This window comes from Heyndrickxia sp. NPDC080065, assembly GCF_050281185.1.
Classification (GTDB): Bacteria; Bacillota; Bacilli; order Bacillales; family Bacillaceae_C; genus Heyndrickxia.
In genome coordinates this window covers 57672-115342 of the sequence record NZ_JBNNWS010000003.1, presented here as the reverse complement: position 1 = coordinate 115342, position 57671 = coordinate 57672, and the positions used below count along the sequence as shown (strand labels likewise).

Below are 57671 nucleotides of genomic sequence, written 5' to 3'. Positions count from 1 at the left end.
TTATGATTGGATTATTTATGTGGTCGATATACGGAATTTGGGTTAAGGGAATGTCACCACTATATCAATTAATTTTAATTACGATGCCAATTCTTTTGTTATTTACACTCATTGGAATTAATAATCCATCTTCTATTATCTTAACATCGGATTCTATTATATTTAAAGGATTTGGTAGACAGCATCAATATTTTTGGAGTGAGGTAAAGGAGATTCATATTAAAGATTATGGATATGTAGGTAAATCCTTCATTCGAATAGGAAGGTATCGACTCCTTGGAGGGAGATATTGGATTTCAAATAAATTACATGGATATAAAGAGTTATTGAGTTTTCTTCAACAGAAAATTCATTCATAGGAGGAAGAAAAACAATGAAGGCTGCGGTGTATTTTGATAAAGGAGATATCCGGTACGTAGATAGACCAATTCCCACTATTGACGATGATGAAGTTTTAATAAAAATGCAAGCATGTGGATTATGTGGAACAGATATTCACAAAGCGATTGGTAGGGGAGTCGAACCTGAAACAGTCTTAGGTCATGAAGTTTCGGGAGAGATTGTCAAAGTGGGAAGGCAAGTGGAGAGCTATGAAGTAGGTGATCGTGTTTTTGTTGCCCATCATGTACCATGTTTTACATGTGACCAGTGTAGAAGGGGAGCTTATAGCCTTTGTCCACAATTTAAACAAACGAATTTAGATCCAGGTGGTTTTTCGGAATATATTCGAGTTCCAGGGTTACATGTTAAGCATACTATGGGAAAAATCCCAAATGAAATGAGTTTTGAAACAGGAGCACTTGTAGAGCCTGTTGCTTGTTGTATTCATGGATTTGAATCGATTAATTACCATCCAGGTGATTCAGTATTAATTATGGGAGCTGGACAAATAGGCTGTATCCAAATACAAATTGCCAAGTATTTAATGGCAGGTAATATTTTTGTAAGTGATATTAATCCCTATCGTTTAAAACAATCGTTAGAACTAGGTGCTGATTATGCAATAGATAGTAGATCGGAAGATTTAGTTGAAAAAATCATGAATATAACCAATGGAAAAGGGGTTAACACTGTGATCATTTCCGCAGGTATTTCCTCGCTATTGTCACAAGCAATGGAATGTGTATCAAGAGGCGGAACGGTATTAGTTTTTGCTCCATTCCAAAATCATTTGGTCCCAATTCCAGCGGCACGCTTTTTTAATGATGAGGTAAAAATTGTTGGTTCGTACTCTTCGAATCCTTATAACTATACTGTCGCTATAGAAATGTTGAAGAAAAATGTTTTTAATGTAAATAAAATGATTACCCATCGTTTCCCCTTATCACAGCTTAATGAAGCAATAGATTGTGCACATAGCCCTGAAGAACAAGTATTAAAAGTTATCATTACCCCTTAATTTTTTTCAATCGGAGGAAGATATGTTAGACATAGATTTATCTAATAAGGTAGTACTCGTAACTGGAGTAACTGGAGAATCAGGAACTGAAATCTGTAAAACCTTAGCAATGGCGGGAGGAGAGGTCTGGATACATCATTTTAAAAAAGATCATCAGGTGGAAGAACTACAACAAATTATTCACTCTTTCGGAAGAACAGCACATTCGATTATTGGTGAATTAACAACACCTGAAAGTGTAAAAGCTACTATAGAACAAATACTTACTAAGTGTAAAAGAATTGATGTATTAATTAATCATGCTGAAATCTCTACCAAAATTCCCCTAAGCAATTTAACACCAGAAGAATGGAACAGGACATTTGAGGCTAATCTAGATATCCCATTTTTATGCTCACAAGAAGTGATACCAAAAATGGAGCAAGCAGGTGAAGGGATTATTATCAATATATCTTCAAATGCTGCAATGACAGGAGAAATAGGTCCACATTTTGCAGCATCTAAAAGTGCGATAAATTCCTTAACAAAAGGACTAGCAAGGGAATATAAAGATCAGGGGATTCGTGTTATTGGTCTATCACCTTCAGCTCAATTAAATGAAAAAAAACTGATAGAAAAAGCTGGTTTCAATATAAAAAATGCCCTGGCAAATATGATTCTTTTCTTATGTTCACCTTATGCAGATTACCTAAATGGAGAAACACTTCCTTTTAGTGAGGAGGCAAAAAAATGATAGATGGTAAGAATATTCTTGTTATTGGAGGAGCGACAGGTATTGGAAAACAAATTGCACTGGATTTTGCACAAGAAGGAAACAATGTAGCTGTCGCTGATATTAACATATTAAAAGTAAATCAAATGATAAAAGAAAATGGTCTAGAAGCAAATATTTCCGCATTTGAAGTGGATGCTAGCTCATGGGAGAGTGTGGAAAGTTTAGCGCAAAAGGTATGGGCAAAGCTTGGCAAGATTCAAGTCTTAGTTTATTCTGCAGGGATAACGAAGCGTTTGAAGTTTAAAGAGATTGATTGGATAACATGGAAAAGGACAATGGCAGTAAATTTGCACGGTCTTTTTTATAGTATAAAGGCAATGAATCCTTTAATAGAAAGTGGGGGAAGTATAGTTATTATAGGATCCGGCTCTGCTATTACTGGTTCAGGAGGAGGAATCCATTATGCTTCTTCAAAAGGTGGAGCATTTGGATTTATGAGATCAATAGTAAATGATATGGGGAACAATGGAATAAATATTAATGTCGTTGCCCCACGAGTAATTGAATCCGACATGTTAGATGTTTTATATCCGTCAGTTGAATCAAAACAACAATTAATTCAAGAAATACCAATACGACGATTGGGAAAACCAACTGATATATCAAGCATTGTAAAATATTTATGCCGAGAGGATGCACATTATATTCATGGGCAGGTTCTTTTACTTGATGGAGGTAGAACGTATACGGGAAAATAAGTCAGGAAAAGATAAATTATGATGTATGTCATACCTCTTTTTATTCTTAAAAGAGGTATTTTTTTATATCGTTAGTTAGGGAATCTTTCCTATTCACTATTTTTTTATATCGTTAGTTAGGGAATCTTTCCTATTCACTATTTTTTTATCTAGAATATAACATAACTTGTTATAATAAGGTAATAGATAATTATATGAGGTGAGTGAATGCTAAGTTGGGAAGAGAGAAGACAATTAGTGAAAACAGCTAATTTATATTATATAGAAGGCTGGACACAAGAACAGATTGCCAAGAAGGTCGGCGTTTCCAGACCTGTTATTTCCAAACAATTACAAAAAGCAAAGGATTTTGGCATCGTCGAAGTATTTATTAAAGATGAAAGTTTACATACAGTTGAATTAGAGAAGGAACTTGAAAATAGATTTCAATTGAAAGATGCGGTTGTTGTCCCAACTGAAGGCTATTCATCGGATTTAAGTAAAAAGGCAATAGGGCAAGCTGCATCCAATTACGTTTCCAAGAACTTAAAAAATGTAAATAAAATCGGGATTAGCTGGGGCACTACATTGGCTGAGGTGGTTAAGGAATATCCATATGAAAGAAGAGAAAATATCAAGATTATACCGTTAGTAGGTGGTATGGGGAGTCAGCATGTAGAAATACACGCCAATCAATTATCGTATGAACTAGCTAAAAAAATGCATGGGTCGTGTTCGTATTTATATATTCCGGCGGTAATTGAATCTGCAGAATTAAAGGATCGATTAGTAAATATGCATGATGTAAAAACGGTTCTAGAAGAAGGAAAGAAGGTCGATATGGCACTTGTTGGTATCGGATATCCTTATCAAGACTCGATTTTAAGAAAAGTAGGCTATTTAAACGATGAGGATATCGAAGAATTCCGCAAAGCAGGTGTTGTTGGCGATATTTCATCACGTTTTCTTGATGTAACTGGGCATCCCATCAATCATAAAATTAATGATAAAGTCATTGGTATTACCCTTGAAGATTTAAAGCAAATTCAAACTGTTGTTGGAGTGGCAGAAGGTATAAACAAAAAAGAGAGTATCTTAGGAGCATTAAAAGGAAATTACTTGGATGTTTTAATTATTGATGAACCAACAGCTTCTGCACTTCTTGCTTTAGACAGTTAAAAGAATTTTTTATTATTTTTGTCAATGTATTTAAAATTATTATATAATAATTACAAACGTGAATACTTATTACAAATGATAATATTGAGTCGTTTGTTTTTAATGCAATGTAAGAAATTGTTTTTTAAGGGAGTGAAGAACAATGAAAAAGTCTGAAATGGAGGCAGGTCTTTTTTGTATACATTGCAATGATGAAACCCCGCATTTAATTGTTTATATAAATAATGAAATTACAAGTATAAAGTGTGAGGACTGCAATCAAATTACAGACATTAAAGTAGATGTAATGAAGGAATTTTTTAAGGAAATTTATAAACGTGTTTCAACAAAACCTTCGCGAATAACGGAGGAGTACAATCAGGATTTAAGTAAGTTTTTGCAAAGACTTCCCTATCGGGTAATTAGTAAACCATATCGGTTAATGCGTGATTTAAATGAATCACGAAAAATTATTAATCAATATAGGAAAAATTCGTGAGTTTTTCTTTTGTGTAGGATGATTGCATGTTTTTTTCTTTTCAGTTGAGTGCCCCAAAAGGTTAAACTTTTGGGGCATTCCTATCTTTCCTGAATCTTTTTTTTATTTTGCCAATTCAAATGTTACATCATACGTACCAGGTGTATTAGGCAATTTCAAGCTTGGATAAGTTAGGCTATTTACAGGAACTTTAAAGGTTTTGTTTTTGTTTTTAAAGATAAATACTCCTTTAACTAACCCTTTTTTTCCAATAATACTGTTTAAAGTATTTCCATAGCTATCCTTAATCGTAAATGATCCATTGCTCCATTGGTTCATAGTTGAATCAAGATAGATTTTTTCACCAGCTCTGTATACTTTGTTTTTGTTAAATTCGATAGAAGCGCGAAATGCATCTGAAACGTTAATGGTAGAGCTTTTTGTTACTTTGCTTGAAGGTGGGGTTACATAATAGATCCAGTTTCCATTTACAAAAAGATTAATGGAAAGCTGTTTGTATTCCATTTTGGTTAAATAAACATTCGTTGCTGTTCCCTTTTTCGTAAATGTTTGTGAATAAGTGTAAGGGAACTGAGTCCATTCGCTTCCATTGAAAGCATGTAAAAGCACTGAATTCTTTGTCTTCTTATTTATTTTGATTTTTTGCAGGGCTACATCTTTTGATGAAATACTGATAGTGTGCTTGGTTTTTGTTATACGGACACCTTTTTTATAAAATTGATAGTAATTGTTTTTATCACGAGCTAAGATTTGTAGATTGTATGCTTTTTTCGGTACATAGATTTTTTTTGATTCTAGATTATTTAAATATCCTGCAATTTGAGTTTTTCCTTTTGAATCTACACCTGTTAATGCAACTGTATCATAAGTTAAGTTTTTAAAAGGGGCTTTTAATGTTACTTCTGCAAAGCCTTTTGAACTTAATGTTATTTTTTTTCCGTTTTTTGCTTTTGTAATGGTAAGATGATACGCACGATTACCCGTTGAAACAACCGCATAAATATTAGGTGTCTTATTCCAATTTACTCCAGAAAATTTATATTCTGATGCTGACTTTTTTTGAGGTAAAATTAGACTAGAATAGAAGTAATCTTTCGTATCATAAGTAGATTGCTCTTTCGTATAAAAATTTACGGATGAAATCTTTTGACCTGCTGGAGCTTTAATTGTAAACGAATCAGTTGGAGCTGGTTTTACAGTAATTTTTTTCGTTGTTTTTAATCCTTTATAGCTTACTTCTATTGTTGTTGTGCCTTTTGCAACAGGCAAAAGAAATGAATTTTTCACTTTTACAATTTTTGTATTTTTAGAGACGATCTTTGCTGAGTCAGTTACATCTTCACTAAGATAATTATCATCTTTCGCTGTTACTAGAACAGAAGTATTATATTCGCTTTGCCCTACATACATATCAGCATCATAAATACTTACTTCTAGCTTGGTAGGCTTAAAAACTTCCCCTGCCCCAATCGTAATTTTCCCGGTGTTTGACTTAACCTGAATAAGGTCATTGCTTGCAGCTGAAGAGGATGTCGAAAATGAAAATACGAGCATGACAGCTGCTAAAAACAAATAAAACCGTTTCAAAAAAATCCCTCCATCTTTTAGATAAATTTTCTAGTTACTCCATTTTTTATAGTAAAACACTGAATTATGGTTGTAAATTACTTTCTGAATTTTAGGAAAAAGTGCCTAATAGGTTTGAGAGGTGATACTGATAAATTTAGGAATAAATAATGGAAAGGGCAGAGATTAATGGTTAATTATACCTATTTACTGAATTAGAGATTACAGGCATTATTACCTGTGTTTTAATGGCTTGGAAGGAAATAAGTAATTGCTAGAGACATTCAAGTAAGGTACCGTTTTTATCGAGAGAACTTCAAAACTGTAGATTAAGAAGATTACGGAAAAATAGTAGCGAAGTAAGGTCTAAACCTTGTGAGCTAAATAGTTAAGAAACGACAAAATCCACTTCATACTAATAGACAGTGGATTTTGCCGTTTAATTGTAAAGTGTCCATCTGGAGTGGAAAAAAAGCCGAAATGTCCACGGGCGGTGCCTGACACCACATTTTATATTTTGAATTTTTGAACCAGAGTATTTAACTTTTCTGCGAGGTCGGATAGTGAGCTTGCATTGTTTGAAACTTCTGCTATAGAACTATTTGCCTGTTGGGAAGACGCAGATGTTTGTTCAATTCCTGCTGCCGCTTCTTCCGCAACAGATGCGATATTGGTAACCGTCATTGTAAGTTTTTCATTTTGATTTGCAATTTCGTTGATGTCATTAGAAATTTCCTGCATTTTATTATCTACTTGTAAAATGGAATTGTTTATTTCTTTAAAGGTTTTCCCTGTAAGGTTGATTTGCTTCGTACCTTGTTCTACCTGCTCATAACTATTCATCAATGAATCTGTCACGCTTTGAGTTTCTTGCTGAATATTAGTAACGATTGCTGTGATACTAGAAATGGATTCATGTACTTGTTCGGCTAATTTTTTTACTTCATCTGCTACAACGGCAAAGCCTTTGCCATGTTCTCCGGCTCTAGCGGCTTCGATTGCAGCATTTAGTGCTAATAAATTTGTTTGATCAGAAATTTCTTTTATGACATGAATGAGTTTTGAAATGTTTTTTGTATGTTCATCGAGTACTTTCACTTTCATTACAGAATTTTTCACAGTTTGGTCAATCAAATTTATTTTTTCAATTGAAGCTTTCATTGCAAGATTCCCATGATCAGTAAGAGAAATAACATTTTTTGAAGTTTGAGAGATATTGTATCCATTTTCATTTACATGTTTAATTTTATCCGAAAGTATGCTCATTGATTCTGATAGGTCCGAGGCAGAATTTGCTTGTACCTCAGCGCCCGCTGATAATTCTTGCATGGTTGAAACGATTTGTTTACTACCTTCTGACACTTCATTGGCAGATTGCGTTAATTCTTCGCTTTGACTTGAAACGATTTCGGATGCAGAAGAAATTTCGGTAACAAATAGTCGAAGCTGCTGATTCATTTGGTTAACGGTCTTAATAAGCTGCCCTAATTCATCCTTGGATTTTGTTTGGATATCTTCATTTGCTAAATCTCCAGAAGCAATTTGCTTCATTCTAATCACTATTTTTGAAATTGGTTTTGTAATAGATCGGGAGACTAGTAATGAAACAATAATAGAAAGAAGTGAGATTGTAATTAGTAAGATTAAACTTAAATTTAATGAAGAATTTCCAACATCTATCGCTGAATCTCCACTTTCTTGAATAGCATTTTCTCTATGATCAGCAAGCTGTTGAAAACCTGCAATTAATAATTTCCCTTCTGAAGACACTTCGTTTTGGAAGTTTTCCAGAGCTTTTTTCTTATTCCCAGAATCGTAAACTTGAAAAACCTTCTCTTCGACCATTTTTCTCCATTTAATACTTTTGTTTACTAATTCCTTCGTCTCTTTAGCGTTACTTAAGGTTAAAATATTATTTTGCAGCTCTTGGCTATTTGTCGTATATTGTTCAAACTCTACTTTATAATTTACATCTCCAAATAAAATATATCCTCTAGCAGCAGAAATTCTTTGTGAAATATTGTACTTTAATTGTTCATCCGCGGTTAGAAGTGGAAGCTGATCTGAAAGAACAGTTTCGATATGTTTTTTATTGTTTAGTATTGATAGATAATTGATGACTCCTAACACAATACATAAAACTACAACAATACTAAATCCTCCTATTATCTTTCCTTTTAAACTACGCAATTATATGTCCTCCTCAGTTGTTAGAGCTTATATAAGTTCGGTAATCGAATTTCCGGGAATAATTTTAACACAATTGAATTAATTGGTATATAAAATTTTACATAATAGGTTATATTTGGTTGTGCGTATCTTTTTTTGATCAATCACACTTCTTAGGAAAGCTGATGATTCCATACTTTATATATATCGGTTAAATAATATGATTTTCACCATGACAATCGACTTATTTCAATTTGGGAAGAATGTTTAAATAGTAAATCTTGTTCGAAAATTAAAAAAGCCAGCACCTGCTGACCATTTTTCTTTTCTACATTTTATTTCCTAGGATAGTAGACATTTTTTAAATGTCATTTAATCAATTCTAATGTTATCAAAAATATAACCATTAGCATCTGTCCATCTGGGGTGGAAAAAAAGCCGAAATGTCCACGAACGGTGCCTGACACCATAATGACACTCATAATTCACTTTTTTTTCGGATGGTATGTGCGGTTTCTTCTAGAATGTAGATGACTGGAATTTGGGTGGTGATATTGGCTTCGCCTAGGTATACTTCTGTTACGTAATAAGCGATATTGATGTCGGAGATTTTTGCTAGAGTACAGTTTTTACTGTTTGTAATACTAATAATTTTGCTTCCTTCTCCTTTTAATAGATTAGCTAGTTTTAAGGTGAAATCTGTTTCTCCCGATACTGATAATATTATTGCAATACTGTCTTTAAGATCTTTACTATTAATAGGGTAAAAGGGGTCTTTAATAAAAGAGGCGAATTTTCCTAAACTAGAAAAGTATCTCGCTCCAAATTCTGCTAGGATTCCTGAGCTTCCTGTTCCAACAAATATTACTTTACTTGACCTCATAACTAAATCAGCTGTTTCTTGTATGTAAGACTCAAAGTTCCCTTTCATAGTTCTCTCCATAAATTCCGAAAGATAATATTTCGTAGACTTTAAGTTGGTTTTTTCATTTCGATCAAGGTGAAGCTTCAGTTTAACTTTAAATTCTGAAAATCCTTCACAGTTTAGTTTTCGGCAAAAACGCAAAATGGTGGAAGTAGACACATGGGTTTGATCGGCAAGCTCCCTGATCCGCATATAAACAACCTTTTCGCTATTTTTTGTTATGTAGTTGTAAAGTGACATTTCTAATTCATTAAATGATTGAATCATTTCATTAGTAAACATCCATACTATCCCCTTGCTTCCATGAGAATGTAGATTTATAAAATTCTGATAATTAACCCAATCATACCATGAATGAACCAACAAAAAAACAAGTTGTTTTTTAAATGTAACAAGTTCCTTTAAACGAAAAAAGAAACTAAAATTTATTTTTCGATTACAAAAATTCTGAAAACAATTAAAATTCATTTTAAGAGGAGGGATAAAATGAATGACATAGGAAAAATAGGCTTTCCCCAAAATTTTCTATGGGGATCAGCCTCAGCAGCCTATCAAGTTGAGGGTGCTTGGAATGAAGATGGAAAGGGACCTTCTATTTGGGATACCTATACAAAAAATCCGGGAACCACCTTTCAAGATACGAATGGTGATGTAGCTGTCGATCATTACCATCGCTATCAAGAAGATGTGGCATTGATGGCTGAAATGGGTTTGAAAGCATATCGATTTTCGATAGCATGGAGCCGTATCTATCCTGAAGGTCGAGGAGAGGTCAATGAAAAAGGATTGCAGTTTTACGATGATTTAATTAATGAGTTGATAAAGTATGACATCGAGCCGATTATTACTATCTATCATTGGGATGTTCCGCAGGCTCTCATGGAGTCATACGGGGCATGGGAATCTCGTGAAATAATTCATGATTTTGATGAATATTGTGTTACCCTCTATAAACGATATGGGGACAGAGTTAAGTACTGGATTACACTAAATGAGCAAAATGTTTTTATCCAATTAGGGTATTATGCTGGATTGCATCCTCCTGGGGTGAAAGACAGTAAACGGATGTATGAAGCGAATCATATTGCCAATTTAGCTAATGCAAAATCGATTCAATCATTTAGACGATTCGTTCCGGATGGTAAGATTGGACCTAGCTTCGCATACAGTCCTATTTATCCATTTGACAGCCATCCAGAAAATATTCTAGCCTTTGAAAACGCAGAAGAGCTGAATAATCATTGGTGGCTGGATGTGTATTGCTGGGGAAGGTATCCAACTACCATATGGCAATATCTTGAAAAGAACGGTTTATCTCCAACAATTGAAGATGGAGATTTTGATTTATTAACCTATGGAAGACCCGACTTTATCGGCGTGAACTACTATCGTACAGGTACAGTAGAAATGAATCCGTTAAGCGGAGGAATCGGGAAAGGTTCGATGAATACAACCGGTAAAAAGGGAACAACAGAAGAGTACGGAATCCCAGGTTTATTTAAAAGTAAGAAAAATCCATATTTAGAGGCAACAAATTGGGACTGGGAGATTGACTCTACAGGATTGAGGATTGGCCTCCGTAGGTTGGCAAGTCGATATCATTTACCGATTTTAATTACCGAAAACGGCTTAGGTGAATTTGACAAACTAGAAGAAGATTATCAAATAAATGATGATTATCGTATTGACTATATTCGTTCTCACATAAAAGCGTGTGAGCAAGCCATACAGGATGGAGTTCAATTAATCGGATACTGCACATGGTCATTTACGGATGTACTCAGCTGGTTGAATGGTTATCAAAAAAGATATGGATTCGTATATGTGGATCGAGATGACCATAGTGAAAAAAGTCTGAGAAGAATAAAGAAAAAAAGCTTTTATTGGTATAAAAAAGTAATTGAGTCAGGAGGTGAGAATTTATAAAATCAAATAAATTTTTACAAATTCAAATTTAATAGGAGGAAGTCTAGATGAAAAAGCTTTTATTAGTATGTGCAGCAGGGATGTCTACTAGCTTATTAGTGAATAAGATGAAGGATGCTGCTAAAGAAAAAGGAATGGAGCTTGAAATTCTTGCTCTGCCTGTATCTGAATGTGAAAGTGTCGCTAATGAAGTAGATGTTGTATTATTAGGTCCGCAAGTTCGGTACCAAAAGCCACAAGTAGATACAATCATTGCAGGTAGAGTACCTGTGGAAGTCATTGATATGAGAGATTATGGCACAATGAACGGGAAGGCAGTATTGGAAAAGGCACTAAGTCTTATTGAGTAATACGATGGGAAGTACTCGTTTAAACGGAATGGGATTAATTTAATCAATTAGGGGGAATTTTTTATGGGGTTTATGTCCGGTTTTGAAAGGGTTGCGGAAAAAGCTCTTGTACCTATTGCAACGAAGCTGAATTCACAGCGTCATATTATCGCAATACGTGATGCCTTTATTTTATCCTTTCCTATTACATTAGCAGGCTCTTTAATTGTTTTGCTGAATTTTGCCGTTTTAGCACCAGATGGATTTATTGCGAAAATCCTATTTTTGCATAAATTATTCCCACATTTAGCAGACCTTCAGTCAGTATTTGCACCCGTACTGAATGGTTCAACAAACATTCTTTCTATGTTTATTGTTTTTCTCGTTGCCCGGAATATGGCCATCTCATTAAAGGCTGATGAACTACTGTGTGGATTAACCGGTTTATCTATGTTCTTTATTATCTACCCTCCTTACAAAGCAGTAGATGGTGCAAACTTTTTATCTACACAATGGGTAGGTGCACAAGGTTTATTTGTTGCGATCATTGTCGGACTTATTGTCGGTGAAGTTTTCAGTAGATTATCAAAAACGAAAAAACTGCAATTTAATATGCCGCCTTCTGTTCCGCCGGCTGTTGCACGTTCCTTTAAAGTATTATTGCCAGTTATTATAATTACTCTTTCTTTCACAATTGGAAACGCTATCATAAATGCACTCTATCCAAAAGGTATCCATGAGTTTATTTACGCGGTCCTTCAAACACCTTTAAAACATTTAGGAACAAATATTGTATCTCTCGTTATATTATGTATTGTTTCTAACCTTTTATGGGTATTTGGTATCCACGGTCCGAACACTGTAGCAGCGATTCGTGAAGCAATGTTTGCTGAAGCAAATGTAGAAAACTTGAATTATGTTGCAGCACATGGATCAGCTTGGGGAGCTCCTAACCCGGTAACTTGGGCAATTAATGATGCCTTTGCCAACTATGGTGGTTCAGGGATGACCCTTGGATTATTAATTGCAATTTTTATGGTTTCACGACGGAAAGATTATCGTGAGATTGGAAAGCTATCAATTGCACCCGGATTATTTAACATTAATGAGCCAGTCATATTCGGTCTTCCGGTCGTATTAAATCCGATTTTGATTCTTCCTTTTATTATTGTACCAGCAGTGAACGTTATTATTGGTTACCTGGCTATTATTACAGGATTAATCCCACCTATAGCTTATGCTGTTCCTTGGACGACACCTGGGCCACTCATTGCATTTTTAGGAACAGGAGGTAACTGGGTCGCGTTAATTATGGGATTTATCTGTTTAGCTGTTTCGACCATTATTTACCTGCCATTTGTGATAGCCGCTAATAAAGCAGCTGGCAGTGGTTATAGCAGCAATTCAGAATCGGAAAAAACCGCGTAAGGAATAATTTCATGAATGAATATAATGTTCAGTTTTATTGCGGACAAATCAAATTCGTTAAAGATTTTTTTAAAGAATATAAGGATGACCAAGTACAAACTACTTTAAAACAGGTGGGAAAAATTAAAGCTGTTTTTCAAGTTACTTCATCATTATCACCAGAGGATACGGTCAGGCATTTGAAAAATATATTTAAAGAGTCTCGGTACGGGTCGGCACTACACTTTAATGTACAGGTAATAGAATAGGGGCATCGTCTATGAATCACTATATATCCTTTGATATCGGTGGCACAGACATTAAGTTTGCAGTCCTAGATGAAAAGGGAGCTTTCCTTGAAAAAGGAAAGTTCCCATCTAATCGTTTTTCTGGTTCAACTATATTAAATAATTTAATAGAAACAACTAGGAAATACGATAATTTATCGGGAATAGCTTTAAGTATTCCTGGATTTGTAAATTGCTTTACCGGATACATCGAAGTAGGAGGGGCCATATCTGATTTTAATCAGTTTAATATTAAGGAATTTTTGGAAAAAAAGCTTAGCCTGCCGGTAAGTGTAGAAAATGATGTGAATTGTGTAGCATTAGCTGAAAAGTGGAAGGGTAATGCACAAAATGAGACTGATTTTTTATGTATGACTATTGGAACTGGAATTGGCGGGGCTTGTTTTTTAGACAATAAATTATATCGTGGTTCTTCTTTTATGGCTGGAGAATTTGGATATATGATTACTCAAGGCTTACAGAATAACACGACGGAAAAATGCACGTTAAGCAGTATAGGAGGTGTCTGGGGGTTACGTGAAAGATTTGCTAAATACAAAGGACTATCTGTTGATGAAGTGACAGGAATGGATGTATTCGAAGCTTACGATAATGGGGAGCCGCATGCTAAGCATGAGGTGAACCTGTTCTATGACAGCCTGTCGATTGCTATTTATAATCTATTGTTTATGTTCAATCCAAATAAAATTTTCATAGGCGGAGCAATTAGCCAGAGAGAAGATTTACTTAATGAACTCATATGGCGAATCAAACGTTTCCCAATTTACAGGGAAAAGGTGCCACTTGAGTGTTGTTTGTTGAAAAATGATGCAGGTGTATTGGGAGCTTTATATCATCATCTTCAAACTCTTAAAAAGGATGATTAAATATATGGAAGGAATGGAACTAGCTGCTTTTAATATTATTAGTCAAGTAGGAACAGCGAAAAGTATGGTTATGGAAGCACTTTATGCTGCAAGAGATGGACGATATGATGAAGCAGAGCAGAAACTGAAGGAATCACGTCAGTTTTTAACTGAAGGCCATAAAGCCCATCATCAACTCATTCAAGAAGAGGCATCTGGTCAGCAGCTACCTTTTTCACTGCTCATTATGCATGCTGAGGATCAAATGATGAGCGTTGAAACTATTAGTGATTTAGTAAGGGAAATGATTAGGATGTACAAGGATATAAATGATTTAAAAACGATGGTTCACTCGAATTCTATTAAAAAATAGGCTTTGTTGATAATATCCGGTGGGAATGCGTTTAGCTAGTGATGCCTCATGCCCCGACGGGAATTATTATAATAAAAATCTTTTGTAATTCCAAAAAAATGTATTTTTGTTCTTGGAGGTAACAGACATGACTAAAGGGATTAAAATCGTAACAATTGGTGGTGGATCAAGTTATACACCTGAATTAATAGAAGGCTTTATTAATAGATATGATGAGTTGCCTGTTAGGGAGATTTGGTTAGTGGATATTGAGGAAGGAAAGGAAAAGTTGGAAATTGTCGGTAACCTTGCGAAGCGGATGATTGAAAAAGCTGGGGTTCCTATTGATATTCATTTAACCCTTAATCGGAGAGAAGCTTTAGTAGGGGCTGATTTTGTTACGACACAATTTCGGGTAGGATCTCTGGAAGCACGGGCAAAAGATGAGAGAATTCCGTTAAAATATCAAGTGATTGGACAGGAAACTAATGGTCCAGGTGGATTATTCAAGGGGCTACGAACAATACCGGTAATATTAGATATTTGTAAAGATATAGAGGAGCTCTGCCCTCAAGCGTGGCTTGTGAATTTTACTAATCCTGCAGGAATGGTAACAGAAGCTGTATTGCGTTACAGTAATATAGAAAAGGTTGTTGGCTTGTGTAATGTTCCAATTGGTATGAGAATGGGAATCGCCAAAGCATTGAAGGTTGATTCAAGTCGTATTCAAGTCGACTTTGCTGGTCTGAACCATATGGTGTTTGGATTAAATGTTTATTTAGATGGTGTCAGTATATTGGATAAGGTCATTGAAAGTATGGCAGATCCAAAGAATGAAATGACGATGAAAAATATTTCAGGTCTTGCGTGGGAGCCTGATTTTATCAAGGGACTAGGTGTGATTCCTTGTGGATATCACCGATACTATTATAAAACGAACGAGATGCTCGCTGAAGAATTAGAGGCTGCAGAAAAGGAAGGTACTCGAGCCGAAGTCGTACAAAAATTAGAAGAAGAATTATTCGAGTTATATAAAGCTCCTGACTTGGACATTAAGCCGCCTCAATTAGAAAAACGTGGAGGCGCATACTACAGTGATGCTGCATGCAGCCTTATCAACTCGATATACAATGATAAACGTGATATTCAGCCGGTGAATACAAGAAACAACAGGGCGATTGCAAGCATTCCGGACGATTCGGCTGTTGAAGTGAATTGTGTGATTACGAAAGAAGGTCCAAAACCAATTGCAGTGGGTAATATGCCTGTTGCTGTTAGAGGACTTGTTCAGCAAATAAAGTCTTTTGAGAGGATAGCTGCCGAAGCAGCAGTAACAGGTAGTTATCAAACGGCTCTATTAGCAATGACGATCAATCCGCTTGTCCCATCAGATAAAGTGGCAAAGCAAATCTTGGATGAGATGCTGGAAGCACATAAACAACATCTGCCCCAATTTTCACAAGTGGTAAAAGCATAAAGTTTTATGTGCAAGATTTGAGTTTACACATATAACAAAAAAGCCCTTGCCAAAGTAAAGCAAGGGTTTTTTCATAAGGATAACTTCCTTATTTCAAATTATAAACTGTCCATCTGGGGTGGAAAAAAAGTCGAAATGTCCACGAACGGTGCCTGACACCTTAGTTTTTTGTATATTCAATGTAATCATGATCAGCTATTACGTATTTACCGCTGCCAAGATTTAGTTTGTTATTGGTAATGCTATATACGCGGTAATGTTCACCTTTTTTAAGGACTTTTACTTTTTTACCGTTTTTGTATAAGGTAGTATTTTTCTTAATCTTGACTTCTCCGACAAAATAAGAGACATGTTTGTCTTTTTTGATATATTTTCCATTTCCTACTTGGTATTTCTTACTATCTTCACCATAAACTTTTATCGTGCTTCCAGCTTTTAATGTGGAATGTTTTTTCCCATTAGGGCTATACACAGTCGTTGTTTTTCTAATAAGGACATATCCGTTATATGGAACCATTTTATCTTTTTCATATCGAATGTATTGATTTTTGCCGATATTGTAATAATCACCTTCAACACCGTAGAATGGGATGCTTCCATTTTTTACATGACCTGCTGCTTTCATGTTTCCATTCTTGTCTGTTTTATAAATGGTCACATCTTTTTTTATGATTAGACGACCAATTGGCTCACCATAAACAACAGTTTGGCCTGACTGTAAAGTAGGGACTCCAGAAATATATCCTACCCCGCCAGTCTTGTTGATTCCAATTTCTTTATCAATCTCCGCTTTTAAATCTTCTCTATTAACAGCTGTAATATCAAAGTTATCTAGTTCGTCTCCTGGGTGCTGAAAATTGCTCATAATATAGGAATGACCATTCAGTTGGCCCACATATCTCAAACCAGTTGCTTCTGCACCTGCTGGAACTGATTGTATTCTTGTTAATTTTTTCGTATCAATATTATATGCCCATACAAAGTTGTTGATATGAAGTCCGCTATCCTCGCCAATAAATAATGTTCGCATATCATCAGAAAATGTAAGATTGTCGGGATTTGCGACCTTATTAGGATTTGCAGTATTACCATATGCATCCGACCCTGGTAAATCCTCGCCGACAACTAATCCTTTAAGTGAACTTGCCACGTAATTACTATTAATCGATTTGCCAGATTTATCTTTCTGATTCCCAATTAAGCTTAATTCATAGGTTACCCCAGCTTTTATTTTAGGTAGTTGAATATCATCTGCAGGATCTTTTTCGGTAGAATCTTTTTCCATTCCTTTTTCTACGTATGACATAGCTACATATAGTTTTTTGTCTTTTTGGTTAACTGCTAGCCCTTCCATTTTGTTCCACTCAGATGTCGCACCTAACATTGCTGCATATCTGCGCGGTTCAAGGAAAGCTGCTGCTTTTTCCATACCCGGCTTCACCTTTAGATATTCCACTTTATTAGAAGGATAGGTTTTTATCGCAGTAAAGCCAGCAGTTTCTTGTTCCGCAGTCTCGAAAATATCACTAAATTTCGTTCCTTTATCAATGATAGATTTAACTTCTTTATCAGTAGCATGACCAAGCTTGATCCACGTTAATCTACCAGTACCCCCGTTTTCTGTACCAGTTTGAGAGAATTTTGATGCATATAAAGTACCAGAAGAAAGGTCTTTCGCTTTATCGGCAACATACATAAACATCATTGTGTTTCCACCATCATCACCGAAAAAAGCAGTGCGGTTATCTGGCATCATTTGCATTAATTCATGTGAGAAACGCCCAGTACTATAATGTTTGACTACCTTAGTAGAACCATTTTCCTTCACGGTAATTTCAGGGATCCATCCATAAAAATATGGGTTTGCCTTCTTTTCTTCACCAAAATAGAGTTTGGCAAAGCTTTTTGTAAATGTAGCTGCACTGGATTCAGGATCTGTTTCAAATGCGCGTGCATCTGGTTCATATTCTTCAGATCCTAAGTGAGTATTCCAAGGAGATAAAGTACCATTACACGGAATCCAAATTCCATTTACATCTTTAAAATCGATTTTATTGACTTCTTGAACACTTAATTTACCAGTTGTTTTATCCTGCTTTAATTTAGAAAGAGACATGGATGCTGGAACGACACCATAGGTAGACTGTCCATCCGCAGCAATCGTTTGGTACTCATAATGGGTCACCATGTAAATGTTATTTCCAACCTTCATGACACTATTAGCATCTGGTGAATCCGATACAAAATACTTATTTTTCCCAGTCGCACTTGGATCGACAATTGGATTTCCCTTCACATCAATTGGAGTTCCAGCAGGTATTAATTTTCCTTTGTTTTGAGCAATAACATCTTCTGATTTAAATAATTTGTTATAAGAAAGTGGAACCACTCTTTTGGATCCATTGCTGTATGTAATTTCTACTGAAGCTTTAGTGTATGTTTGACTCATTTCTTTAATCGTCTTTGGTGCATCCATCCCTTTGAACTCAATCGATTCAACTTTAATAGGTTTCACTGGAGCTGCCGCTGCTGGAATGGCAGACGGAACCAATATACTTGCTGCAAGTGCAAATGCTAAACTTTTTTTCATGTACATCCTCCTCAAGTAGATTGATAGTTTTCAACCTTTCAAATTAATTAAACCAATAAATTGTAAAAATAATATGAAGAGGGCTTAAAGATATTATTAAGTGCAAAAGGGCAAGAAGATCTATTTTGAAAGTTGATGTATCCGAATCATACAATTAGGTTTTTAGAACCGGAAAGGAAAAAATAGTTTGAATAGGGTTTACCTCCTTTAAGGTATTTTTACTTCGAAACTAGTAATTAAAACGATAATAGGAACCCACATAATATAAGAAAAGTCAAAATTTGAAGATATTTGGATGGTCTAACACGAGATTGAAAAATGATGTTCCTTTCCGTCGAATTTCTGAATTTTCATACCAAAATGGCAATTAAAATTGTATAAAAAAGAGGAATTTTTCCCTAGGGGAGAAATTTCTCTTTTTATTTGATCGAATTAGTGCACCATTATTTTTAGAGTAGGACATTATGTTACAGGATATAAGAATTTTCGCAAATTAATATGTCGAAATAATTTTAGGAAAGTCGAAAGAAAAACAATCGAATATTCTAAAAAATGATAAAAATATCTATTTTTCGCTATTTACAACAATTTACAGTCGTGTTACATTTTGTACACCTGGGTAAATTTAACTAAATCTTCTGTTTATCTGGGGGGATTTTGAGTAGGAGGGAGGACTAGTTTGTTATTTTAATATAATTAATGGGGGGAAACGAGTGAAGAAGTTTAGGGGATTGAAAAAAAGTTTGGCAATCGGGTTAGTGACATTATTAACCCTTTCAAACGGTGCTTTCGGCTCAGGAATAGCAAGAGCACAAGATGCAGATCAGTTGGACAAGCTGGTAAATCTTAACACATCGGGGAAAGAAAAACTTGCAATAACACAAAAGTTTAATGAACATGAGAAAGTTCGTGTTATCGTTGAACTAAAGGGTGATCCTGCCATTACACTCCCTACAAAACAAGGGATTCGATATAAGGATTTGCCTGAAAAAACAAAGCAAGATTTACAAGCTGATGTAAAAGAAGAACAGTCTGATTTCCTATCAGTAGTAAAGAAGGAAAAAATCGATTTCAAAGTTCAAAACACCTTTACGACCGTTGTTAATGGGATCAGTGGTGAAGTTGAATTTGGTAAGATTGAAAAACTAGAAAAACTGCCTGACGTTGAATCAGTAAGCCTTGTCAATGAGTATGAAAGGCCTAAAGAAAAACCTGAAATGATCTCCAGTAAAGATATGGTGGAAGCTATTCAAACCTGGAATACCGGATATAACGGTGAAGGGATGGTAGTGGGGATCATTGATTCAGGGATTGATTACACACATAATGATATGAAATTAAGTACTGGCACGAAGACAAAATTAACACAAGCGAAAGTAAACGATCTTGTTAAAGCAGCAAAGCTGCCAGGAAAATTCTATACATCAAAAGTTCCATACGGCTATAACTATGCCGACAAAAACAGTGAAATTCTAGATTTAGGACCGGATGCTACCATGCACGGGATGCATGTAGCTGGAACAGTAGGTGCAAATGGAGACGAAAGCAAAGATGGGATTAAAGGAATCGCTCCGGAAGCCCAATTACTCGCATTAAAAGTCTTTGGAAATGATCCTGCGATGCCATCAACCTTCGGGGACATTTATATTAAAGCGATTGACGACGGTATTATTTTAGGTGCCGATGTAATGAATATGAGCTTAGGTTCTCCAGCAGGATTTGTTGACTCAAATAGTTTAGAACAAAAAGCGGTCGATCGTGCAGTAAGCAATGGTGTCTTAATGTCACTTTCTGCAGGAAACGAAGGACAAATGGGGAATGGATTTAATAATCCATTAGCTTCTAACCCTGATATTGGTCTTGTAGGAGCTCCTGGACTTTCAACTAATTCTATCTCTGTTGCGTCGATTGAAAATAACAAGATCACTCTTGACCAAATGTCTGTGAAAGTGGGTAGCGAGACATTACCGATTGCGTATCTGAAACAGTCTTCACCGGATCCGATGGAAGTATTTGGAACAAAGGCTGAAAAAGATTTGGTCTATGTTGGCGACGGAAGTCCAGCTCAATATAAAGGGAAAGATGTGAAAGGCAAAGTTGTGTTTGCTGTAAGGACAGCAACTAATCCAAACTATGCTGAAATACAGAAAAACGCTGAAGATGCTGGTGCAGCTGGAGTAATCGTTAGGGGACATGCCAGTCACGGTGATTATGTGAGCATGGCATTAAATAACCCGACTATTCCGCTTGTAACACTTAGTCAAAGTGATGGTAATGCTCTTGAATCAAAAATCAAAGCAGCTGGAGGAATAGGTAAAGCAACATTTACTGGAAAAACAGCTACCGTTCCAAACAGTGCAGCAGGTACAATGTCAACGTTCAGTTCTTGGGGTGTGACTCCAAGCTTAGAGCTAAAGCCAGAAATTACGGCTCCTGGCGGCCAAATTTATTCTACTTTTAATGATGGAAAATATGGTGTCATGAGTGGAACATCCATGGCAGCCCCACATGTTTCAGGTGGATCAGCGTTAGTTTTACAAAAAGTTCAACAACTATTCCCGGATTTAAAGGGTGCTGACTTAGTTAAAAGGGCAAAAACAATTTTGATGAACACAGCTAAAGTTGTTCAAGATCCGAATAACAATAAGGTACCGTATTCTCCACGCCTTCAAGGTGCTGGAATCATGCAATTGCATTCAGCGGTTACAACACCAGTTTACGTAGTGAATAAAGGGACTCAGGATGGGAAAATTGAGTTGAAGGAAATAAAAGACGATGTATTTTACATGACAGTGACAGCGACAAACTTCAGTGATAAAGACGTAACTTACAATGTAGATGCTTCTGTATTAACAGATGCTGTTACAGGTTCTGGTACTGCTGCTAGAAACGCGTTGAAAGAAAAGGTAATTTCCAAAGCAAAAGTGAAAGTAGATAAGCCGAAAATAACTTTATTTGCAGGCGCTTCATCAGACATTACTGTTAAAATCGATCTTTCCGATGCAAAAGCAGAATTAGAAACCCTAATGAAGAACGGTTATTTCGTAGAAGGTTTTATCACACTTTCTAGTGATGATCAAAATAATCCATTACAAGAAATTTCAGTTCCATACGTTGGCTTCAAAGGTGATTGGAATAAGCCTCCAGTATTAGATGGAATGAAATATGATGCAACCTCTTTTTACGGAATTTCTGGAATGGTTGATGATCAAGCAAATTACTTAGGTGTTAATCCATTTACAGGAAAATACAACAAAAATTTAATCGCTATTTCTCCATATGGAAACGGTGATAACAAAGCAATTGCACCAGTTCTATCTTTCCTTAGAAACAGTAAAACGGTCGAATATGCGATTACTGATGCGAATGGAAAAACATTGCGCAAGCTTCGAACCGATAAAGATCAACGAAAAGATTATAATGTTGCTAAAAATAGAATCTATACGTACAAGCCATATTATACAGAATGGGATGGGGACTTGAATAATGAGCTTGCAGCAGAAGGATTGTACTACTATCAGGTGAAAACACAAATTGACTTAGCAGGTAAAGAACAGCAAGTATTAAAGATCCCTGTTATCGTCGATAATACTGCCCCTGTTATTACGTCTGCATCTTATAGCAAGAAATCCGGAATCCTCGCTATTGAAGCAGAAGATAATGGAAGCGGCCTGCAGTACTTAGAAATTTCTATCAATGGTCAACAATTAGGGTACTTGAATCCAAATGGTAGTAAATCTTACAGTGCCAAGGTTAATATTGGTTCCGTCGCCGATGGTGCTTCAATTGAAGTGATGGCATACGATTATGCGAATAACCATGCAGGAGTAACTATTTCAAGCCCAGGAGATAATACGATTCCTTACATTATCTCAGATACTCCAGAACCACTCGGCTTGTATGATACACGTACAATACCATTATCAGGATATGTAGTTGATGGTTCGAAAGTGGATTATTTAAGAATCAAAGGTGATAAAATTAAGGGCTCTCCTATCAACGTAAAATTAGACTATAACGCTGCATCGAAACGTTGGAATTTTTCAACTCAACTCGAATTTACAGCAGATGGAGTCCATGATATTTATTTTGAAGGTGCAGATATTGTTGGAAACAAAATAGAGTTTAGACGTCAGGTTATTATTGATACACAAGCACCGACTTTGAACATCAGTGGAATTCCTGATAATAACTTTGTTCCTGCAGATGGACCTAACCCAGAATTAACAGTTACTGTAGCTGATAACTTTGATGATATCCGTCTACTGATAAATGGCAGTGAAGAATATACACATGAGTTTGATGAGCCATATGAAATGAGGGCTTTCACTTACGATTACAAATTTACTCCTGAATTGAAAAAGGGGAAAAATAATATCAAGTTCGAAGTAGAAGATTTAGCGGGACATAAAGTGAATAAAACAATCACGATCTTTAAAGGTGAGAATCCGACTTCACCATTTATTACATCATACTCAATTTCACCAGGTGAGGATGTAAGTAAAGATAATCCTGCTACAATCACTGCGGAGGCATCTGATTCCATTACATGGGATGCAAAAGTAATTGATCCAGAAGGAAACATTATTACACTTGATTCGTCTGAAAGTAAAAACTATGAAGCTACTTTTACACCGGATACTTTAGCTATTAATGGTAAATATACATTAGAGCTAAGATCAGCAGGTGATAAAGATGGCTACAAGTATACAACTACATTCAATGTTGTTAACCTTCCAGTTTCGATTGATAAGGTGAATACACTTGATTCTAAGGGTGAAAAAGCGACTAACTTTACTCAAAACAGTATTGTAAAGATTAACGCTGATTTGAAAAACTTAAGTAAAGCTGCTTTTAACCCAACTGTTTTTGTACAAGTTACAGACAAAACAGGTGTAGTTGTTTACTTCGCTGAATTAAAAGATCAAAGTATAAAAGATCATGCGAAAAACAGATATAGTGTGGATATTCCATTAAATACCTTTGGAAAAGGATCCTATTCTATAGAAATCTTCGCTTGGGATAACATGGAAAATCCAATTCCTTTAGCAGGATCGAAAAAAGAATCATTCAACGTAAACTAATTAATAGATTGGGAGGTATTTACTACCTCCCTTTTAAAAAAGGTTGCTAACTAATAAAAAAATAGGGGTGAAATCATTGAAAAAAAGTGTTATAGCAATTTTTACAGCCATTTTTTTGATATTAGGATCCGTCTTACCGGTTTTTGCAGCAGATAATATAACACTAACTATCTCCACTGATAGAACCGATTATACACCTGGCAGTACGGTTATTGTTTCAGGAAAAGTTTTGAAGGGAGAAAAGGCAGGAAAGGGGACTAACCCGTTACTACAAATGAAAGATCCATCTGGTAAAATTATTCGCGTTTATCAATGGCAAGACTCACAAATCGCGAGAGATGGGTCTATTTCGACAAATCTTCCATTATCCAAAACGATTGAAAATGGTACATACACAATCCTAGTATCTGCTTCTGGAACTCAACAAATGACTAAAATTAATATTACGGGATCGACAGAACCAACTCCAACGGATCCAGATCCAAATCCTGGACCAGGTCCGGACCCGAATCCAAATCCAAATCCCGACCCAAAACCGGATCCAATAGATCCAACAACAGGTCCTGTCGCACCTAAAGTGAACCCAGTTACATCAGAAGATTTGGTAATCACAGGGGAATCAGAAAAAGGAACAAAGGTTATCATTTCGGACAAAAAAGATTTAACTTTAAATGGAGAAGTTAAAAGCAATGGAACTTTTTCTATATCTTTAAAAAATAAACTCAAAGCGGGTACTGTCTTATACGCCACTGCAGTTGATCAGAATAATAGGAAAAGCAAAGAAACAGAAATTAAGGTAGTCGACAAAACTCCCCCAGCCAAACCAACAGTAAATGTAGTCAGTGATAAGGATAAAAAAGTTACTGGAAAAGCAGAAGCTTTATCAAAAGTGACTATTAAGGTTGGAGCAAAGACGGTAGGAACTGGTACTGCTGATAAAAATGGAGCATTTTCAATAACAATAAAACCGCAAAAAGCAGGTACGGTCCTCACTATAACTACAACAAATGAAGCTGGGAACGAAAGTCAAGCTGTAAAGGTAACGGTAATAGACAAAACTCCTCCAGCTAAACCAACAGTAAATGTAGTTAGTAATAAGGATAAAAAAGTAAGTGGGAAAGCAGAAGCTTTATCAAAAGTGACCATTAAGGCTGGTAAAAAGACAATAGGAACTGGTACTGCCGATAAAAAAGGTACATTTTCAATATCTATTAAGATACAAAAAGCAGGTGTAGTGCTCTTTGTAACTGCAACAGATAAAGCTGGAAACACAAGTCAAGCAACCAAAGTGATTGTAAAAGACAAAATCCCTCCAAAGACACCAACAGTCAATCAAATAAAGTCAAATTCAACAAAAATAACTGGAAAGGCAGAACCAGGTGCAAACATATATGCTAAAGTTGGCAAAAAAATCATCGGCTCAGCAACAGTAAGTAAAAAAGGAACGTATTCCATAAAAATCAAAAAACAAAAAAGAGGAACCATCATCTATGTATACGCTAAAGACAAAGCTGGAAATGTAGGAAAGGCCAGAAAAGCTACCGTTAAATAAATTTTATTAAAAGACCATTATAAAACAAAATGCAGGGTGCCCCAGAAGCAATCTATAACATATGGGTCACCCTATATTTGGTGTCAGGCACCACAAAAAGACAAACGGAGATTTTTTCCGTGTGAGGTGGACACTTTTACAAAAAAATTACTTTTAAATTTTTTTCAAATGAAGAAGGAAAAAAGTAATGAATGTCGAATATTGTTTATAGTACTCTTCAAGTTTCCACAAAAAGTTTTATCTACGCAGCCTCGTCCCTACAAACACTACAAACACTAAAAGATTTAAATCCAGAGCAAAAATGAAAAGAATAATCAGGACCCCTTACACCCCGTTGAATAGTAACTAGTAGATGGTTCATCATTCCAGTTCCAATAAAACCGCTCAATCTATTAGATCCATAAGTGAAATTTTCCAACCAAAAACCCATGTAGGACATCACAAATCCAAAAAAATTCAACAATTAAAAATAAATAACAAGGAGATGAATCATGGCTTCTACTGTTTATAGTTTTACGATTTCTGGTATTGAAGGACAAGTTGTAGAGGTTGAGACTGACCTTTTAATCGGACTTCCATCTGTTTCGATCGTTGGTTTAGGAGATAAAGCTGTGAAGGAAGCGAGGGAAAGGTTAGAGGCAGCCATTAGACATGCCCATTTTAATTTTCCACCACAACGAGTCGTTTTTAACTTAGCACCTTCTGATATGAAAAAAACCGGAACCCATTTTGATTTGGCGATGGCAATAGGTCTACTGTTAAGAACGAATCAAATACAAGGAAAGCTCATAAAAAACACCGGATTTATCGGGGAACTCTCATTAAATTCCTATATCCGTCCAGTGTCAGGGGTTTTACCAATGGCGATAAAAGCAAAGGAAAACAATATTACAAGGCTGATTATGGCGAAAGAAAATGTACAAGAAGGCAGGCTGGTTAAAGGATTAGACATTTATGGATGTGAAACCCTGATAGATGTTGTGCATTTGCTAAATGATGTTCGTTCTTATTCAGCAGATGAATCTTTGATGTTTTCTAATTCGCCAATAAAAACAAACCAACTAGATTTTAAGGAGGTCAAAGGGCAGGAATGGCTAATTGATTTTATTACTATTGCTGCAGCTGGTGGCCATAATCTTTTAATGATCGGACCACCTGGTTGCGGAAAATCAATGATTTCTAAACGAATCCCCACTATTTTGCCCACAATGTCTGAAACGGAATCTCTTGAGGTGATGAAAATCTATAGTGTAGCGAATCTTTTAAAAAATAATAGCTATCTCATTACTGAAAGACCTTTCAGAGCTCCACATCATAATGCATCAACAAATGCGCTAATAGGAGGTGGCCCTTATGCACTTCCTGGCGAAATATCACTTGCCCACAATGGGGTTCTATTTTTAGATGAAATAGGCGAATTTAGTCGAAAGACGCTGGATTCAATGAGGCAGCCGCTAGAAGATAGATCTGTCACGATTACACGAGTTTGGGGATCAAATACGTATCCTGCTAATTTTATGTTAATAGGTGCAATGAACCCTTGTCCATGTGGATATTTTGGACAAGAACGCTGCAGGTGTACCGATTATGAGGTATTAAAATATCGGAAAAAGTTATCAGGTCCAATCATGGACAGGATGGATATCCAAAAATATGTCGGAGTTGTTGATTTTTTTGATAATAGTTTAAAAGGAAAAAGCTCTGATCAATTAAGGAAATTAGTAGAGAAAGCGAGATTAATCCAGCAGAATCGTTATAAGAATATCCCCTCCGTTAATTGTAATGCACAGTTACCCCCAGCTTTACTCCAAAAGTTTTGTAAATTAGATAAGGCTTCGATTCATTTACTCCGCCAGTCAGCTGAACGTTTTCAGTATAGCGGACGAACCATTCACAAATATATCAAGATTGCGAGAACGATAGCAGATTTAGAAGGTGAAAAAGAAATCCGCACGGAACATATGCGAAAAAGCTTATTAAGTCGTGATTTGGAAAAAGACGAGTATACATTTTTAGGAGGGTAAAGAATAATGGATCTATATTGGATATGGTTAAGCATGCTGAAAAACGTAGGTCCTGTTATACAAAAACGATTACTTACTCATTTCCGTACACCAAAATACATATATGATGCATCTGAAAAGGAGTTGATTTCAGTGAATGGAATGAGGAAACAGGCAATTGCTTCAATAATAAATAATAGGAGTTTAAAAGAGGCCGAAAAAATTACAAATAGGATGGTGAAAAACAATATACGCATGCTTACAATTGATGATCACCGTTATCCTGAAAAGGCAAAGGATTGTAAAGAGTCTCCAGCCGTTTTGTATTATAAGGGAAATCTTAAATCTTATCAAACAGCTATAGCCATAGTTGGTTCGAGGAGATGCACATCATATGGTAGAAAAGTAGCAGAGGAGATCGGAGCCGAACTTGCTTTACTAAAAATACCTGTGATAAGTGGGTTTGCCAAGGGAGTTGATAGTTATGCGCATTTTGCCTGTGTGAAACAAGGAGGATACCCAATTGTGTTTCTTGCTGGCGGGGTGGATGTGTGCTACCCAAACGAACAACAACTACTCTATGAAAAAATAGTAGAAACAGGAGTCATTCTATCACAATATCCGCCAGGCAGTGTGCCGAAACCAAAGCAATTTCTCCAACGAAACAGCCTAATTAGTGCTTGGGCAAGCGAAGTTATTGTAGTAGAGGCTGGAAAAAGTAGCGGAGCATTATGGACAGCAAATTTTGCAAAAAAACAAGGTAGAAAAGTATATGCAGTTCCCAACCAAATTCATGTACCAGAAGGAGAGGGGACGAACCAATTAATATCTCAAGGAGCAGCTCCTTATTTAGGAATCAAAAGTTTGGATTCAATAAAAGGTATGACGATCAAAAATAATCAAAATCAAGAACCTAAATCAGAAATCGACCCAATTCTATCAATCCTTTCAGAATCACCCCACTCCCTCTTAGAATTATCCAAATATTTGAAGATAAACATTCCGGAGCTCACAGATAAACTCCTCAATCTAGAACTACAAAGAAAAATCATCATCCGAGGAAATATGATCAAAAAGCTTTAATGAAAATCGAATAATTATTCAAAAAATTCATAAATGGTGCCTGACACCTTCCGTGGACATTTAATGTTTTTTTCCATCCCTGGTGGACACCTATAACAAATTTTATAAATATAACAGATAGTGTCCATGTTGGTGGAAAAATATCCTGTTTGTTCACACACGGTATTTGACACCTTAAAAAGAGAAAGGAGTGATTGTTTTGCCACGAAGACATCGGTTATGGTTTTCTGGTGCAAAGTATCACATTACGAGTAGAGGCATAAGAAAAAGTGCTTTATTTTACGATGATCAAGATCGGAGGAAATACTTAAGCTTATTAGAAGAAGTAAAGACGAAGTTTCCCTATAAAATATACGCCTATTGTTTGATGACAAATCATATTCATCTTCAAATCGAAACGATTGATCATTCTCCAAGTGTGATTATGAAACAACTTCACACTCAATATGCTAAATACTTTAATAAAAAATATGATTTTACAGGCCATGTTTTTGAAAGCCGATATGGTGCTGAACTAATTGATACGCTTGATTATGAATTAGAGGTTCATAAATATATTCACTTAAATCCGCTAAGGGCAAATCTTGTTGATCACTTAGAAGATTATCCATGGAGCAGTTATCGTACCTATCTTTTAGGTGAAGAAAATCCTCTTGTCTCTACTGATCATATCTTCTCCTATTTTAGTAATCCGCTAATTAAAAATTATAGAAAATATATAAACGCACCCCACTGCTATCTCGTATTTTTACCTAATGGAAAGGTGGAGTATCACCCTAAGGAGAACCACATATTACTAGAAATATTGAATAAAGAATATCGGTTCAAAAGATGATAAAAAAATTGTTTGATAAATAACAATGAAAACAGTGGATGACCTCTTGTTAGATGAAGAGTGAAAGGCTTTTTATATATATGTGTCCACATACAGTGGACTTTTCCCCTAAAAGTCCACGAATGGTGCCTGACACCAAAAAAATCAGTCCATCCCTGTTTCGATATAGGAAAAGGAATGGACTGATTTTATTCTCGCTCATTTTTTATAAGGGAAATAATATTATTGATTAGTTTTCTCTTTTGTTTTTCTGGATAATATGAAAGAATGTTGATTTCTTTTGTAAGAGCTGGCTCAAGCTCAAAAAACTCAATCGTTCTTTGCATCTCAGCGTCAGCAAAATGTTCTCTTATAATCATTGGCTGCAGCACATTGCCGGATTCAGAGCCGCGGATTAAATAGATTAAATGCTCGTTAGAGAGGTTTGTTGCTTTTATAAAATCATCAATCACATCTGAGGCAATGACTTGCTTTCCAGTTTCCAATTTTGATATTTCAGGTTGTTGTCGCCCCATTCTCGCCCCCAATTCCTCCTGGGTCATATTCAGCTCTTCACGTATTTTTTTAAATCGTTCATGAATGGACATATCAACACCTGCTATCTTTTTATTTTTAAAGATAGCTTTTTTGATACAATAAAAAAGTAAATATGCTAAATTAGAATAAAATTATGAATGCTTATTTAGAATATAAGCACAGATTAAGTTAAATGTATTTTACAATTATACTAAATATTAGCTTTTATATAGTCAAAAAGTACCGGAGGGGAGTTATGGGAGAAATAAGAATTCATTTTCAGGAAATATTGTCACATGGTCATTTTATTAAAGGAGACTATCAATTAGTTTGTCATGGAAAAATCATAAGCAAGAACAAAGTTAAAATCCTTTCAGACTTTCACTTTCATCACGCACTTCAATGTAGCATAACATCTGCTTATCCATCATCAGTTATTCTTATAACACCACTACAGGAATGGACATCGATAAATATTCGTGTCTGCTACAAAAACAATCATTGGGATATCAAGCTTGTAGTTGATTTGACTAATCGACGTATTTTTATCGAGAATCAGGACCCAATTCCACCTTTCATGCTATCAAGAATCCTATCATCCTTTGGCTTAAAAAACAGAAAACGAATTCTCTATTTAAGCTCACATATTGGAATACATAATAATAAATCTCACTTAAACATTGAAAATAACTGACTAAAAACAAATCAATTGTTATATGTGGATAATAAACAGTAATTTAAGTAATTCAATTATCATAGGTAAAAAGCCCTTGTGACAATAAGGGCTTTTTAATATGAAAAGATATTAATAAATATCAACTGTCCGCATGAGGTGGAAAAATAAGTGAAATGTCCACGAGCGGTGCCTGACACCACAAAAAGACAAATAGTGAATATTTCCACCTGACATGGACTGTTTGTTACTTTTTGTTATATACAATGGAATTCATTTCAATGACTAATAATGGTTTAGCTGCTCTACATCGCTTTCTTTTGATTGGGTAAAGAAAAAGATGAAGAGAATGATAGGGAGTGCAATGAGAAAAACCCCGCCTTTTGATGGGCTAATCGTTGGTAGATCTGTTAAAGACATACTCATCATTCCTTTTTAATTGGTTGATTAATTCTTTATTTATATGAAACTGCCTTGTAACTTTTTTATATAAGCTATAGTCTTTTCTTAAATGAGGAAGAGAAGGTTCGGGGATTTGCATGCCGAATATTGGTCCACTTACGAGGAGTGTAAACTCGCTAGCGCCTACAAAAGTTCCTTCTATCGCAATTAGACCTTTTATTAATAAAATGGCAATTATGATATCAAATACGTCTATAAATGCGGTTGCGATTTTATTTCCATCCACCCCTTCTGTTCTTGGTGTACCGGTAAGGGGCCCTCCTAGAGATAATCGAAAGGCTTTTGAAGTAACAAAAACTCCTCTTATTGTAATTTGTCCAGTTAATAATAATACGGCTGTCACGAGACTAATATCGCGTTGAATCTCACGAATGATCCGCTTTTCTTTTTCTAATTCCTCGTTCTTATACAATGCCCTCACACCCCTGTTAACATCTTATTCTTATAGAGGCTTGATGTTACAGATATGGTGTCATGAATAAGACAAGGGGCCTTTGACATTAAAATGAATACTTCAAAGATTCTATAAAACTCCTTTACAAACAGTAAAGGATTTCCACATGTGAATATGTATATCACCAATTTAGATTGTCCACCTGGAGTGGAAAAAAGGGTCAAATGTCCACGAACGGTGTCAGGCACCATGCTCAGTCATGATCATAGTTGCTTTTGTTGGTTTGTTTTTCTTTATTGGATAATGAAATAGTTTTTTTCGTAATAATCGATAAGGAGCTGGAGGAAGATTAATAAAAAATATAAATGTTAGATGAGATAAACTATTTGAAAAACAGTGTTTAAGCAAATGATTGTACGTCCCCGAGTGGAGATAAAGTGAAATGAACATGGTTGAAGTCAGGGGAAAAAAGGGCGGAGTAAGGATGGATAAAAATTTAAAAATTTCTTGAAAATGTTATTCGAATCAGTTAAACTGTTAACACCAATAAACGAAGGAGTGAACCAAAGGGCGATGATCTACTAATCCTATTCTCTAAAAAAATTTCCGTTACGTCACGATGCATTTTTCTGAATAGGATTAGTCTATACTTTTATAAATGATGATCGTACAGTTAGTATTATGACTGTACTGTGTCCTTTTATGGTTCTAGACGACCTCTTATCCAGAAAATGTAGGATAGGGGGTTTTTTATGTGGTTAAAATGATTAGATGATGCGAAATACTTAATAAAAAGAGAAGGAGAATCTTATGACACAATTATTAAAAAACCGCTTTGTTCGAGCGATATTTGTTTCCGCGTTATTTTTACAGGTAGGAATTTGGGTGAGGAATTTTGCTGTGTTACTGTTCGTTATGGAAAAAACTAATGGCAATGCACTGGCCGTTTCATTGATTTCTGTAGCAGAATTTGCACCGATATTTATCTTTTCATTTATCGGAGGGACGTTTGCAGATCGCTGGCGCCCGAAAAGGACAATGATTTGGTGCGATGTTTTAAGTGCTGTTTCTGTTTTTGCCGTCATCCTTGCACTTGTTTATGGGGGATGGAAAGCAGTCTTTTTCGCTACTTTAATCTCATCGATTCTATCTCAATTTTCACAGCCATCTGGGATGAAGCTATTTAAGATGCATTTACAAGAAGATTTAATTCAGTCTGCAATGTCCATCTATCAAACAATTTTTGCCATCTTTATGATTTTGGGGCCGATACTTGGGACTTTTGTATTCCAAAAATTTGGGATTGATGTTTCCATTGCCATCACAGGTATCGCTTTCCTTTTATCAGCTGCTGCGTTAACATTTATTCCAGCAGATCATTCAATGGAAAAAGATACAAAATCAACAACACTGTGGCAAGAAATGAAAAGCGGTCTTCAATATGTTTTTGCCAAAAAAGAATTAAAACTACTCGGAATTTGCTTTATGGCAGCGGGGCTTGCAATCGGTTTAATCCAGCCGCTTAATATTTTCCTAGTTACCGAGCGATTGGGCTTACCAAAGGAGGATCTCCAATGGCTTCTAATGGTTAACGGATTTGGGATGATTTTAGGTGGCGGAATTTCAATGGCTTTTTCGAAAAAAACCCCGCCTCAAAAGCTACTAGTATTAGGAATGCTTGCTAACGCCATTGGAATGGCTATTATAGGTGCGTCCCCTGTATTGTGGATCACGTTAGCGGCCGAATTTTTGTGTGGATTTTTCATGCCGAGCATCCAAATTGGTATCAACACAATGATTCTGCAAAATACAGATTCAGATTTTATCGGCAGGGTGAATGGTACGTTAAGTCCACTATTTACTGGATCGATGGTCGTAACGATGAGTATTGCTGGTTCGCTTAAAAATTTATTGTCCATTGTTACGATGTTTGAAATTGCTGCTGTCTTGTTTGTTGTCGGAATTCTGTTTATCATGCCGATTTACAATAAGGCAGTTCCGGAAAGGATGGAGCTTTCGAAAGATCAGGCTTAATTTTCTATTATGGTAGTTAATAATCGTTAAAAATACAAATTTCAAAATGTGGAGGACCTTCTTTCAAATAAGAAGGTCTTTTATCCTTTTTCTTCAACACACTGGAAACAATAAAACAACCTGTGCCCTATTATCGGGACAGGTTGTTTTATTAGTAGGTTACAAATTCTCTATTAATATATCCAATTAACAGAGAATTTGATTTCTTTCTTTGGTTTGCCTATCACAGCCTAGACTGTCCATGTGGGGTGGAAAAAAAGGTCAAATGTCCACGGACGGTGCCTGACACCTTAGAAAAAATGTTGTTTTATTAGAAGTATTGTCGAAACTATTTAAATTTTTCACTAAATTGAACATAATAATTCAAAAGGACTATTTTATATAAATATATAGTAAGAAAACGGGTGAATAAATTGATAAATTATGATACTAAAAATGTTCATTTGACAGAGAAGATTGAACGTTTACGACAAAAAATGATAGAAGATGGTATGAAAAAAGGACTACAAAATAAAGAAACACTGGGACATAGTCAAGAGCTTGATGAACTAATATATAAAATTCAATTAAAGGCTAGAGTAGGGTGAAAAATTAAATGGTAATTTTATTGCGTATGTTTTTCCTAGATGTAAACGACTACTTAAGGGAGATTCGAAAATTCATTTGTGAAAAAAACGGCCTTCATCGAAATAGAGGGGTTAAACCATTTAATCTTAGGCTTTGTTAATGATGATTGTTGATAAATTTACCTGTAGGGAATACTTAAAGCGATTTCTACACAAACGCATATCTTACAAGACTTTTTCAGGAACAACAGTTTAACAAAGCCTAATTTTAAAATGAAGCTCGATCGTATTGTTCTATATACAATGTTGGATTTTAATTTAATATTAATGGTCTCTGATACCAAAATGTTTTTGACATTTGTTAGGCAGGTATAGTATGATTTAAATCGTAATGATTACTATTTGTGTGTGAGGTTTTTTATTTAAACGAAATAAAAGTATATTAAGAGGCATAGGAATAAGGTTTTGTGTTTTAAAAAAATACATAACAAAATGAAAACCTCGGATTCTAATTTTTTTTCAATGAAGTTGTCTAGAATGTAAATCGTAATGATTACAATTTAATATTAGGAGGACTGGAATGAACAATCGAAAAATACCAGTAACGGTTTTGAGTGGATATTTAGGAGCAGGGAAAACAACCATTTTAAATCATATATTAAAAAATCGTGATGGTCTAAAAGTAGCAGTCATTGTAAATGACATGAGTGAAATTAATGTTGATGCAGAGCTTGTTAAGCAAGGTGGCGGGCTGCGAAGGACAGAAGAAAAATTAGTTGAACTATCAAATGGATGTATTTGCTGCACATTAAGAGAAGATTTGCTAGTTGAAGTACAAAGGCTAGCAAGTCAAGGAGATATTGATTATATTGTCATTGAATCCACCGGGATCAGCGAACCAATTCCAGTTGCCCAAACGTTTTCTTATATCGATGATCAGCTAGGAATTGATTTAACGAAAGACTGTCGACTCGATACGATGGTGACAGTTGTAGACGCCAATCGATTCTGGCATGATTTTTCATCAGGGGAATCTCTATTGGAAAGAAGTCAGGCAGTAGGGGAAGAAGATACAAGAACGATTTCAGATCTACTCGTTGATCAAATTGAATTTTGTGATGTTCTGATATTAAATAAATGTGATTTACTAGAAAAAGATCAGCTAGATCAGCTAGAAAGCTTTTTAAGAAAACTACAGCCTGAAGCGCGATTCATTCGTACAGTTAATGGTAATATTCAGACATCCGAAATCTTAAACACGGGATTATTTGATTTTGACCATGCGAGTCAATCTGCTGGTTGGTTAAAGGAATTAGAGGCAGAAGTTCATACTCCAGAAACAGAAGAATATGGGATCAGCTCATTCGTATTTAGCAGCAATAAACCATTTCATTCAGAAAGATTGAATGTATGGATAGAGGAAATGCCTGAAGAAATTGTAAGAGCGAAGGGACTTGTTTGGTGTGCAACAAGAAATGATGTAGCTCTTCTTTTGTCCCAAGCAGGACCATCTGTACAGCTTGAACCGGTTGCTTATTGGATTGCTTCATTACCAAAGGAACAACAAGAAGCCTATTTAATAGAAGATCCAGAACTAAGAAATAGTTGGGATTCTCAATATGGTGATCGCAAAACTGAGCTAGTTTTAATAGGAATTGATATGAAAAAAGACGGGATTATTCAGTCGCTGAATGATTGCTTATTAACAGAGGAAGAAATGAGTGGAAACTGGAATAATTTAAAGGACCCGTTTGAATGGGTAATTACTGCTCAAGGCTAATTTTATTTTATAAATCGTAATGATTACACTTTAAGTGAGTATGATTGTACAGAAAGAGGCTAATAAACAAAGGTTATATAGGAACAGAATAGCAAGTTGCTAGATTTTATGAAAGTAGAAGGAGGGTTTTAACATGCGGGTAAAAATTACATTAGCTTGTACAGAAACAGGCGATCGAAACTACATTACAACGAAAAATAAACGGACGAATCCTGAACGACTTGAACTTATGAAGTATTGTCCACGATTAAAAAGACATACATTGCATAGAGAGACAAAATAGAAGAGAGTCTTTGATAAAATTAGTTTTCGTTATAATAAAACCATCCGTATGGTATGAGTGAAGCGATTTATTAACGAAGTAAAACAAGCTGAACGCATACCATACAGGGTTTTATTTGAAACCGTAACATTGTTTAACTATTTAAATGAAATGGGGAAAATTTTAAAATGAAACGTTTTCGCTTTAAATCTATTTTGATTTTGTTTACTGCGATTATTTTAATGGCAGGGTGCGGAAAAAAAGAGGAGACCTCTGTTGCTAATTCTAGTAAAGATCCAGCTTCGAATAAGATAAAGGTCATTACAACTTTTTATCCTATGTATGAATTTACAAAAAATGTTGCAGGTGATCGTGCCGATGTTCAATTATTGATTCCATCAACAATCGAACCACATGACTGGGAACCTTCTCCGAAGGACATGGCAAACATCCAGAGTGCTAACATCTTTATATATAATAGTGAATATATGGAGACTTGGGTGCTAAATGTACAAAAAAGCATTAAGAGTGATAAATTATCATTTGTTGAGGCAAGTAAAGGGATTACATTAGCAGAAGGTGGGGATGAAGACCATCACGATGGTGAAGAGGGACATGATGAACATGATCATCACCATGAAATGGATCCACATGTTTGGCTAAGCCCAGTTCTAGCACAAAAAGAAGTAGAATCAATCACAGCAGCTCTGATTAAGGCAGACCCAAATAATAAAGAAGCATATGAGAAAAATAGTGATGCATATATTGCAAAGTTAAAACAACTAGACAATGATTTTCGTGAAGGTTTAAAAAATATTAAGAAAAAAGAAATGATTACACAGCATGCTGCATTTGGTTATTTAGCTAAAGAGTACGGTCTTAAACAAGTTCCTATTGCAGGATTATCTCCTGATCAAGAACCTAGTCCTGCAAAGCTAGGAGAGCTTAAGAAATTTGCCAAACAACATGATGTCAAAGTAATCTATTTTGAAGAACTAGCATCACCAAAAGTGGCACAAACACTAGCAAACGAAATCGGTGCAAAAACGCAAGTACTAAACACACTAGAAGGGCTAAGTAAAGAAGATCAAGACAAAGGCCTTGATTATATCAAAGTAATGGAAAATAACCTAGAAATACTAAAGCAATCCCAATCTAAATAAAGCAAAAGAAAAAGCGTGTTCATTGCAACACGCTTTTTTCTGTGTACTTCGTAAGAGTACAAATGTCCACAAATGGTGTCAGGCACCATTTATTCAAAAAATGAATAAATATTCGAAAAATGTATAAATGGTGCCTGACACCTAATTGATAATTAATCCAATTTTACAGCTATGTCATACACATATGGTTGCTTTGGTTCTTGGATTTTTTCTATTGAATGGATCTTGAGGACAGGTAGAGTTGTATCGTTGTAGTTTATCTTGTTTAACCTTCCTTTTACGCGGATCCATGTATCATTCTCGAGGCTGGCGATATCCCCTTGGGCCATGATTCCATAGACAGAAGCATCTGCTATGCAGCAGGAAATGACAAAGCGGGCAATGACGATTTGGTTATTTTTGAAATCCTTCTCACGATACACAAAACCCACTGTTTCAATTTCCTTTCCGATAAATTCATCGAGATTTTCTTGAAGGATGCTCATGGTCGGCATATAAACTTTATCATCAACCACAATTTTCTTTTGTGCTATTAGACTTTGCTGCAGAGTGTCATACGCTTTTTGTGACATTTCTTGAGGCTGAGAAGAAATCGTATTTTGTGATTCTTTATTTTTGCTTACTTTGGTCGACGGTTGACTCGGGGATTTCGTTTCATATTGGATTTGGCGATTCTCTACAACAGAACTGCCCAGAGTATGATCAGAAAACAAAAACCCTGTAAAAATTGGAATGATAAATAAAGAATAATAAAAAAGTGATCGGAAAGTCGTTTTCGGCGGCCCGTGATCTTCACAGCATTCACATATAACATTACTCTTTTCTGATGTACCATTAAATATTTGTAGAATCCCTAAAATCAATAGTATAAAAGCTGTAAAATAAAGAAAAGGATACATCTTTGGGGCAATAAAATAGCTGATTTTATTACTTAATAATAATTTATAAAAAAATAAAGTAAATCCTACTAATATAATCCCTCTTAAAAATGTATGAAATTTGATTCTTTGCTCATCCATATTCTCACTCCTCACAATAGTATATCTACTAATCTTGATAATCCATATATAGTCACGATCGTAATCACCATTAAACTAATGACAAATTTCATTCGAAAATAAGCAAATAGCATAATCGTGTTTTTAATATCAAGCATCGGACCCATGACAAGAAAGGCAATCAAAGAGCCCATTGTAAATGTATTATGAAAAGAAGAAGCTACGAAGGCATCCGCTTCAGAGCAAAGGGATAACACATATGAAAACCCCATCATCACTGCAGGCGCTGCAGTCTCATTAGTTCCAATCGAAACTAAGAGACTTCGGTCTAAAAATGTTTGGAAAAAGCTTGCACACAAAGCGCCAATGATGAGAAATTTCCCTGTATCAAAAAATTCATCACTTGCATGCTTAAAAACTTCTCCTAATCTATTTTTTCGTACAGTAGAAAAATGATTTTGTTCAAATGGGAGAGCATGCTTTAAAATGTTTTTATTATGAAAAAGCAAGTAAATCATAGAGCCGACGATGATTGCCACTACAAAGGCAAGTCCCATCCTTACATATAAAATGACATGATCATTTTGAAAAGCATAATACGTTGATAAAAAGACGACTGGATTTAAAATGGGAACAGTCAGCATAAACACAATCCCTACATGCTGTGGCAATCCTTTTTTTATTAATCTGCGTGCAATCGGAATAATTGCACATTCACAAATTGGAAAAATAACCCCTAGAAGGGAGGCAGGAATCATGGCTAGAAAAGCATGCCTAGGCAATATTTTTTGAATTGTTTTTTCTGATACAAAGGATTGGATCAATGCTGAAGCAAACACTCCAATTAAAATAAAGGGAATCGCCTCTAGTACAATGCTTAGAAAAATCGTATTGACATTAAAAAAATCATTCGGAATATACTTTGTAAAAAGATCTTTAATATTCTCAGAAAACAGAAATAAATAGATAAATATAAGAAAAAGCAACACAACAAACGTTTCTTTCATCCCTCTTATTTTTGAAAATATCATTTTAATCCTCCTAGTAATTTCTTAAAACGGAATTATTCCTATTTGTAACTTATGCTAGAGTCCACATTTTTAGTACAAGGATATTTATACTAAAATTGTTAATCATAATCATTCCGATTTAGGAATATACTTTATTAACACTTTTTTTATGGAGGAATCAATAGAATGAAAACGAAAAAAATCCCTGTATACATTTTGACTGGATTTCTTGGTAGTGGGAAAACAACGATTCTATTAAAGATGCTCGAGGAATTTAAACAAAGACAAATAAAGCCGGGAATCGTTTTAAATGAAATAGGGAGCATTAATGTGGAGGAACACTATTTTCAAAATGAAAAAGTCGTTGAATTATTAGATGGCTGCATTTGCTGTTCCATTAAAGATGATTTAATTAGTGGTTTGCAGCAATTTTTAAAAAGTGAAAATCAAGTAGATGTTTTATTAATAGAAGGGACAGGCATTGCCAATCCAAAAGAAATTGTCGAAGCATTAACAGATATCCACCTAATCGATCATTTTGAAGTGTTTTCAATCATTAGTGTCATCGATTCTAGTAGATTCCTTGAATATGGAAGCATCTTTGCCAGTTCAAAGGAAATCCGTGAATTACTTTCTGAACAGCTTGTGAACAGTACTCTAGTTGTTTTAAATAAAATGGATTTAGTGAATCAAAAGACGATAACGAAAATACGGAAAAAGCTAGACTCCCAATTAAAGCACGATCCTCTTATAATTGAAACGACTTTCGGAAAAATAGAGGCCGATCTATTATTGAAAAAAAGAGTAGAATCTGTCACCATTTCTGCCACAAGTCATCATACTCATGATAAAGGACATCATAAACATCACCACCATCACTCTTTTCAAGTGATGAAAATAGAAAATGTACCAGCGATCAATTTAAGAAAATTTGAGAAATGGCTGAATACACTACCAGAAACAATTGTAAGGGGAAAAGGAATCATTCGTACGAATAAAAGTGGAGAGGATTGGTGTCACTTTCAGTTTTCTTCGAAACAAATACAACTTACCCCAATAAAACGTGAATCAATCATGTCTCCTTGCCTTATATTTATTGGCAGCCAATTAAATTCAAGTGTTCTGGAGGAGAGTTTTAGAGAGGAAGTAGTCGGATAGGTATATTATAAAAGCATAGAAACAACAAAAGGACGCGATTTTTGTTCGCGTCCTTTGTTAAAAATAAAGTTTAGAAAAGAACCATTGTAAGCACCACTTTTATAGTGCCATCTTATCCATCGATGGGCTGATTAATCCTTGCATGTACTCCGTTCCGGAATACAACTGCCCGTTCATCGCTCTAAACATTAGATGCTTTTCATTGAATTCAGTAGGGGATGCTAATCCTGCCGCACCCGCTAAGTTGAATAATCCTTCTCTTGTAGAAATGACGTAGTTGCAAACTCGGTACATTTTCTCTTCCACGACTAATGCTTTTTCCCGATTTGGGTCAGTTGTGGCCACACCGACCGGGCATGTATTCGAGTGGCAAGTTTGCGCCATAATACAGCCAACAGAGATCATAAAGGCACGTGCTGTGTTAATTAAGTCTGCTCCTAGGCAAAGCGCATAGGCCATTTTGTCCGGAGTGATGAGTTTTCCGGAAGCGATTATTTTTACACGATCCCGAATTTGATATTTTTTTAGCATTTCATGAACAATTGGAAGGGCTGTGTAAAGCGGTAAACCTGGACCATCTGCTAGTTCTTGATAGGTTGCACCTGTTCCTCCTTCACCGCCGTCAACAGTGATAAAATCAGGGACTTTTCCTTCCTCTGCCATCGTTTTAATCATTTCTTCTACTTCATCACGACTTCCGACAACAATTTTCATTCCAACCGGCTTTCCACCGACATCTCTTAATTGGGTAATAAAATCTAGCATGCCCTTTGTATCATGAAATTGGCGGAAACGGTTTGGACTGTCAATTGTCGTCCAAGCCGGTACACTTCTAATTTCAGCGATTTCAGGAGTGACTTTTTCTGCCTCCACATGCCCGCCACGAATTTTCGCTCCTTGTGCAAGCTTTAATTCGAACGCTTTAACTTGATCAATTTCACTTTTCTCCTTAAATCGTTCCCACGAAAATTCGCCATCCTCTGTTCGAAAGCCGAACAAACCAGGACCAATTTGGGCAATGATATCCACATTTCCCTTGAGGTGATGTGAGGAAAGTCCTCCCTCACCTGTATTCATCCATGTTCCTCCAGCTAATGCAAGACCTTTTGAAAGTGCAGTGATGGCATTTTGTCCAAGTGATCCGTAGCTCATGGCCGATTGCCCAATAAGGCCTTTTACATAAAATGGTTTTTTACACCCGGACTCACCAATGATGATTTGATCTTGGCTAGATAAATAATATGGATCCACCTCTGCCTTTTCGGAGTGCTCTTTCCGACTCATGAGCTTTTCATTATCAATTTTGTAAAGCTCTGTGGAAACTTTAGGATGCTGATCAATCCGTAATTCTTCTCTTTGCTTTGGAAACATCGCATTTTTAATATAAAAGCCTGTTTCTTCAAAATTTCGTTGAGAACCAAAGGAAGTAATTCTCTGTTTATACTTTCCAGATTTAACAACGCCCTCATACTGATTCCTAGAAAAGGGTTTTCCTTCATCATTATTCAAAAATAAATATTGTCTTAACTCAGGACCGATTTTTTCAACTATGTATCGAACACGTCCCAGTACTGGATAATTTCTTAAAACTGCATGCTCTTTCTGACGCGCATCCCGAAAGGATATCCAAAAATAAAATCCAAGTGGTACCAGAAAAATGGCTACCATTAATACAAAAATAATCACAATTAACACTTGTGTCCAACTCATTTTCCTCACCATCCCTAAAAAACTTCTACTAATAATCTAACTAAAACACAAACTAGAAGATTACTGCAAGCATAAATTTCCATTAGCATATTTAATAAGGGTTTCTATTACGGTTCCCAGACCAACTGAGAACAGTCGCATATTCATCCCCAAAGAAAAAAATATCTAGTAGGTAAAGGGAATTTAATCCAATTTGTCAATATGGGGTGGAAAAATACCCCGTTTGTCCATAAGCGGTGTCAGGCACCGATATTGGTATCGATAAAGCCTTTCCAGAACACATTGAGTATGTTTTCTGCTGATTCTTGAGTGGTTTGGAAAATGGGGGTGCCATTTGGTAATTTATAGTTCCCTACTTTGATAAGGGCAAGGTAGGATTGAGTAGCAAATTTAATATTAATCTTTGGGATTTCCCCAGTGTCTATTGCTGTAAGAAGCGCTTGTTCAATACTTTTGTACATGTTTTCCTCAGCGATTTTCATCTCTTGAATCTGTTCATCTGATAATTCGGTTTTCATTTCTCTCATAAAACTTTCTAGATCGAGTGTAGCAGTTGCTTGTAAATGGGCGATTGTGACATCAAACAAACGATTATATAACGATTTGTTTGTACTCATGAAATTATCAATTGTTTTATTTATTCGAGTCATTAAGGATATAATGGATTCTTTATAAAGCTCTGCCTTTGATTCGAAATAATAATATACGGTTGCTTTCGTTACATTGGCATCTTTTGCTACATCATCGATTGAAACTTTTTGAAAACCATTTTCAATAAATAACCGTGCAGCTGTTTGTAATATTAATTCATTTCGCGGAATATCAGAACTATTTACTTTCGGTCTTCCTAGTGGCCGACCAGACTTTTTCTTTGTCATTTGACCAGTCTCCTTGCTTTCTTTAATAAAGCTGTTTTTCAAAAGAATGTTCCTTACACTAAAAAAATATATGCCTCCTACGGCTTGGTTTCGGGGCATCATTTATAAAAAAATGTTTTGATGACATATTATTAAAAATTTGATTCTAAAGCAAAAAATTTAAGAAAAGATTCTTTGATAATTAACTAACCAGTATATATAATTATTTATAGCATACATTCCATTATTAATAAATAGAAGGGAGAATAGGATATGAGAAGTCTTCTAATAAAATTTGTTGAAGCTAGTTCTAGCAAAAAAGGGAGGTGGGTAACATTAATCGTTTGGGTATTTTTAGTTGGCGCCCTCTCCTCGCTGTTTCCAAATGTCCAAAAAGTGACGAATAATGGTGCAGCGAATTTACCCGATCATAAAATGTCTGTTCAGGCAGAGAAGGTAATTAAAAAACAGTTCCCAAATGAAACAGGCACACCTCTATTGTTAGCATGGTATCGTGACGAAGGTTTGGATAACAAGGATTACGAACTAATTGCCAATTTATATGACCAATTAGATAAGCATCCGCTATCCTCACAAAATTTTATTCCACCGCTTGGGAAAGTGCCTCCACAAGCACTCACCTCTTCAGCTTCAGAGGATGGTACATCCCTTGTGACACCAATATTTATGAAGAAGGACGCAACTACTGATGAGTTGAAAGCAGATTTGAAAGTATTAAAAAAACAATTAGCAAAATTAGATTCGCCATCTATTTATAATAAGAAACTTAATGAAAACGGCTTACATGTACGGTTTACCGGACCTGTCGGAATTTCAACAGATGCATCGGCATTATTTGGGCAAGCAGATAAAACATTATTAATTGCTACTATTTTACTAGTGCTAATTTTACTCATCCTTCTTTATCGTTCGCCTATTCTTGCGATTGTACCGATTATTGGTGTTGGTTTTGCTTACGGTGCGACCAGTCCTATTCTTGGATTTTTAGCAGAGAAGGGAATCATAGTTGTTGATTCACAGGCGGTCTCAATTATGACTGTGTTACTATTTGGCGCGGGAACCGATTATTGCTTATTTTTAGTATCGAAATACAGGGAATGCTTACTTGAGGAGGCAAATAAATATAAAGCACTTCAGCTGGCAATAAGACATTCAGGTGGTGCGATCTTAGTTAGTGCGATTACTGTCGTACTAAGTTTATGTACATTGTTACTTGCACAATTTGGATCCTATCATCGGTTTGCTGTTCCTTTTAGTTTGGCCATTCTTATTATGGGAATTGCTGCTTTAACCTTGCTTCCGGCGTTACTTTCTATATTTGGAAGGGTATCATTTTATCCATTTATTCCACGAACAGAGAAAATGATTCGTGAATTGGAAACGAAAAAGGGAAAGAAAATTAGAAGATCGAAAGCACATAGTAGATTAAGTGGAAATCTTGGGAAATGGGTAACCAGAAAGCCGTGGACAGTGATTTTATTAAGTGTAGTAATTCTAGGAATCTTGGCTTCTTTTGCCCCTAGGATTCAATACACCCAAAACCTATTAGAATCATTCCCAAAAGATATGACTTCACGAGAAGGCTTTGATTTAATGAATCAACATTTTTCACCAGGTGAGCTTGCACCAGTTCGGGTGATTGTTGATACAGAAGGGAAAAATGTAGAATTAAAGGATCGATTGGCTAAACTTTCTGTTGTAGATACGATTTCCAATCCAACAAAAGGAAAAATAAATGAGGAGTATTTATCTTACGATGTAAATTTGAAGATTAATCCATACGATACTGAAGCTGTTAAAGTGATTCCAATAATCAAAAAACAAGTATCTCAATCTTTAAAGGAAGCTGGTGTTACTCCAGAGAAACATTACTGGATTGGTGGTGAAACGTCATCATTATATGATACCCAGGCAACCACTGCACGTGATATGAAGGTAATTGTTCCGGTCGTTATTGTTATTATTGCGGCACTGCTTCTCATGTATTTACGTTCAATCGTGGCCATGGTATATCTAATATTAACGGTGTTGTTTTCTTATGTATCTGCTTTGGGTGCAGGATGGCTTCTTATTCATTATGGGATAGGAATTCCTGCCATCCAAGGATTGATCCCTTTATATGCCTTTGTTTTCTTAGTCGCATTAGGGGAAGACTATAACATTTTCATGATTTCGAGTATATGGAAAAATCGTCGATCTCAGTCACATCGACAAGCAATTGCAAAAGGGGTAAGTGAAACAAGCAGTGTGATTACATCAGCTGGCCTTATTTTAGCAGGGACATTTGCTGTTTTAGCAACACTTCCAATACAAGTACTACTCCAATTCGGTATTATTACAGCAATAGGTGTATTACTTGATACATTTGTTGTTCGTCCATTATTAGTTCCTGCCATTACAACAGTCCTTGGTCGTTATGCTTTTTGGCCGGGGAAATTGTGGAGAAAAACAGAAGAAGATACGTATGAAACGAACGAATAAAACAAAGCATCAGGCTATTGGTCTGATGCTTTGTTTATTTAATACTTGTGGGTAAAAATGTCTTCATAGCTTTTACTGTAAATTTTATTAGTTTAAGGAAGATATATCTCTTTTACGTTTGAAAAATTGTTTTTATTACCGAATTACCGTTTTTATTGTAGAATTTTTTTTACAGAAGAAATATTATCATTAAAGTTGATATTTACCTAAATTCTGTAGATATATTTAAAAATGTCGTAGAAAAAGTTTGAAATTCCGTAGATAAATAGTGAGAAGCATTTGAAAAAATAATCTTAGGATTGATATTAGGAAAATAACGAGGAATTAGTACATCTTTTTTCAAAAAGCCAGAAGTAACCCCATGATTTATTACATATATTTATAGAAGGAGTTTTTAGAATAATAGAGAAATTATTGGTCAATGGAGGTGAAACAATGTCCCTATATGAACAGTATGAGGAGGTTTTTATCGATATCCCAAGACCTTTTGCATTTTTAGATATGGATTATTTAGATTTGAATATCTCATTTGTGCAAAAGCATTTGCAACAAAAGAAGCTTAGAATTGCGACAAAATCGATTCGTTCAATAGAAGTGCTAAAGTATATTGCGAATCATTTTCAAAGCTTCACTGGATGGATGACATTTTCGGCAAAAGAGACCATATTTTTATTGAAAAATGGCTTCGATCACTGTTTAATTGGGTATCCAATTTTGGAAAAGGACGAAGTCGATCAATTAGTTCCTTATATTCGTGAAGGAAAAGAAGTTGTTTGGATGGTAGACTCGATCGAAACATGGAAATGGCTTCATCAAATGGGGGAACAACATGATACGTTCTTTTCAATCTGTCTCGATATTAATGTATCCTCTTCATTTCCTTTTTTATACTTTGGGACGAAGCGTTCACCATTAGTGAATGAAGGTGCAGTGGTAAAATTAATAAACGAAGGGATGACATATAAGAAAACGAAAGTTGTAGGCCTCATGGGATATGAAGCCCAAATTGCCGGTGTTGGGGACAGACCCTTGGAGAAATGGAAAAGAAGTCTTATGCCATCCTTAAAAAAAGCATCAGCGAAAGACATTTCTAAATGGAGGAAAAAAGCGGTTGAAATAACAGAACAATATTTTGGTAATCTAGAATTTGTGAATGGAGGAGGTTCTGGCAGTCTATTATGGACTGCGGAACAAGAGGAAGTCACTGAAATAACCGTTGGATCTGCTTTCTTTTTTCCAGGTTTATTTGATCAACATCTCTCATTACCTTTACAGCCTGCTGCTGGCTTTGGACTACGAGTAACGAGAAAACCAGAAAGAAATATTGTTGTCTGTCATGGTGGAGGGTATACGGCATCTGGTTCCAAAAGTATCGATAAGTTTCCAGTTCCCTATTTTCCAGAAGGATTATCTTATCTTGCAAATGAAGGTCCAGGGGAGGTTCAAACTCCACTAAAAGCAAAAGGAAGTGTACCGAACATTGGGGCTACTATTTATTTTCGCCATGCGAAGGCTGGAGAATTATGTGAGCGCTTTCAAGATTTATATGCTTGTCGTGGTGATAAACTTGAAGCAAAATTTCGAACCTATCGAGGTGAAGGGGAATGTTTTCTTTAAAAACACTGCAAACGAAGAAACATTGGTCAAATTGGGCAGAAACGGCGCAAGGTCAATTTGAGGAATTTTTTACACCGAGGAGTGTCGAAGAGCTGCAAGCAATTGTAGGAAAAGCTTTTAAAGATGGAAAACGAATTCGTATCATTGGGGCAAGCCACTCCTTTAGTCCAATCGCTTTGCCGGAAGAAATTTGTATTAGCTTACATGAAATGAGGGGAATGGATTCCGTTGATAAGGAACGTGGGGAGGCAACTTTTTGGGGTGGAACGTATTTATATGAAATCGGTCCGTTGTTAAAAGAGCATGGACTCGCACTTGAAAATATGGGAGATATTCAAGAACAAACCATTGCAGGAGCAGTTTCAACAGGGACACATGGTACAGGAATTACTCTCGGTTCCATATCAAGTCAGGTGATTGAGTGGGAATGGATTGATGGGATGGGGGAGTATCATATCCATCGCAGAGTTGATCAAGATGATTCATTAGCAAATTGCTTACATGTTTCATTAGGGTTATTTGGGATACTTGTTCGTGTGACGTTAAAGCTTCTTCCCTTATATAGTTTAAAAGTAAAAACTTTTCGAGCAACCATTGAGGAAGGTATGTCGAGCTGGAAGGAAGATCTTCATCAGTTTCGTCATTTAGAATGGTTTTGGTTTCCAGGAACGAAATTAATTCAGGTGAAGCAAATGGACGCCATACCTCCAGTTCCACAAAAAAAGTGGGAGAAAACAATATCGACAATAAGTAAAAATGTGGTTGATAATCAAGCATTTTATTTATTATCTGAAATCTGTAAGCGTAACCCGAGACGAACTCAATGGGTGAGCGAGTTTTCCGCGAAGAATATTCCGAACCGAATTGAAACCGGCTATAGTTACGAACTATTTGCTACACCGCGTAAAGTGAAATTTTACGAATCAGAAATCGCGATTCCTATTGAACGCTTTTTAGAATGCATGGAAGAATTATTGGCTGGTTTAAAAGATAACCCTTTTTTTGTCCACTTTCCGATAGAATGTCGTTTCGTTAAAGATGAACCAGGATTCTTAAATCCAAACTTCCAACAAGACTCTGCATTCTTAGCTTTCCATATGTATAAAGGCATGCCATACGAAGCATATTTTGAGTGGATATGGGGTGTCATGGAAAAATACAACGGACGTCCGCACTGGGGAAAAATGAACAATCTTTCAAAAGAAAAAATCCAAAAACTCTACCCAAAATGGAATAACTTTCAAGAAAAACGGCAGGAATACGACCCAAAAGGAATCTTCTTAAATAAATACTTTCGAGAACTAATTCATTAAAAACGGTTGCAATAACTAGTGCCTGACACCTTCCGTGGAATTTTGATGATTTTTTCCACCCCTGGTGGACACATATAACAAATTTTGTAAACATTTCAGATAGTGTCCATGTGGGGTGGAAAATTACCCCGTTTGTCCACGAACGGTGCCTGACACCGAATCCCCTCTTTACTAATAACATTATATAGACCTCTAAAAAGCATCAAATCCTATCCAAAATGGCAATCATTTTGAACCACTCACTTCAAGATTAAAATGTTAATCCTATTAACTGTCCACCCTCCATGGAAAAAACAACGAAAAGTCCACGAGCGGTGTCAGGCACCGCAAATGGCACCGACAAAGACACCAATTTAAAAATATTTTCACTTTTCTAAAGTCTATGAATCTAGTATTGTTTTTATAGAGTGGAAATGGGACAAAGGATGGGGATTTGACATAGATGTTTGCGAATAGTCTTAGTACACAGAAGAAGCTTTTTATTATGTTTTTAATTGTGGCGCTTGTTCCACTGTTAACGTTGGGGATTATATCGTATGTGCAATCTGCGAAAGTGGTGAATGGGAAGCTATCAAATTATAACCATTTCGCTGGTGAGAAAATTAAAACACAGCTCGATCAAATATTAGAAGATATGTATTATGCATCTTCGGCTATTCAACAATATGTTGCAGATAGTACAGCCATTAATTTAAAGCACCAGGAGCCAAAAACGTATTCAGATTTCAAAGAAGCTAATAATTTGGAGAGACTTTTACAAGCTCATAAAAAATCAAAAATACGCGGCATATTTATTATCACTTCTTCAGGCTATTACTATGGAGATTATGAGTTTAAAACGAATCTGTTTAAAAAACAGGATATATGGAAACGAGCCTTTTGGAGTGGAAACTCAGAAATTAGTATCTATCAACCAAATCATTATAAAAGCAATAGCCCTAAACATGTTTTAGGCTTAATCGTTCCCCTTAAATATTCTTATGGTGTATTAAATAATAGCTATCTTTTAATGGAAACAGATGTTGATGATTTATTTGAATTAATGAGACTGCTAGAGCAGGACCTCCATTCAAGGATTACGATTCGAAATGAAGTAGGTCAGCTGATGTATCATACAAAAAGTGAAGAAACAGATCGAAAAGATGACATTGTTTGGAAGGAACATACTCGAATTAATAATTGGGATTTTGAAATACGTGTACCAAGGGATGAATTCTATCAATCTTCTAGAGTTATCTTTAAAATGGTTTCGATCGGAATTGGGGTTGCTTTTTTGTTGGCACTCATGCTTTCGTATATCTTTTCAAATCATTTTACAAAAGGAATTTTGAATTTGAAATTTGCCATTGACGAAGTGAGTAAAGGGATATTTGATACAAAGCTATCAGTAGATACAAAGGATGAAATAGGAAAGCTTGGTCTTCACTTTAATCGGATGGTAAAAAAAATAAAACAATTAATGGACGAAGTAAAAGAGAAGGAAGTAATAAAGCGGGAAGCAGAAATGAAAGCGGTTCATTATCAAATAAACCCTCATCTTCTTTTTAATACATTAAACACGATTCAATGGAAGGCTCGATTAGATGGGAATAAAGAGATTGGAAAAATGCTATTGCATTTAACCAAAGTTCTGGAAGGAAATTTAAATTTTAATATTGAGCTGATTTCAATAAAAGAAGAATTAGAAGCGATCAAGCATTTCTTGGTGATACAAGAGCTCAGATACGGTTCCCATTTTACCTTTTCCATAAAAATGGATCAAAAGCTCGAATCAGGATTGATTCCAAGAATGACTCTACAGCCGATGCTCGAAAATATCTTCTTTCATGCATTTGAGGATGGTAAAGGAAATATTGAGCTAGAATTCACGGAGAAAGACGGCTATTTTCAATTAAATTTAAAGGATAATGGGAAAGGCATGTCTCAAGAAAAGCTGGAAGCATTATTTTCTAGGCCTGATGAGAAGGTACGGGGCGGAATTGGGTTATATAATGTGAAGCAAAAATTTTATATACATTATGGAAAGGATTACTTGATCAGGACTGATTCAGTAGTTAATCAAGGAACGACTATTTCAATATCTTGGCCAGTTAGGTGGGTGGAGCAATATGATGAATCAAACAGCAATTAAGGTTTTAATTGTCGATGATGATACAATCGTTCGTCGAGGGTTAAGGGCAACAGTTAATTGGGAAAAGTACGGAATGACGGTCGTCGCGGAGGCACCGAACGGAAAAAGGGGCTGGGAGGAATTTTTGAACTTTCAACCCGAAGTAGTGATCACCGACATTGTTATGCCAGAAGAAAATGGGCTGGAGCTTTCGAGGAAAATAAAAAATCACTCAATGAATACGAAAATTCTTTTACTTAGCTGCCATAAAGATTTTGAATATGCACAGGAAGGATTAAAGCTAGGTGCTTCCGGCTATTTATTAAAAACAGTGTTTGATGATGAAGAGCTTGATCATTTTTTAAGCAGTTTTCAAAAAGAAATAATTGGAGCAGCGAAGGAAAACGTTACAGATATTCAAGCCTTTCATGAAAGCTTTTTACTATGGTTAAGTGGGTATAAAAATGATTTCGAACAAAGACTGGACCAGCTCTTTCATAATGAATGGAGCTGGATGAAACAACCGTTTTATGCATTTTTTATTCAGAATCTGCCTTCATTAAATAAAGAGATTGATTCACAAAACTCCAATTTTGTTCCATTATCATTCGGTTCAAATTTAATGTTTTTCTTTGTTGAGGAGTCATTTTATCAAAAGTTTTTAACCTATTTAACAGAATTAAGGGTGGGACAACCCGATTTGAATTGGATTTATACTGGACCACTTTCTGGAAAGCAGGATTGGATGAAATCTGTCATGGCCTTTCATCACGTTCAACAACAGGATGAGCGGTTACATCAATATCCGCCAATTCTTCTCCAGGCAGTCGAATATATCGTAAGAAACTTATCTAAGCCAATGACTGTTTCACATATTGCAGAGGCTGTTGGAATGAGCAGAAGTCACTTAAGCACGTTATTTAAAAAATCGATAGGTGACAGCATCCATTCATTTATCGAAAAGAAACGGCTGCAGCTTGCAAAACAATTACTAAAGGGATCCACATTAAACATACAAGAGATTAGCGAACAAATCGGAATTTTAGATGCTAAATATTTTAGTAAATGGTTTAAAAGATGTATGGGTTTTCCACCATCTTATTATCGAACTCAACAAAAAGACGAAAAAATCCGAACAGAATGACTATTGAAATAAAAATAGAGTAAAAAATACACGAAACTTAAAACAAATAGAAGTGTTTAACCGCTTTCAGAAAAGTTAGAATGAAAGCGGTTAAATTTTTATTCTCTGTTAAAGAATCATTTGTGAAATGCCTGCAATGCACGGAGTTAAGGTTTAGTTTAATAAATGCCGTCCGCTTATCTTCTAGGCAAAAAAGAATCACCAACAGAGTAAATGTATTAAGTTACAAAAATACCGAAAAGAGGGATCCTATGAGGGGGAAGAAGGTTTGGTTTTCACTATTAGTAGCAGTAGTCGTTCTCGTTATGTCAGCGTGTAGCTCAAGCAGTTCAGGAGATGGAAAAAAAGATGGAAAAACGGTTTTACGTTTTGCAACTTGGGATTCTGGGAACATCTTGAAAGTTCAACAAGAAATCGCTAAGGAATTCGAAAAAGAAAATAAAGATGTAAAAGTACAGGTCGAGGCATATGGCGATGGATTTGATCAAAAGATCGCAGCTTCATTTGGAGCAAAAAATCCTCCAGATGTTATGTATATGTGGGATTTTTCTACTTATAATCAATCTCTAGAACCACTGGACACATATGTACAGAAGGATTCTGAAATTAAAATGGACGATTTTTATGATGGATTGTTTAATTATTCGAAAGTTGATGGAAAGTTATATGGAATGCCTGCAGGCTTCTCAACAATGGTTGTTTATTACAATAAAAAGCTTTTCGACCAATATAAGATTCCTTATCCGCAAGCTGGCTGGACATGGGATGATTTTAAGGAGATTGCAAGAAAGCTAACAGATAAAAGCAAGAAACAATATGGATTTTCTGTAACATCTGAGCCTGATACGTATGATTTACAAGGCTTAGTTTGGAGTAATGGTGGAAGCTTTATCAGTGATGACGGAACAAAAATAGATGGGGTTATGAATAGTTCCGAAACGGTTGAAGCGATTCAAACATATGGGGACATGGTAAAGGAAGGGATCGCAGTATTAACTGGCGGGAAAAATCAACAAAGTGCAAGCGATATTTTCAAAGCGAACAAGCTTGGGATGCTAATAAGCGGAATTTGGCCAATTCAAGGCTATAAAGATGCAAAAGTTGATTTTGGAACAGCCATGATCCCTTCATTCGGATCAAAACCAGTAAAAGGATTAATCTCATCATCATCTATATCAATTGCCAAGGATTCAAAGCAAAAAGACTTAGCATGGAAGTTTGTGAAATTTTACTCTTCCGAAAAAGCAATTAAGATGAGAACAGCAGATTTGCCTGTCCGAAAAAGTATCGTTCAAGAAACGAAAGTAATGGAAGATCCATTATATAAGCCATTCTATACAATGCTAGAAAATGCTACGAACACACCAGCATTTTTATTAAACAAAAATTGGAATGAAGTGAACCGTAATTTATCGGCTGCTATTAATGCTGTGATGCGCGGACAAGATGCGAAGCCATTGTTCGATAAAGCAGTAAAAGAATCGGAAAAATATGTAGATAAGTAAGAGCTGTGAAGAGGGTGAACTGAAAGGCAAGTGTAGATACCAAACTCAATCATCAATCTTCGGTAAATAAATGCTTATTTTGATGGTGAACGCGTCAACCACTTTCAGGTTACCCTCTTTAAAAAACTTTGCAGCTTTCGAATCGAAAATCTTTAGTATTAACATCCGGACATTTAGGAAAAGCATTTTTCTTAGTCGTACGAAAGTCGCATGAAAAAATGGCAGGAGGAGGTATTTATGAAAGCGGATTTAAGTGTTAATGCAGCACATTCATCTATCCAAGTTAAAAAGAAAAGACAATGGAGTAAGCTTACTCCGTACATATTCGTTTCACCATGGATCATCGGTTTTGTTGTATTCACATTAGGGCCTTTACTATTTTCATTTGTTATTAGTTTTTTTGACTGGCCTATTGTAGGCGAAAAGAAATTTGTCGGGTTTTCCAATTATATCACCATGTTTACCGATGATCCGTTGTTTTGGCAATCCTTATGGGTCACTGTGAAGTTTGCGATTGTTTTTGTTCCTTTAAATATTATTCTTGCCTTATTACTTGCCATTTTATTAAACCAAAAGGTAAAAGGAAGTTCTTTATTCAGAACATTCTTCTATGTCCCTTCTGTTATTTCCGGAGTGGCACTGGCAATGATTTGGGGATCAGTTTATGACGGAGAATACGGAATCTTGAACTATTTGCTTTCTTTAATTGGGATTCAAGGTCCAGACTGGTTAAATCATACAAGCTGGGCACTCGTTGCTATGGTTATTGCAAGTCTATGGGGACAAGGGTCGATGATGCTCATCTTTTTAGCGGGATTGAAAAATATTCCACATGAATTGTATGAAGCAGCAGAAATTGATGGTGCAGGAACATTCTATAAATTTTTCAAAATTACCTTGCCATTATTATCTCCGACGATGCTATTTAATTTAATTATGACAATTATCGGTGCTTTCCAAACACTGACATTAGCCCTCGTATTAACGGGTGGGGGACCACTTCAATCGACCTATTTTTATGCAATGTATGTATATGAGAATGCATTTAAATACTTCAAGATGGGGTATTCCTCTGCAAATGCATGGATTATGTTCCTTATTGTATTGGCCTTAACATTACTGGTCTTTAAATCATCTAGTATGTGGGTGTATTACGAAAATGAAGTGAAAAATGAAGAAAAGGCATAGAAATGGAGGTGCCAGCTAATTGAAAGTGCAGAAACGATTACAGAAAAGCTTTGTATATGGAATGCTAATTATCTTGTCTCTATTATTTCTTGCTCCGTTTTTTTGGATGATTTCAACAGCGCTTAAAGCACCAGATGAGCTTTATCAATTTCCACCGAAGCTATTGCCGTCTAAGTGGCATTTTGAGAATTTCTTAAAGGCATGGACTAGTCAGGATTTTAATCTGTTCTTAGTAAATAGCTTGATAGTAACAGCACTTACAACGATTGGCCAGATCGTTTCCTCAACTCTCGTTGCTTACGGGTTTGCCCGTTTTAAATTTAAAGGACGAGATGTGTTATTTATCATATTATTGGCAACGATGATGATTCCATGGGATGTCACAATGATTCCTCAATATATGGAATTTAATATGTTTGGGTGGATCAATTCATTGAAGGCATTAATTATACCATCATGGTTCGGATCAGCCTTTTATATTTTCCTATTGCGGCAATTCATTATGTCGATTCCGAAAGAGTTAGATGAAGCGGCGAGAATGGATGGCGCTAATGCGTTCCAAATTTATTATAAGATTTATTTGCCATTAGTGTGGCCAGTTATCGTTCTGATCGCGGTATTTAATATTTTAGGAAGCTGGAATGATTATTTAGGACCGCTTATCTTCTTAAATGATCAAAGCAAATATACATTGACCCTTGGCTTAGCACAATTTAAAGGTGTTCATGATGTAGATACGAATGGAATTATGGCTGTCACCTTCTTAATTAGTATTGTCCCACTTGTGCTGTTTTTCATTGCGCAAAAGAAACTTGTCGAAGGGGTACAGTCAACGGGATTGAAATAAAGTGGTGCATGAGAATGTTGAAGGTATTGCCGCCCTATCAATCTAGCAAATTCTTTAAAACTTGTAATAGGGCATTCAATACCCATAAATCCTTGAAAAAAATACGAATGGATGAACTTAGGTTCATCCATTTTGTAAGAATAGGAGGTCAAGTAAATGATGAAGGTTGGAAATATGACGATACCGTTTAGCAGATACGGATCTTATTTAGTCATTTCTCCGATATACACGCGAGGGAGCGATCAGAATGCTTTATATATTCGCCATATTCGAGGCGGGGACGAAAAAGAAAGTGCTCTATTTAAAATGGAAATGGTTCGTGATCATCAAGTCATTGATTATGAAGTGGAATGGGCTCCTCATCTGTTAAAGCTAGTTCCCATGGACGGAAGTTCTGATTCGATAGAATGCTGCTTCAGCTCTGATAAAACAATACGAATAAGGGGTAAGGCTCTCGGATTAAAATTAACAGCTATTACGGGAGCCTATGATTATGCATTGCCTTTTCCGGATCAATCATGGGAGAAGAATAGTTTTGTACAACAACGCCGTTTTCGGATGATTCCTTTAGAAGGAACCATGAAAGTCGATGCTCCCTTTGAAGTAGATAAAAGCAAACATATTACGGTTTGCTGTGAACCGGATTCATCTAGTCAAATATTTGATATTGCTATTTCTGAATACCAGCTCGTGTTTGAAAAGGAAAACAGTCTAGAAATGAGTTTTACTGAAAACGTTGAACAAGTAGCTGATGAGTTTAAACAATGGCAAGAGAAAACATTAAAGGTTCCTACTTCCTTTCATAAGGGGCATGATATGGCTTCCTATATTACTTGGTCATGTGTTGTAAAACCAGAGGGATTGTTAACAAGACCTGCGATGTATATGTCGAAAAACTGGATGACGAACATTTGGAGCTGGGATCATTGCTTTAATGCAATGGCATTATTTGAGCAGCTGCCGGATCTTGCCTGGGATCAATATTGTATTTTCTTTGATCAACAGGATGAGTCAGGGGCCTTGCCGGATTTTTTAAACGATCAATGGGCTTTATGGAATTGCTGTAAGCCGCCGATCCATGGCTGGACATTAAGATGGATGATGGCTCGTTCCCCATTTATCGATAATGAAAAACTACAAGAGGTTTATGAGCCGCTTTCTCGCTGGACGAACTGGTGGTTTTCTTATCGAGATGATGATCAGGACGGGATTGCTCAATACAATCATGGAAATGATAGCGGCTGGGATAACAGTACGGTATTTTCAAAAGGAATACCAGTAGAAACACCTGATTTATCGGCCTTTTTAATTGTCCAAATGGATGTTCTAGCAATGATCGCTGAGCGTCTCGATAAAGCGGATGAAGCACTGGAATGGAAGAAACGTGCAGATGAAACCTTTTTGAAAATGATCGATCATTTCTGGACAAAAAAAGGTTTTCGTGCTTGTCATTCTTATTCACATAAGCCGATTGAGGAAAAAAGCCTGTTGCTCTATATTCCGCTTATTTTAGGAGAGAGATTAACAGATCAGCAGAGAAAGATTTTATTAGAAGGGCTGCAACAATTTCAAACAGAGTTTGGATTTGCAACAGAGAGTGTGGATAGTCCTTATTATCGAGAGGATGGGTACTGGCGTGGTCCTATTTGGGCTCCATCGACCATGCTTTTAATTGATGGGTTGCAGTCGTGTGGAGAAAACGAATTAGCGAGAAAAACGGCAGAAAAATTTTGTATAATGGCGAATCAATCCGGTATGGCAGAAAACTTTAATGCCATTACAGGAAAAGGTCTTCGCGATCCTGCTTTTACTTGGACATCAAGCGTGTTTTTAATAGCAGGAAACATAATAAATGAAGCAGCGAATAGGAGTGTGTCGAGATGATTCAAGATTATTTTCAATTGAAAAATAAAGTTTGTGTTGTAACAGGTGCCGCATCAGGTATTGGTCTTGCTGCTGCGAATCTATTAGCCGAAGTCGGTGGAAAAATGGTGCTTTTAGATATAAATGAAGAAAATGGTCAAAAGGCTGCAAAAGATCTTCGTGAGAAAGGATATCAAGCGGAATTTATCAAGTGTGATGTCACAAATGCTAAAGACTGTCAGCATGTTCAACATCATATCGAGAAAGAGTATGGGGCTGTTGACGTCCTTTTTAATAATGCGGGGATTATAAAAAGAAAGAGTGTTGTAGATTTAGATGAACACGATTGGGATTTAGTCGTCGACGTATCTTTAAAAGGTGTCTATCTTCTGTCCAAATACTTAATTCCTTTAATGGCAGCCAGTGGTGGAGGAAGTATTATCAATACAGGATCCGGTTGGGGGTTAAAAGGCGGAGATCAAGCGGCTGCTTATTGTGCAGCTAAAGCAGGTGTAGTCAATTTAACGAAGGCGATGGCTATTGACCACGGACCACAAAACATTCGTGTGAACTGTATATGTCCTGGAGATACAGATACACCGTTGTTGAGGGATGAAGCGAAACAATTAAATGTAAAAGAGGATGCCTTCCTCGCGTCGTCTGCAATAGATCGTCCATTATCTAGAATTGGAACACCAAAGGATATTGCAAATGGAGTTTTATTCCTTGCTAGTAATCTAGCATCATGGGTGACAGGAACAGAATTAATTGTCGATGGTGGCGGTTTAGCTTAAAAGAGAATCTTTGTTAAATAATATTGTTGTTCTTAATAAATACCTGTGGTGCACGCGTTCAGTAAAGTTTACTACGTATAGAAATCGCTGCCCGCATGCACCACAGGAAGTTTTATCAACAATAAACTAATAACAAAGCTTAGCTTAAAAGAAATTGGCTGTTTTCGTAAAGGTTGTTGCTTTTCGTAAATAGCTCAAATACTTAATTAAACTGGTTTCGTGCTCTTTTCTTCACCCCATACTTTT

45 protein-coding genes (1 of these 45 only partly in view) are annotated in these 57671 nt (G+C 35.9%); 35 read left to right on the top strand and 10 right to left on the bottom strand.

Annotated features, from left to right (window positions below):
• The 6 genes from ACQKP0_RS04185 to ACQKP0_RS04160 form a co-directional block, all read left to right on the top strand.
• Positions 1–359 carry the 3' portion of a hypothetical protein gene (locus ACQKP0_RS04185; RefSeq protein WP_427404558.1) on the top strand. It extends 61 nt beyond the left edge of the window, so only the last 359 of its 420 coding nucleotides appear in the window; its start codon lies off the left edge, out of view; it ends in the stop codon at positions 357–359.
• 14 nt (positions 360–373) lie between these two features.
• Complete coding sequence (locus ACQKP0_RS04180) at positions 374–1399, top strand: zinc-dependent dehydrogenase (RefSeq protein ID WP_427404557.1); 1026 nt, start codon at positions 374–376, stop codon at positions 1397–1399.
• A 22-nt stretch (positions 1400–1421) separates the two neighbouring features.
• A complete protein-coding gene (locus tag ACQKP0_RS04175; protein ID WP_427404556.1) occupies positions 1422–2132 on the top strand; it encodes an SDR family NAD(P)-dependent oxidoreductase in 711 nt (236 codons plus the stop codon).
• On the top strand, positions 2129–2872 hold the full coding sequence (locus ACQKP0_RS04170) for an SDR family NAD(P)-dependent oxidoreductase (protein ID WP_427404555.1): 744 nt from the start codon (positions 2129–2131) through the stop codon (positions 2870–2872). Before ACQKP0_RS04175 ends, ACQKP0_RS04170 begins: the two co-directional genes overlap by 4 nt.
• Positions 2873–3079: 207 nt before the next feature.
• Positions 3080–4030: a sugar-binding transcriptional regulator gene (locus tag ACQKP0_RS04165; RefSeq protein WP_427404554.1), complete on the top strand. Its 951-nt coding sequence runs from the start codon at positions 3080–3082 to the stop codon at positions 4028–4030.
• A gap of 142 nt (positions 4031–4172) precedes the next feature.
• On the top strand, positions 4173–4508 hold the full coding sequence (locus ACQKP0_RS04160; protein WP_427404553.1) for a bh protein: 336 nt from the start codon (positions 4173–4175) through the stop codon (positions 4506–4508).
• Between the two features lie 102 nt (positions 4509–4610).
• Here ACQKP0_RS04160 and ACQKP0_RS04155 read toward each other — a convergent pair whose 3' ends face one another.
• The 3 genes from ACQKP0_RS04155 to ACQKP0_RS04145 form a co-directional block, all read right to left on the bottom strand.
• Entirely contained in the window at positions 4611–6095 is a 1485-nt protein-coding gene (locus ACQKP0_RS04155; RefSeq protein WP_427404552.1) for a hypothetical protein, read from the bottom strand.
• Between the two features lie 489 nt (positions 6096–6584).
• Entirely contained in the window at positions 6585–8264 is a 1680-nt protein-coding gene (locus tag ACQKP0_RS04150) for a methyl-accepting chemotaxis protein (protein ID WP_427404551.1), read from the bottom strand.
• Between the two features lie 457 nt (positions 8265–8721).
• The gene (locus tag ACQKP0_RS04145) at positions 8722–9450 is read right to left on the bottom strand and encodes a MurR/RpiR family transcriptional regulator (protein WP_427404550.1); all 729 of its coding nucleotides are present in this window, start codon (positions 9448–9450) and stop codon (positions 8722–8724) included.
• 204 nt (positions 9451–9654) lie between these two features.
• Between ACQKP0_RS04145 and ACQKP0_RS04140 the strand changes: the two genes are divergently transcribed.
• The 7 genes from ACQKP0_RS04140 (at position 9655) to ACQKP0_RS04110 (ending at position 15812) form a co-directional block, all read left to right on the top strand.
• Entirely contained in the window at positions 9655–11094 is a 1440-nt protein-coding gene (locus tag ACQKP0_RS04140; RefSeq protein ID WP_427404549.1) for a glycoside hydrolase family 1 protein, read from the top strand.
• A gap of 47 nt (positions 11095–11141) precedes the next feature.
• Positions 11142–11444 (top strand): PTS sugar transporter subunit IIB, encoded by a 303-nt coding sequence (locus ACQKP0_RS04135; RefSeq protein ID WP_427404548.1) that lies wholly within the window; start codon positions 11142–11144, stop codon positions 11442–11444.
• Between the two features lie 63 nt (positions 11445–11507).
• Entirely contained in the window at positions 11508–12851 is a 1344-nt protein-coding gene (locus ACQKP0_RS04130) for a PTS sugar transporter subunit IIC (RefSeq protein WP_427404547.1), read from the top strand.
• A gap of 11 nt (positions 12852–12862) precedes the next feature.
• Entirely contained in the window at positions 12863–13099 is a 237-nt protein-coding gene (locus ACQKP0_RS04125; RefSeq protein WP_427404546.1) for a hypothetical protein, read from the top strand.
• Between the two features lie 11 nt (positions 13100–13110).
• On the top strand, positions 13111–14004 hold the full coding sequence (locus ACQKP0_RS04120) for an ROK family protein (protein ID WP_427404545.1): 894 nt from the start codon (positions 13111–13113) through the stop codon (positions 14002–14004).
• Positions 13997–14356 carry a PTS lactose/cellobiose transporter subunit IIA gene (locus tag ACQKP0_RS04115; protein ID WP_427404544.1) on the top strand — a complete coding sequence of 120 codons (360 nt, stop codon included), beginning with the start codon at positions 13997–13999 and terminating at the stop codon, positions 14354–14356. Before ACQKP0_RS04120 ends, ACQKP0_RS04115 begins: the two co-directional genes overlap by 8 nt.
• 127 nt (positions 14357–14483) lie before the next feature.
• Positions 14484–15812 carry a 6-phospho-beta-glucosidase gene (locus ACQKP0_RS04110; protein ID WP_427404543.1) on the top strand — a complete coding sequence of 443 codons (1329 nt, stop codon included), beginning with the start codon at positions 14484–14486 and terminating at the stop codon, positions 15810–15812.
• Between the two features lie 160 nt (positions 15813–15972).
• On the opposite strand, the gene ACQKP0_RS04105 is transcribed toward ACQKP0_RS04110, so the two are convergent.
• Positions 15973–18402: an alkaline phosphatase PhoX gene (locus ACQKP0_RS04105; protein ID WP_427404542.1), complete on the bottom strand. Its 2430-nt coding sequence runs from the start codon at positions 18400–18402 to the stop codon at positions 15973–15975.
• A 713-nt stretch (positions 18403–19115) separates the two neighbouring features.
• Here ACQKP0_RS04105 and ACQKP0_RS04100 point away from each other — a divergent pair.
• From ACQKP0_RS04100 to ACQKP0_RS04080, 5 genes are all read left to right on the top strand, one after another.
• Positions 19116–23486: a S8 family serine peptidase gene (locus ACQKP0_RS04100; RefSeq protein WP_427404541.1), complete on the top strand. Its 4371-nt coding sequence runs from the start codon at positions 19116–19118 to the stop codon at positions 23484–23486.
• Between the two features lie 76 nt (positions 23487–23562).
• Positions 23563–25038 (top strand): Ig-like domain-containing protein, encoded by a 1476-nt coding sequence (locus ACQKP0_RS04095; protein WP_427404540.1) that lies wholly within the window; start codon positions 23563–23565, stop codon positions 25036–25038.
• A gap of 491 nt (positions 25039–25529) precedes the next feature.
• A complete protein-coding gene (locus ACQKP0_RS04090; RefSeq protein WP_427404539.1) occupies positions 25530–27062 on the top strand; it encodes a YifB family Mg chelatase-like AAA ATPase in 1533 nt (510 codons plus the stop codon).
• 6 nt (positions 27063–27068) lie between these two features.
• A complete protein-coding gene (dprA, locus tag ACQKP0_RS04085; RefSeq protein WP_427404538.1) occupies positions 27069–28124 on the top strand; it encodes a DNA-processing protein DprA in 1056 nt (351 codons plus the stop codon).
• Between the two features lie 199 nt (positions 28125–28323).
• Positions 28324–28959: a transposase gene (locus ACQKP0_RS04080; protein WP_427404537.1), complete on the top strand. Its 636-nt coding sequence runs from the start codon at positions 28324–28326 to the stop codon at positions 28957–28959.
• 188 nt (positions 28960–29147) lie between these two features.
• Here ACQKP0_RS04080 and ACQKP0_RS04075 read toward each other — a convergent pair whose 3' ends face one another.
• Entirely contained in the window at positions 29148–29546 is a 399-nt protein-coding gene (locus ACQKP0_RS04075) for a helix-turn-helix domain-containing protein (RefSeq protein WP_427404536.1), read from the bottom strand.
• Positions 29547–29731: 185 nt separating this feature from the next.
• Between ACQKP0_RS04075 and ACQKP0_RS04070 the strand changes: the two genes are divergently transcribed.
• On the top strand, positions 29732–30169 hold the full coding sequence (locus ACQKP0_RS04070) for a hypothetical protein (protein ID WP_427404535.1): 438 nt from the start codon (positions 29732–29734) through the stop codon (positions 30167–30169).
• Positions 30170–30539: 370 nt separating this feature from the next.
• Here ACQKP0_RS04070 and ACQKP0_RS04065 read toward each other — a convergent pair whose 3' ends face one another.
• Positions 30540–31022, bottom strand: coding sequence for a hypothetical protein (locus ACQKP0_RS04065; RefSeq protein ID WP_427404534.1), 483 nt, complete (start codon positions 31020–31022; stop codon positions 30540–30542).
• Positions 31023–31814: 792 nt separating this feature from the next.
• Here ACQKP0_RS04065 and ACQKP0_RS04060 point away from each other — a divergent pair.
• The 5 genes from ACQKP0_RS04060 (at position 31815) to ACQKP0_RS04040 (ending at position 36809) form a co-directional block, all read left to right on the top strand.
• Positions 31815–33038: an MFS transporter gene (locus ACQKP0_RS04060; RefSeq protein ID WP_427404533.1), complete on the top strand. Its 1224-nt coding sequence runs from the start codon at positions 31815–31817 to the stop codon at positions 33036–33038.
• Between the two features lie 443 nt (positions 33039–33481).
• Entirely contained in the window at positions 33482–33625 is a 144-nt protein-coding gene (locus ACQKP0_RS04055) for an aspartyl-phosphate phosphatase Spo0E family protein (RefSeq protein ID WP_427404532.1), read from the top strand.
• Positions 33626–34184: 559 nt separating this feature from the next.
• Positions 34185–35384, top strand: a complete 1200-nt coding sequence (locus ACQKP0_RS04050; protein ID WP_427404531.1) for a GTP-binding protein — start codon at positions 34185–34187, stop codon at positions 35382–35384.
• Positions 35385–35517: 133 nt separating this feature from the next.
• On the top strand, positions 35518–35667 hold the full coding sequence (gene rpmG / locus ACQKP0_RS04045) for a 50S ribosomal protein L33 (RefSeq protein ID WP_427404530.1): 150 nt from the start codon (positions 35518–35520) through the stop codon (positions 35665–35667).
• Positions 35668–35834: 167 nt separating this feature from the next.
• Positions 35835–36809: a metal ABC transporter substrate-binding protein gene (locus ACQKP0_RS04040; protein WP_427404529.1), complete on the top strand. Its 975-nt coding sequence runs from the start codon at positions 35835–35837 to the stop codon at positions 36807–36809.
• 152 nt (positions 36810–36961) lie between these two features.
• Here the strand turns inward: ACQKP0_RS04040 and ACQKP0_RS04035 are convergent, their stop codons facing one another.
• Positions 36962–37828 (bottom strand): TIGR03943 family putative permease subunit, encoded by an 867-nt coding sequence (locus tag ACQKP0_RS04035; RefSeq protein ID WP_427404528.1) that lies wholly within the window; start codon positions 37826–37828, stop codon positions 36962–36964.
• Between the two features lie 11 nt (positions 37829–37839).
• Positions 37840–38838: a permease gene (locus ACQKP0_RS04030; RefSeq protein ID WP_427404527.1), complete on the bottom strand. Its 999-nt coding sequence runs from the start codon at positions 38836–38838 to the stop codon at positions 37840–37842.
• A 165-nt stretch (positions 38839–39003) separates the two neighbouring features.
• On the opposite strand from ACQKP0_RS04030, the gene ACQKP0_RS04025 reads away from it, so the two are divergent.
• Entirely contained in the window at positions 39004–39975 is a 972-nt protein-coding gene (locus ACQKP0_RS04025; RefSeq protein WP_427404526.1) for a CobW family GTP-binding protein, read from the top strand.
• A gap of 99 nt (positions 39976–40074) precedes the next feature.
• Here the strand turns inward: ACQKP0_RS04025 and ACQKP0_RS04020 are convergent, their stop codons facing one another.
• On the bottom strand, positions 40075–41685 hold the full coding sequence (locus ACQKP0_RS04020) for an FMN-binding glutamate synthase family protein (protein ID WP_427404525.1): 1611 nt from the start codon (positions 41683–41685) through the stop codon (positions 40075–40077).
• 239 nt (positions 41686–41924) lie between these two features.
• A complete protein-coding gene (locus ACQKP0_RS04015; RefSeq protein ID WP_427404524.1) occupies positions 41925–42563 on the bottom strand; it encodes a TetR/AcrR family transcriptional regulator in 639 nt (212 codons plus the stop codon).
• Between the two features lie 252 nt (positions 42564–42815).
• Between ACQKP0_RS04015 and ACQKP0_RS04010 the strand changes: the two genes are divergently transcribed.
• The 10 genes from ACQKP0_RS04010 to ACQKP0_RS03965 all read left to right on the top strand — a co-directional run bounded on the left by ACQKP0_RS04010 (position 42816) and on the right by ACQKP0_RS03965 (position 57425).
• The gene (locus ACQKP0_RS04010; protein WP_427404523.1) at positions 42816–45044 is read left to right on the top strand and encodes an MMPL family transporter; all 2229 of its coding nucleotides are present in this window, start codon (positions 42816–42818) and stop codon (positions 45042–45044) included.
• A 435-nt stretch (positions 45045–45479) separates the two neighbouring features.
• A complete protein-coding gene (locus tag ACQKP0_RS04005; RefSeq protein ID WP_427404522.1) occupies positions 45480–46661 on the top strand; it encodes an amino acid deaminase/aldolase in 1182 nt (393 codons plus the stop codon).
• Positions 46649–47974, top strand: a complete 1326-nt coding sequence (locus tag ACQKP0_RS04000; protein WP_427404521.1) for a D-arabinono-1,4-lactone oxidase — start codon at positions 46649–46651, stop codon at positions 47972–47974. The genes ACQKP0_RS04005 and ACQKP0_RS04000 overlap by 13 nt, the downstream gene beginning before the upstream one ends.
• A gap of 442 nt (positions 47975–48416) precedes the next feature.
• Complete coding sequence (locus ACQKP0_RS03995; RefSeq protein WP_427404520.1) at positions 48417–50105, top strand: sensor histidine kinase; 1689 nt, start codon at positions 48417–48419, stop codon at positions 50103–50105.
• Positions 50086–51228: a response regulator transcription factor gene (locus ACQKP0_RS03990; protein WP_427404519.1), complete on the top strand. Its 1143-nt coding sequence runs from the start codon at positions 50086–50088 to the stop codon at positions 51226–51228. The genes ACQKP0_RS03995 and ACQKP0_RS03990 overlap by 20 nt, the downstream gene beginning before the upstream one ends.
• A 251-nt stretch (positions 51229–51479) precedes the next feature.
• Positions 51480–52733, top strand: a complete 1254-nt coding sequence (locus ACQKP0_RS03985; protein ID WP_427404518.1) for an ABC transporter substrate-binding protein — start codon at positions 51480–51482, stop codon at positions 52731–52733.
• 237 nt (positions 52734–52970) lie between these two features.
• Complete coding sequence (locus tag ACQKP0_RS03980) at positions 52971–53921, top strand: carbohydrate ABC transporter permease (RefSeq protein WP_427404517.1); 951 nt, start codon at positions 52971–52973, stop codon at positions 53919–53921.
• A gap of 61 nt (positions 53922–53982) precedes the next feature.
• Positions 53983–54768: a carbohydrate ABC transporter permease gene (locus ACQKP0_RS03975; RefSeq protein ID WP_427404725.1), complete on the top strand. Its 786-nt coding sequence runs from the start codon at positions 53983–53985 to the stop codon at positions 54766–54768.
• Positions 54769–54927: 159 nt separating this feature from the next.
• On the top strand, positions 54928–56652 hold the full coding sequence (locus ACQKP0_RS03970; RefSeq protein ID WP_427404724.1) for an amylo-alpha-1,6-glucosidase: 1725 nt from the start codon (positions 54928–54930) through the stop codon (positions 56650–56652).
• Positions 56649–57425: an SDR family NAD(P)-dependent oxidoreductase gene (locus ACQKP0_RS03965; RefSeq protein ID WP_427404516.1), complete on the top strand. Its 777-nt coding sequence runs from the start codon at positions 56649–56651 to the stop codon at positions 57423–57425. The genes ACQKP0_RS03970 and ACQKP0_RS03965 overlap by 4 nt, the downstream gene beginning before the upstream one ends.
• Positions 57426–57671: the final 246 nt, after the last annotated feature.

Excerpts from the sequence above, each read along its gene's own strand:
- ACQKP0_RS04075 (WP_427404536.1), bottom strand. The coding sequence starts at position 29,546 with ATGTCCATTCATGAACGATTTAAAAAAATACGTGAAGAGCTGAATATG.
- ACQKP0_RS04040 (WP_427404529.1), top strand. The coding sequence starts at position 35,835 with ATGAAACGTTTTCGCTTTAAATCTATTTTGATTTTGTTTACTGCGATT.
- ACQKP0_RS03980 (WP_427404517.1), top strand. The coding sequence starts at position 52,971 with ATGAAAGCGGATTTAAGTGTTAATGCAGCACATTCATCTATCCAAGTT.
- ACQKP0_RS04060 (WP_427404533.1), top strand. The coding sequence starts at position 31,815 with ATGACACAATTATTAAAAAACCGCTTTGTTCGAGCGATATTTGTTTCC.
- ACQKP0_RS04090 (WP_427404539.1), top strand. The coding sequence starts at position 25,530 with ATGGCTTCTACTGTTTATAGTTTTACGATTTCTGGTATTGAAGGACAA.
- ACQKP0_RS04165 (WP_427404554.1), top strand. The coding sequence starts at position 3,080 with ATGCTAAGTTGGGAAGAGAGAAGACAATTAGTGAAAACAGCTAATTTA.
- ACQKP0_RS03985 (WP_427404518.1), top strand. The coding sequence starts at position 51,480 with ATGAGGGGGAAGAAGGTTTGGTTTTCACTATTAGTAGCAGTAGTCGTT.
- ACQKP0_RS04000 (WP_427404521.1), top strand. The coding sequence starts at position 46,649 with ATGTTTTCTTTAAAAACACTGCAAACGAAGAAACATTGGTCAAATTGG.
- rpmG (WP_427404530.1), top strand. The coding sequence starts at position 35,518 with ATGCGGGTAAAAATTACATTAGCTTGTACAGAAACAGGCGATCGAAAC.
- ACQKP0_RS04145 (WP_427404550.1), bottom strand. The coding sequence starts at position 9,450 with ATGTTTACTAATGAAATGATTCAATCATTTAATGAATTAGAAATGTCA.
- ACQKP0_RS04005 (WP_427404522.1), top strand. The coding sequence starts at position 45,480 with ATGTCCCTATATGAACAGTATGAGGAGGTTTTTATCGATATCCCAAGA.
- ACQKP0_RS04115 (WP_427404544.1), top strand. The coding sequence starts at position 13,997 with ATGATTAAATATATGGAAGGAATGGAACTAGCTGCTTTTAATATTATT.
- ACQKP0_RS04015 (WP_427404524.1), bottom strand. The coding sequence starts at position 42,563 with ATGACAAAGAAAAAGTCTGGTCGGCCACTAGGAAGACCGAAAGTAAAT.
- ACQKP0_RS03975 (WP_427404725.1), top strand. The coding sequence starts at position 53,983 with ATGCTAATTATCTTGTCTCTATTATTTCTTGCTCCGTTTTTTTGGATG.
- ACQKP0_RS04105 (WP_427404542.1), bottom strand. The coding sequence starts at position 18,402 with ATGAAAAAAAGTTTAGCATTTGCACTTGCAGCAAGTATATTGGTTCCG.
- ACQKP0_RS04050 (WP_427404531.1), top strand. The coding sequence starts at position 34,185 with ATGAACAATCGAAAAATACCAGTAACGGTTTTGAGTGGATATTTAGGA.
- ACQKP0_RS04140 (WP_427404549.1), top strand. The coding sequence starts at position 9,655 with ATGAATGACATAGGAAAAATAGGCTTTCCCCAAAATTTTCTATGGGGA.
- ACQKP0_RS04010 (WP_427404523.1), top strand. The coding sequence starts at position 42,816 with ATGAGAAGTCTTCTAATAAAATTTGTTGAAGCTAGTTCTAGCAAAAAA.
- ACQKP0_RS04130 (WP_427404547.1), top strand. The coding sequence starts at position 11,508 with ATGGGGTTTATGTCCGGTTTTGAAAGGGTTGCGGAAAAAGCTCTTGTA.
- ACQKP0_RS03995 (WP_427404520.1), top strand. The coding sequence starts at position 48,417 with ATGTTTGCGAATAGTCTTAGTACACAGAAGAAGCTTTTTATTATGTTT.
- ACQKP0_RS04030 (WP_427404527.1), bottom strand. The coding sequence starts at position 38,838 with ATGATATTTTCAAAAATAAGAGGGATGAAAGAAACGTTTGTTGTGTTG.
- ACQKP0_RS04180 (WP_427404557.1), top strand. The coding sequence starts at position 374 with ATGAAGGCTGCGGTGTATTTTGATAAAGGAGATATCCGGTACGTAGAT.
- ACQKP0_RS03970 (WP_427404724.1), top strand. The coding sequence starts at position 54,928 with ATGAAGGTTGGAAATATGACGATACCGTTTAGCAGATACGGATCTTAT.
- ACQKP0_RS04170 (WP_427404555.1), top strand. The coding sequence starts at position 2,129 with ATGATAGATGGTAAGAATATTCTTGTTATTGGAGGAGCGACAGGTATT.
- ACQKP0_RS04135 (WP_427404548.1), top strand. The coding sequence starts at position 11,142 with ATGAAAAAGCTTTTATTAGTATGTGCAGCAGGGATGTCTACTAGCTTA.
- ACQKP0_RS04160 (WP_427404553.1), top strand. The coding sequence starts at position 4,173 with ATGAAAAAGTCTGAAATGGAGGCAGGTCTTTTTTGTATACATTGCAAT.
- ACQKP0_RS03965 (WP_427404516.1), top strand. The coding sequence starts at position 56,649 with ATGATTCAAGATTATTTTCAATTGAAAAATAAAGTTTGTGTTGTAACA.
- dprA (WP_427404538.1), top strand. The coding sequence starts at position 27,069 with ATGGATCTATATTGGATATGGTTAAGCATGCTGAAAAACGTAGGTCCT.
- ACQKP0_RS04070 (WP_427404535.1), top strand. The coding sequence starts at position 29,732 with ATGGGAGAAATAAGAATTCATTTTCAGGAAATATTGTCACATGGTCAT.
- ACQKP0_RS04175 (WP_427404556.1), top strand. The coding sequence starts at position 1,422 with ATGTTAGACATAGATTTATCTAATAAGGTAGTACTCGTAACTGGAGTA.
- ACQKP0_RS04020 (WP_427404525.1), bottom strand. The coding sequence starts at position 41,685 with ATGAGTTGGACACAAGTGTTAATTGTGATTATTTTTGTATTAATGGTA.
- ACQKP0_RS04035 (WP_427404528.1), bottom strand. The coding sequence starts at position 37,828 with ATGGATGAGCAAAGAATCAAATTTCATACATTTTTAAGAGGGATTATA.
- ACQKP0_RS04110 (WP_427404543.1), top strand. The coding sequence starts at position 14,484 with ATGACTAAAGGGATTAAAATCGTAACAATTGGTGGTGGATCAAGTTAT.
- ACQKP0_RS04120 (WP_427404545.1), top strand. The coding sequence starts at position 13,111 with ATGAATCACTATATATCCTTTGATATCGGTGGCACAGACATTAAGTTT.
- ACQKP0_RS03990 (WP_427404519.1), top strand. The coding sequence starts at position 50,086 with ATGAATCAAACAGCAATTAAGGTTTTAATTGTCGATGATGATACAATC.
- ACQKP0_RS04025 (WP_427404526.1), top strand. The coding sequence starts at position 39,004 with ATGAAAACGAAAAAAATCCCTGTATACATTTTGACTGGATTTCTTGGT.
- ACQKP0_RS04125 (WP_427404546.1), top strand. The coding sequence starts at position 12,863 with ATGAATGAATATAATGTTCAGTTTTATTGCGGACAAATCAAATTCGTT.